Source organism: Pseudomonas sp. 3A(2025) (assembly GCF_054589175.1).
Genome location: NZ_BAAILM010000039.1, coordinates 392,010 through 449,561, shown reverse-complemented (window position 1 = coordinate 449,561; position 57,552 = coordinate 392,010). Strand labels below are relative to the sequence as shown.

Annotated in this window: 50 protein-coding genes (1 of these 50 cut by a window edge); 19 read left to right on the top strand and 31 right to left on the bottom strand. The window is 62.2% G+C overall.

All coding sequences use genetic code 11. From position 1 onward, the window contains the following. Nucleotides 1-655, bottom strand: partial view of a phosphoglycerate dehydrogenase gene (gene serA / locus ACYP2A_RS17590; RefSeq protein WP_459746885.1) — the 5' portion only. Its footprint begins 575 nt before the window's first position; 655 of the gene's 1,230 nt are visible here — the first part of the coding sequence; it begins with the start codon at nt 653-655; the stop codon falls past the left edge of the window. A gap of 179 nt (nt 656-834) precedes the next feature. Between serA and ACYP2A_RS17585 the strand changes: the two genes are divergently transcribed. From ACYP2A_RS17585 to ACYP2A_RS17570, 4 genes are all read left to right on the top strand, one after another. Continuing rightward, complete coding sequence (locus ACYP2A_RS17585) at nt 835-2,235, top strand: FAD-binding oxidoreductase (RefSeq protein ID WP_459746883.1); 1,401 nt, start codon at nt 835-837, stop codon at nt 2,233-2,235. Nucleotides 2,236-2,264: 29 nt separating this feature from the next. Next, on the top strand, nt 2,265-2,930 hold the full coding sequence (locus ACYP2A_RS17580) for a fumarylacetoacetate hydrolase family protein (RefSeq protein ID WP_459746882.1): 666 nt from the start codon (nt 2,265-2,267) through the stop codon (nt 2,928-2,930). A gap of 175 nt (nt 2,931-3,105) precedes the next feature. Continuing rightward, complete coding sequence (locus tag ACYP2A_RS17575; protein WP_459746880.1) at nt 3,106-4,035, top strand: SdiA-regulated domain-containing protein; 930 nt, start codon at nt 3,106-3,108, stop codon at nt 4,033-4,035. Nucleotides 4,036-4,142: 107 nt separating this feature from the next. Continuing rightward, nucleotides 4,143-5,048, top strand: coding sequence for an SdiA-regulated domain-containing protein (locus tag ACYP2A_RS17570; RefSeq protein ID WP_459746878.1), 906 nt, complete (start codon nt 4,143-4,145; stop codon nt 5,046-5,048). 142 nt (nt 5,049-5,190) lie between these two features. On the opposite strand, the gene rpiA is transcribed toward ACYP2A_RS17570, so the two are convergent. Further along, nucleotides 5,191-5,862, bottom strand: coding sequence for a ribose-5-phosphate isomerase RpiA (rpiA, locus tag ACYP2A_RS17565; RefSeq protein ID WP_459746877.1), 672 nt, complete (start codon nt 5,860-5,862; stop codon nt 5,191-5,193). Nucleotides 5,863-6,006: 144 nt separating this feature from the next. On the opposite strand from rpiA, the gene ilvA reads away from it, so the two are divergent. Next, nucleotides 6,007-7,521 carry a threonine ammonia-lyase, biosynthetic gene (gene ilvA / locus ACYP2A_RS17560; protein ID WP_459746876.1) on the top strand — a complete coding sequence of 505 codons (1,515 nt, stop codon included), beginning with the start codon at nt 6,007-6,009 and terminating at the stop codon, nt 7,519-7,521. Nucleotides 7,522-7,540: 19 nt separating this feature from the next. Then, nucleotides 7,541-7,954: a DUF2269 family protein gene (locus ACYP2A_RS17555; RefSeq protein ID WP_459746875.1), complete on the top strand. Its 414-nt coding sequence runs from the start codon at nt 7,541-7,543 to the stop codon at nt 7,952-7,954. A 9-nt stretch (nt 7,955-7,963) separates the two neighbouring features. On the opposite strand, the gene ACYP2A_RS17550 is transcribed toward ACYP2A_RS17555, so the two are convergent. Beyond that, nucleotides 7,964-8,620 (bottom strand): histidinol-phosphatase, encoded by a 657-nt coding sequence (locus ACYP2A_RS17550; protein WP_459746874.1) that lies wholly within the window; start codon nt 8,618-8,620, stop codon nt 7,964-7,966. A 141-nt stretch (nt 8,621-8,761) separates the two neighbouring features. Between ACYP2A_RS17550 and ACYP2A_RS17545 the strand changes: the two genes are divergently transcribed. Both ACYP2A_RS17545 and ptsP read left to right on the top strand, forming a co-directional pair. Next, nucleotides 8,762-9,241, top strand: a complete 480-nt coding sequence (locus ACYP2A_RS17545) for an RNA pyrophosphohydrolase (protein WP_056840452.1) — start codon at nt 8,762-8,764, stop codon at nt 9,239-9,241. A gap of 21 nt (nt 9,242-9,262) precedes the next feature. After that, nucleotides 9,263-11,542 (top strand): phosphoenolpyruvate--protein phosphotransferase, encoded by a 2,280-nt coding sequence (gene ptsP, locus ACYP2A_RS17540; RefSeq protein WP_459746873.1) that lies wholly within the window; start codon nt 9,263-9,265, stop codon nt 11,540-11,542. A 273-nt stretch (nt 11,543-11,815) separates the two neighbouring features. On the opposite strand, the gene ACYP2A_RS17535 is transcribed toward ptsP, so the two are convergent. Next, entirely contained in the window at nt 11,816-12,577 is a 762-nt protein-coding gene (locus tag ACYP2A_RS17535; RefSeq protein WP_459746871.1) for an NRDE family protein, read from the bottom strand. 126 nt (nt 12,578-12,703) lie between these two features. On the opposite strand from ACYP2A_RS17535, the gene lgt reads away from it, so the two are divergent. Together lgt and ACYP2A_RS17525 are read left to right on the top strand one after the other, a co-directional pair. After that, nucleotides 12,704-13,516, top strand: coding sequence for a prolipoprotein diacylglyceryl transferase (gene lgt / locus ACYP2A_RS17530; RefSeq protein ID WP_459746869.1), 813 nt, complete (start codon nt 12,704-12,706; stop codon nt 13,514-13,516). Nucleotides 13,517-13,567: 51 nt separating this feature from the next. Beyond that, entirely contained in the window at nt 13,568-14,539 is a 972-nt protein-coding gene (locus ACYP2A_RS17525; RefSeq protein ID WP_459746868.1) for a thymidylate synthase, read from the top strand. A 212-nt stretch (nt 14,540-14,751) separates the two neighbouring features. Here ACYP2A_RS17525 and ACYP2A_RS17520 read toward each other — a convergent pair whose 3' ends face one another. Together ACYP2A_RS17520 and pdxR are read right to left on the bottom strand one after the other, a co-directional pair. After that, on the bottom strand, nt 14,752-15,297 hold the full coding sequence (locus ACYP2A_RS17520) for a PBECR2 nuclease fold domain-containing protein (RefSeq protein ID WP_459746867.1): 546 nt from the start codon (nt 15,295-15,297) through the stop codon (nt 14,752-14,754). Nucleotides 15,298-15,404: 107 nt separating this feature from the next. Further along, complete coding sequence (gene pdxR / locus ACYP2A_RS17515; RefSeq protein WP_459746866.1) at nt 15,405-16,805, bottom strand: MocR-like pyridoxine biosynthesis transcription factor PdxR; 1,401 nt, start codon at nt 16,803-16,805, stop codon at nt 15,405-15,407. Nucleotides 16,806-16,891: 86 nt separating this feature from the next. Between pdxR and ACYP2A_RS17510 the strand changes: the two genes are divergently transcribed. From ACYP2A_RS17510 to ACYP2A_RS17500, 3 genes are read left to right on the top strand one after another with little or no spacing between them, the layout of a single operon-like run. After that, nucleotides 16,892-17,338 (top strand): GNAT family N-acetyltransferase, encoded by a 447-nt coding sequence (locus ACYP2A_RS17510; RefSeq protein ID WP_459746865.1) that lies wholly within the window; start codon nt 16,892-16,894, stop codon nt 17,336-17,338. Beyond that, nucleotides 17,335-17,973 carry an FMN-dependent NADH-azoreductase gene (locus ACYP2A_RS17505; protein WP_459746864.1) on the top strand — a complete coding sequence of 213 codons (639 nt, stop codon included), beginning with the start codon at nt 17,335-17,337 and terminating at the stop codon, nt 17,971-17,973. The genes ACYP2A_RS17510 and ACYP2A_RS17505 overlap by 4 nt, the downstream gene beginning before the upstream one ends. Next, nucleotides 17,970-18,401 (top strand): carboxymuconolactone decarboxylase family protein, encoded by a 432-nt coding sequence (locus tag ACYP2A_RS17500; protein ID WP_459746863.1) that lies wholly within the window; start codon nt 17,970-17,972, stop codon nt 18,399-18,401. Before ACYP2A_RS17505 ends, ACYP2A_RS17500 begins: the two co-directional genes overlap by 4 nt. Before the next feature lie 6 nt (nt 18,402-18,407). Here ACYP2A_RS17500 and ACYP2A_RS17495 read toward each other — a convergent pair whose 3' ends face one another. The 4 genes from ACYP2A_RS17495 to cadR form a co-directional block, all read right to left on the bottom strand. After that, complete coding sequence (locus ACYP2A_RS17495; RefSeq protein WP_459746862.1) at nt 18,408-19,568, bottom strand: L-talarate/galactarate dehydratase; 1,161 nt, start codon at nt 19,566-19,568, stop codon at nt 18,408-18,410. 29 nt (nt 19,569-19,597) lie between these two features. Continuing rightward, nucleotides 19,598-20,890 (bottom strand): MFS transporter, encoded by a 1,293-nt coding sequence (locus ACYP2A_RS17490; RefSeq protein ID WP_459746935.1) that lies wholly within the window; start codon nt 20,888-20,890, stop codon nt 19,598-19,600. A gap of 209 nt (nt 20,891-21,099) precedes the next feature. Further along, on the bottom strand, nt 21,100-22,143 hold the full coding sequence (locus ACYP2A_RS17485; RefSeq protein ID WP_459746861.1) for a LacI family DNA-binding transcriptional regulator: 1,044 nt from the start codon (nt 22,141-22,143) through the stop codon (nt 21,100-21,102). A 73-nt stretch (nt 22,144-22,216) separates the two neighbouring features. Continuing rightward, nucleotides 22,217-22,663 carry a Cd(II)/Pb(II)-responsive transcriptional regulator gene (gene cadR / locus ACYP2A_RS17480; RefSeq protein ID WP_459746860.1) on the bottom strand — a complete coding sequence of 149 codons (447 nt, stop codon included), beginning with the start codon at nt 22,661-22,663 and terminating at the stop codon, nt 22,217-22,219. Between the two features lie 86 nt (nt 22,664-22,749). Here cadR and ACYP2A_RS17475 point away from each other — a divergent pair, with 86 nt between their 5' ends. Beyond that, nucleotides 22,750-24,960, top strand: a complete 2,211-nt coding sequence (locus tag ACYP2A_RS17475; protein ID WP_459746859.1) for a heavy metal translocating P-type ATPase — start codon at nt 22,750-22,752, stop codon at nt 24,958-24,960. A gap of 109 nt (nt 24,961-25,069) precedes the next feature. Here the strand turns inward: ACYP2A_RS17475 and hutG are convergent, their stop codons facing one another. From hutG to hutC, 14 genes are all read right to left on the bottom strand, one after another. Beyond that, complete coding sequence (gene hutG / locus ACYP2A_RS17470; protein ID WP_459746858.1) at nt 25,070-25,873, bottom strand: N-formylglutamate deformylase; 804 nt, start codon at nt 25,871-25,873, stop codon at nt 25,070-25,072. Nucleotides 25,874-25,888: 15 nt separating this feature from the next. Further along, the gene (gene hutI, locus ACYP2A_RS17465) at nt 25,889-27,094 is read right to left on the bottom strand and encodes an imidazolonepropionase (RefSeq protein WP_459746857.1); all 1,206 of its coding nucleotides are present in this window, start codon (nt 27,092-27,094) and stop codon (nt 25,889-25,891) included. A 12-nt stretch (nt 27,095-27,106) separates the two neighbouring features. Continuing rightward, nucleotides 27,107-28,483: an amino acid permease gene (locus ACYP2A_RS17460; protein ID WP_459746856.1), complete on the bottom strand. Its 1,377-nt coding sequence runs from the start codon at nt 28,481-28,483 to the stop codon at nt 27,107-27,109. A gap of 95 nt (nt 28,484-28,578) precedes the next feature. After that, on the bottom strand, nt 28,579-30,126 hold the full coding sequence (gene hutH, locus ACYP2A_RS17455; RefSeq protein WP_459746855.1) for a histidine ammonia-lyase: 1,548 nt from the start codon (nt 30,124-30,126) through the stop codon (nt 28,579-28,581). Further along, nucleotides 30,123-31,700, bottom strand: coding sequence for an HAL/PAL/TAL family ammonia-lyase (locus tag ACYP2A_RS17450; RefSeq protein ID WP_459746854.1), 1,578 nt, complete (start codon nt 31,698-31,700; stop codon nt 30,123-30,125). Before ACYP2A_RS17450 ends, hutH begins: the two co-directional genes overlap by 4 nt. Nucleotides 31,701-31,712: 12 nt before the next feature. Then, nucleotides 31,713-32,543, bottom strand: a complete 831-nt coding sequence (locus tag ACYP2A_RS17445) for a quaternary amine ABC transporter ATP-binding protein (protein ID WP_459746853.1) — start codon at nt 32,541-32,543, stop codon at nt 31,713-31,715. After that, nucleotides 32,540-33,391, bottom strand: coding sequence for an ABC transporter permease (locus ACYP2A_RS17440; protein ID WP_459746852.1), 852 nt, complete (start codon nt 33,389-33,391; stop codon nt 32,540-32,542). The genes ACYP2A_RS17445 and ACYP2A_RS17440 overlap by 4 nt, the downstream gene beginning before the upstream one ends. 61 nt (nt 33,392-33,452) lie before the next feature. Then, nucleotides 33,453-34,421, bottom strand: a complete 969-nt coding sequence (locus ACYP2A_RS17435) for an ABC transporter substrate-binding protein (RefSeq protein ID WP_459746851.1) — start codon at nt 34,419-34,421, stop codon at nt 33,453-33,455. A gap of 97 nt (nt 34,422-34,518) precedes the next feature. Further along, nucleotides 34,519-36,210, bottom strand: coding sequence for a urocanate hydratase (gene hutU, locus ACYP2A_RS17430; protein WP_459746850.1), 1,692 nt, complete (start codon nt 36,208-36,210; stop codon nt 34,519-34,521). A gap of 347 nt (nt 36,211-36,557) precedes the next feature. Then, nucleotides 36,558-37,256: an anti-sigma factor gene (locus ACYP2A_RS17425; protein WP_459746849.1), complete on the bottom strand. Its 699-nt coding sequence runs from the start codon at nt 37,254-37,256 to the stop codon at nt 36,558-36,560. Continuing rightward, a complete protein-coding gene (locus ACYP2A_RS17420; RefSeq protein ID WP_459746848.1) occupies nt 37,253-37,810 on the bottom strand; it encodes a sigma-70 family RNA polymerase sigma factor in 558 nt (185 codons plus the stop codon). Before ACYP2A_RS17420 ends, ACYP2A_RS17425 begins: the two co-directional genes overlap by 4 nt. A 96-nt stretch (nt 37,811-37,906) precedes the next feature. After that, entirely contained in the window at nt 37,907-38,440 is a 534-nt protein-coding gene (locus tag ACYP2A_RS17415) for a DUF3455 domain-containing protein (protein WP_459746847.1), read from the bottom strand. Nucleotides 38,441-38,544: 104 nt separating this feature from the next. After that, complete coding sequence (locus ACYP2A_RS17410) at nt 38,545-39,144, bottom strand: HutD/Ves family protein (protein WP_459746846.1); 600 nt, start codon at nt 39,142-39,144, stop codon at nt 38,545-38,547. Continuing rightward, on the bottom strand, nt 39,141-39,809 hold the full coding sequence (gene hutC, locus ACYP2A_RS17405) for a histidine utilization repressor (RefSeq protein WP_459746933.1): 669 nt from the start codon (nt 39,807-39,809) through the stop codon (nt 39,141-39,143). Before hutC ends, ACYP2A_RS17410 begins: the two co-directional genes overlap by 4 nt. Before the next feature lie 222 nt (nt 39,810-40,031). Here hutC and ACYP2A_RS17400 point away from each other — a divergent pair, with 222 nt between their 5' ends. After that, nucleotides 40,032-41,393: a formimidoylglutamate deiminase gene (locus tag ACYP2A_RS17400; protein ID WP_459746845.1), complete on the top strand. Its 1,362-nt coding sequence runs from the start codon at nt 40,032-40,034 to the stop codon at nt 41,391-41,393. Nucleotides 41,394-41,508: 115 nt separating this feature from the next. On the opposite strand, the gene ACYP2A_RS17395 is transcribed toward ACYP2A_RS17400, so the two are convergent. From ACYP2A_RS17395 to ACYP2A_RS17365, 7 genes are all read right to left on the bottom strand, one after another. Further along, nucleotides 41,509-42,078 carry a lipocalin family protein gene (locus tag ACYP2A_RS17395; protein WP_459746844.1) on the bottom strand — a complete coding sequence of 190 codons (570 nt, stop codon included), beginning with the start codon at nt 42,076-42,078 and terminating at the stop codon, nt 41,509-41,511. Between the two features lie 2 nt (nt 42,079-42,080). After that, the gene (gene bamE, locus ACYP2A_RS17390; protein WP_459746843.1) at nt 42,081-42,335 is read right to left on the bottom strand and encodes an outer membrane protein assembly factor BamE domain-containing protein; all 255 of its coding nucleotides are present in this window, start codon (nt 42,333-42,335) and stop codon (nt 42,081-42,083) included. Between the two features lie 120 nt (nt 42,336-42,455). After that, entirely contained in the window at nt 42,456-43,058 is a 603-nt protein-coding gene (locus ACYP2A_RS17385; protein ID WP_459746842.1) for a DUF924 family protein, read from the bottom strand. 4 nt (nt 43,059-43,062) lie between these two features. Then, entirely contained in the window at nt 43,063-44,073 is a 1,011-nt protein-coding gene (locus ACYP2A_RS17380; protein ID WP_459746841.1) for a class 1 fructose-bisphosphatase, read from the bottom strand. Nucleotides 44,074-44,221: 148 nt separating this feature from the next. Continuing rightward, nucleotides 44,222-45,574: a DUF3999 domain-containing protein gene (locus ACYP2A_RS17375; RefSeq protein ID WP_459746932.1), complete on the bottom strand. Its 1,353-nt coding sequence runs from the start codon at nt 45,572-45,574 to the stop codon at nt 44,222-44,224. Nucleotides 45,575-45,602: 28 nt separating this feature from the next. Next, on the bottom strand, nt 45,603-48,428 hold the full coding sequence (locus ACYP2A_RS17370) for a DUF2339 domain-containing protein (protein ID WP_459746840.1): 2,826 nt from the start codon (nt 48,426-48,428) through the stop codon (nt 45,603-45,605). Between the two features lie 110 nt (nt 48,429-48,538). Further along, the gene (locus ACYP2A_RS17365; protein ID WP_459746839.1) at nt 48,539-50,989 is read right to left on the bottom strand and encodes a glycogen/starch/alpha-glucan phosphorylase; all 2,451 of its coding nucleotides are present in this window, start codon (nt 50,987-50,989) and stop codon (nt 48,539-48,541) included. A 279-nt stretch (nt 50,990-51,268) separates the two neighbouring features. Here ACYP2A_RS17365 and pip point away from each other — a divergent pair, with 279 nt between their 5' ends. The 4 genes from pip to mdoH all read left to right on the top strand — a co-directional run bounded on the left by pip (nt 51,269) and on the right by mdoH (nt 57,540). Further along, nucleotides 51,269-52,240 (top strand): prolyl aminopeptidase, encoded by a 972-nt coding sequence (gene pip, locus ACYP2A_RS17360; RefSeq protein ID WP_459746837.1) that lies wholly within the window; start codon nt 51,269-51,271, stop codon nt 52,238-52,240. Between the two features lie 81 nt (nt 52,241-52,321). After that, complete coding sequence (gene dtd / locus ACYP2A_RS17355; protein ID WP_459746836.1) at nt 52,322-52,759, top strand: D-aminoacyl-tRNA deacylase; 438 nt, start codon at nt 52,322-52,324, stop codon at nt 52,757-52,759. Nucleotides 52,760-53,024: 265 nt separating this feature from the next. Then, the gene (locus ACYP2A_RS17350; RefSeq protein WP_459746835.1) at nt 53,025-54,968 is read left to right on the top strand and encodes a glucan biosynthesis protein G; all 1,944 of its coding nucleotides are present in this window, start codon (nt 53,025-53,027) and stop codon (nt 54,966-54,968) included. Then, a complete protein-coding gene (mdoH, locus tag ACYP2A_RS17345; protein ID WP_459746834.1) occupies nt 54,961-57,540 on the top strand; it encodes a glucans biosynthesis glucosyltransferase MdoH in 2,580 nt (859 codons plus the stop codon). The genes ACYP2A_RS17350 and mdoH overlap by 8 nt, the downstream gene beginning before the upstream one ends. Nucleotides 57,541-57,552 lie beyond the last annotated feature (12 nt).

The window sequence follows — 57,552 nt, the reverse complement described above, 5'->3', positions numbered from 1 at the left end:
ACTGGGTGGCTGCGGTTTCCGGTACGTGCAGGGTGACGATGTCCGACATGCCCAGCAGTTCGTGCAGGTTGCCGACCTGAGTGGCGTTGCCCAGCGGCAGCTTGGTCACGGTGTCGTAGAAATACACCTGCATGCCCAGGCCTTCGGCCAGGACCGACAATTGCGTACCGATCGAGCCGTAGCCAATGATGCCCAGCTTCTTGCCACGGATTTCGAAGGAGTTGGCCGCGCTCTTGATCCAGCCGCCACGGTGGCACGAAGCGTTCTTTTCAGGGATGCCGCGCAGCAGCAGGATGGCTTCGGCCAGCACCAGCTCGGCCACCGAACGGGTGTTGGAGTACGGCGCGTTGAACACCGCAATACCGCGCTCGCGCGCTGCGCCCAGGTCGACCTGGTTGGTGCCGATGCAGAAGCAACCCACCGCGACCAGTTTTTTCGCGCAATCGAAGAGTTCTTCGGTCAGTTGGGTGCGCGAGCGGATACCGATGAAGTGGGCATCGGCGATCTTTTCCTTGAGCTCGGCTTCCGGCAGCGACTTGGTGTGGTACTCGATACTGGTGTAACCAGCGGCTTTGAGTACGTCGACTGCGGACTGGTGGACACCTTCGAGAAGAAGGAACTTGATCTTGCTCTTGTCGAGGGAAGTCTTGCTCATCTGCGTAAACCTGTATCCCGAAAAAATGGCATGAAGGGCATCGGCCATGGATGGACCCGCCAAGGGCGCGTCGCATAATGGCAACTGGGCGTCGTATGCTAGCATAACGACCCCGCGAAACCCCATTCCACAACGTGAATGGTTCTCAGGATTCCCATGAAATCTGCGAGAGTTGAGTGATGACCCAGCGTGCCCTGATCGATGAACTGGCGGCGCTTGTCGCGCCCGCCAAAGTCCTTACCGACCCCGCCTCCCTTGAAACCTACGGCAAGGACTGGACCAAGCAGTACACTGCGGCCCCTCTGGCAATCGTCTTGCCGAAAACCGTCGAGCATGTTCAGGCCATCGTGCGCTGGGCCAATGAGCGGCGTGTGGCGCTGGTGCCTTCGGGCGGGCGCACCGGGCTGTCGGCCGCGGCCGTCGCGGCTCACGGCGAACTGGTGGTGTCGTTCGATGCCATGAACCAGGTGCTCGACATCAACCTCACCGACCGCACCGTGGTCTGCCAGCCGGGCGTCATCACCCGGCAGTTGCAGGATCTGGCCGCCGAAAACGGTTTGTATTACCCGGTCGACTTCGCCTCGTCCGGTTCCAGCCAGATTGGCGGCAATATCGGTACCAATGCCGGCGGAATCAAGGTCATTCGCTACGGCATGACCCGCAATTGGGTCGCCGGTCTGAAAGTGGTGACCGGCAAGGGCGACTTGCTGGAACTGAACAAAGACTTGCTCAAGAACGCCACCGGCTACGACCTGCGCCATCTGTTCATCGGCGCTGAAGGCACGCTGGGCTTTGTCGTCGAAGCCACCATGCGCCTGGACCGGGCGCCGAAAAACCTGACCGCCATGGTGCTGGGCGCAGCCGACTTTGCGTCGATCATGCCGGTGCTGCATGCTTTCCACAGCAAGCTGGACCTGACCGCCTTCGAGTTCTTTTCTCATTCGTCGATGGGCAAGGTGCTGGCCCGTGGCGATGTGCCGGCGCCGTTCGACACGGCCTGTCCGTTCTATGCCTTGCTGGAGTTCGAAGCGGCCAATGAAGACATTGCCAACCAGGCGCTGGCCACGTTCGAGCATTGCGTCGAGCAGGGCTGGGTGCTCGACGGCGTCATGAGCCAGAGCGAGCAGCAACTGCGCAACCTGTGGAAGCTGCGCGAATACATCTCCGAGACCATCTCGCACTTCACCCCGTACAAGAACGATATCTCGGTCACCGTAGCGAAGGTGCCGGCCTTTCTGGCTGAAATCGACGCCATCGTCGCCGAACACTATCCCGACTTCGAGGTGCTGTGGTACGGCCACATCGGCGATGGCAACCTGCACCTGAACATCCTCAAGCCTGAGCACATGGATAACGCGGTGTTTTTCGAAACCTGTGCCAAGGTCAATACCTGGGTGTTCGAGATCGTGCAGAAGTACAACGGTTCGATTTCCGCCGAGCATGGCGTGGGGATGACCAAGCGCGATTATCTGGCGTACAGTCGCTCGCCGGCCGAAATCGAGTACATGAAAGCCGTCAAGGCGGTGTTCGACCCCAACGGCATCATGAACCCCGGCAAAATCTTCGCCCTTCAAGGGTGAAGGCCTCTCACCAGACCTCAGGAGCCCCCATGAGCTACCAGCATAAATATGTCGACGGAACGAATATTCACTTCCCTCTGGGCAAAGTGGTCTGCATCGGCCGCAACTACGCCGAACACGCCAAGGAACTGGGCAACCCGGTACCGACCGAGCCGTTGCTGTTCATGAAGCCCGGCAGCAGCGTCGTGCCGCTGGAAGACAGCTTCAGCATTCCTACCGACCGTGGCAGCGTGCACTACGAAGCCGAAATCGTGGTACTGCTGGGCAAATCGCTGAGCAAGAACCCGTCTGTCGAAGAAGTGCTGGACGCCATCAGCGGCTTTGCACCGGGCCTGGACCTGACCCTGCGCGATGTGCAGACCAAACTGCGCGAGAAAGGCCTGCCGTGGGAACTGGCCAAGTGCTTCGACGGTGCGGCGGTGATTGCCCCGTTCGTTTCGGCAGACACCTTCCCGGACCTGACCGACATCGGTATTCGCCTGACCATCAACGACAAGGTGGTGCAGGACGGCAACAGCAGCCTGATGCTCAACCCGATCGTGCCGATGTTGCAGCACATGGCGGCCAACTTCTCGTTGCAGGCCGGCGACATCATCATGACCGGCACGCCCGCTGGCGTCGGCCCGTTCGAAGTCGGTGACCGCATCGCCCTGGAACTGATCGGCCAGGCACGCTACGAAAGCACCGTGCGCTGATTCCGGCACTGTTGACTGAAGCCGCCCAGGCCGACCACCGGGCGGTTTTTTGCTTTTTGCAGGGAACTATTTCTGGTTACTGCATTTTTTTCACAACTGATCCGGATAATTCTGGCCTGCCCCATGGATCGGGGTATCGACTGTAAGTTGTCCTATCCTGATCAGGAGCGTGCACATGGCCATTCCTTCTCAAACCCTGCCTGCATTGTCTGTGCCCTCGCGGCCGTGGATAAAGCGCCGCTCCACCTGGCTGGCACTGGTGCTGGCGGCAGGTTATGGCCTGGCATTCGCCATGCACTGGGACGATCGTGCCCTGTTGCTGGTGCAGGAAACGTTTGAAAGCAAGGCTGAGCGCAGCGCCAGCGTCTGGTTGCCCGACTATAAGGCGACTATCGACGCCAAGGTCCTGCCGGGCATGGCCGACGACGAGGCCAGCGACATCGCCTACAACCCGCAAACCCGCACGCTGTTCGCGGTTATGGGCAAGAATCCGTTTCTGGTCGAACTGAGCCTGACCGGCGATGTACTGCGCAAGATTCCGCTGCTGGGCTGGAGCAACCCTGAAGGCGTGACGGTGCTTAACGACGGCCTGATCGCGATCACCGATGAGCGCCAGCACAACCTGAGCATCATCAAGGTCACGGCGCAAACCACCCAACTGCACATCACCGACGCCCGTCAATACGATCTGGGCGCCTCGGCAAACAAGAACAAGGGCTTCGAGGGCGTTGCCTGGGACCCGAAGCGCCAGCAATTGCTGCTTGGCGAAGAGCGTCCGGCCAAACTGTTTGCCTGGAGCGGCGACGGCAGCGAGCTGCTCAAGGGCGAGAAAAAGGCCCTCGATAGCGACGCGCTGGACATGCGCAACCTGTCGGCGCTGGCGGTCGATCCGCGTACCGGGCACATGCTGGCCCTGTCGGCCGATTCGCACCTGTTGCTTGAAGTGGACGAGAAGGGCGGGCAGGTCAGCTTCATGACCCTGCTGGGCGGCGTGAACGGCCTGAAAGACACCATTCCGCGGGCCGAAGGCGTGGCGATGGATGAGAAGGGCACGCTGTACATGGTCAGCGAACCCAACCTTTTCTATGCATTCGAAAAGAAGTAAAAGCCTCTTTATTGCTCATACGGGGATGGCACAAGGCTATTGTTAAGCCTGGCTTCAGATTGGCGTGGTATTAATGCTGCCCTCCCGTCCTGTGTCGAGCTGCTGGAATGCGTCGTTTTATTCGTCTGCAACTGTTGGTTGTCGTTGTACTGCTGTCGCTTGCCCTGCTGTATTTCGCCGCTCGCGAGTTTCGCCTGGTCGAACGTGCCGCCTTCAACTGGACACTGTTCTGGCAGAGCCAATCGGCGTCTGCCATCGGCCTGGATGATTATCGGGTGGTCATCGAAGGCCAGGTTATCGAAGGGCTGGAAGACGATGTCTCGGCACTGAGCTACGACCCGGATCGCAAAAGCCTGTTCACCGTTACCAACCAGAACACCGAAATGGTCGAACTGAGCCTGGACGGGCGCATCCTGCGGCGCATCGAGCTGGTCGGCTTTGGCGATGCCGAGGCGGTGGAATACATCAGTCGCGGGGTCTACGTGATCAGCGACGAGCGCCGCCAGCGGCTGATTCAGGTGCACATCGACGACACCACCCAGCGGCTCGATGCGGCCAACGCCGAACAACTGACGTTGAACTTCAATGCCGGCAACAACAAGGGCTTCGAAGGGCTGGCCTACGACACCAGGGGCAAGCGCCTGTTTGTCGCCAAGGAGCGCGACCCGGTGCAGATCATCGAGGTGCACGGCTTTCCGAAGGTCAACAGCGATACCCCCAATGCCCTGGAGGTGATCTCCAACCGCAAGCGCGATGCCGGCATCTTCGTGCGCGACCTGTCGAGCCTGCAATTCGATGAACGCAGCGGCCACCTGCTGGCGCTGTCCGACGAGTCCCGGCAAATCCTCGAACTGGACACCGAAGGCCGCCCGGTGGGCAGCGCCTCGCTGAAAAAAGGCCAGATGGGCCTGAGCAAAACCGTGCCCCAGGCCGAAGGTATCGCCATGGATGACGACGGGGTGCTGTATCTGGTGAGCGAGCCGAACCTGTTTTATGTGTTCAAGCGGCCTTGAGCAAAAAACAGGATGGCCCCGATGTCCGTAGTACCGTAGGACCGACTTCAGTCGGGAACCGCAGCGCCACCGTTACCGACTAAAGCGGAACGCCGCCCGGCCGGTCCTACAGGGGCCAGCTTTGGCCTCGGATACTGTGCGATCAACGCGTCAGCGTTTTAACCCCTTCAGCCGTGCCCAGCAGCAACAGGTCGGCAGGACGTGCCGCGAACAGGCCGTTGGTGACCACGCCGACGATGGCGTTGATCTGGCTTTCCAGCTCCACCGGGTTGGTGATGCTCAGGTTGTGTACGTCGAGGATGATGTTGCCGTTGTCGGTCAGCACGCCTTCACGGTAGACCGGGTCGCCGCCCAGTTTTACCAGTTCGCGGGCGACATGGCTGCGGGCCATGGGGATGACTTCGACCGGCAACGGGAACGCGCCCAGTACCGGCACCAGTTTGCTGCCGTCGGCGATGCAGATGAAGGTCTTGGCCACGGCGGCAACGATCTTCTCGCGGGTCAGGGCAGCGCCACCGCCTTTGATCAGGTTCAGGTGCTCGTCGCTTTCGTCGGCGCCGTCGACATAGAACTCCAGGTCGCTGACGGTGTTGAGTTCATAGACCGGAATGCCATGGCCTTTCAGGCGTGCAGCAGTGGCTTCGGAGCTGGCGACTGCGCCGTCGAAGGCGCCTTTGTGTTGGGCCAGGGCATCGATGAAGCAGTTGGCGGTGGAGCCGGTGCCGACGCCCACGATGCTCTTGTCGTCGAGCTTTGGAAGGATGAAGTCGACAGCGGCCTGGGCGACGGCCTGTTTGAGTTGATCCTGAGTCATGCGGGCTCCACGGTGCCGGGGGATACAAAAGGGCGGCCATTATAGCGGCGACTCACGGCTAAAGCCTTGTCATTCGTATGGTCGTGCATCGGACAGCGGGTTAGACTTTCGGCCCTTGCCCCCTCCGCCAGTGATGTCGCCACGATGCTTGAACAGTACGTCAAGAAGATCCTCACCTCTCGCGTCTACGACGTGGCCATCGAAACCCCGTTGCAGAGCGCCCGCCAGTTGTCCGAGCGCCTGGGCAATCAGGTGCTGCTCAAGCGCGAAGACCTGCAACCGGTGTTCTCCTTCAAGATTCGGGGCGCGTACAACAAGCTGGCACAATTGACGGCCGAGGAACTGGCACGTGGCGTGGTCACGGCTTCTGCCGGCAACCATGCCCAAGGCCTGGCGCTGGCCGCCCGCGAGCTGGGCATCAAGGCCACTATCGTGATGCCCAAGACCACGCCAGAGATCAAGGTCGAAGGCGTGCGTTCGCGCGGTGCGCAGGTAGTGCTGCATGGCGACTCTTTCCCCGAAGCGCTGGCGCATTCGCTGAAACTGGTCGACGAGCAGGGCCTGGTTTATATCCATCCCTATGACGACCCCGACACCATCGCCGGCCAGGGCACGGTGGCGATGGAAATCCTGCGCCAGCACCAGGGTCCGCTGGATGCGATCTTTGTTCCGGTCGGCGGTGGCGGCCTGATCGCCGGCATTGCTGCCTACGTCAAATACCTGCGCCCGGACGTCAAGGTCATCGGCGTCGAGCCGGACGACTCCAACTGCCTGCAAGCCGCCATGGCAGCCGGCGAGCGCGTGGTGCTCAGTCAGGTCGGGCTGTTTGCCGATGGCGTGGCGGTGACGCAGATTGGCCATCACACCTTCGAAGTCTGCCGCCATTATGTCGACGAAGTGATCACCGTCAGCAGCGACGAGATCTGCGCCGCGATCAAGGATATCTACGACGATACCCGCTCGATCACCGAACCTGCCGGCGCCTTGGGTGTGGCCGGCATCAAGAAATACGTCGAGCAGCGCGGCGTTCAGGGTCAGACCTTTGTTGCCATCGATTCCGGTGCCAACGTCAACTTCGACCGTTTGCGCCATGTCGCCGAGCGCGCCGAGCTGGGCGAAGGCCGCGAAGCCATCATCGCGGTGACCATCCCCGAGCGGCCGGGCAGCTTCAAGGCCTTCTGCGAGGCCATCGGTAAACGGCAGATCACCGAGTTCAACTACCGCTACCACACCGATCGCGAAGCGCACATTTTCGTCGGCGTACAGACCCACCCCGAGCGCGATCCGCGCAACGCCCTGATCGCCAGTCTGACCGAACAAGGCTTTCCGGTGGTTGATCTGACCGATAACGAACTGGCCAAGCTGCATATCCGACACATGGTCGGCGGCCATTCGGAGCGGGTCAGCGATGAGCTGGTGCTGCGTTTCGAGTTCCCGGAGCGGCCGGGCGCGCTGTTCAATTTCCTCAATAAGCTCGGCGGGCGCTGGACCATTTCGATGTTCCACTACCGCAACCACGGCGCGGCCGATGCGCGAGTGGTGGCCGGGCTGGTGGTGCCGGAAGAAGAGCGTCACCTGGTCGGCCAGGCGCTGGACGAAATCGGTTACCCGCATTGGGACGAGACGCAGAATCCGGCGTATCGTCTGTTTTTGGGCTGAGGCCAGAAGGGGCGTCACCATGAACCTTGTCATCGCACTCAAAACCTTGCACATCGCAGCCTTGCTGGCGCTGTTGCTCAGTGGCATCGGCCTTGCGGCCTGGCTGGTCAAGGGCCAGCGCGCAGGCGACAAGGTGAACCACAGCCGTCTGCTGCAGCGCCCGCAACGCTGGGTCTGGGTGGCGATGGCGGTCTGTCTGGCGGTGCTGCCGTTCAGCGGCGGGCGGCTGGTTCATGAGTTGGGGCTGTCGCTGGGCCAGACCTGGATTCTGTCCAGCAGCGTGCTGTACACCCTGGGGCTGGCGGCCTGGGCCTGGCTGGTGGTGCGCCTGTTCGCGCCAGTTGGCCGTGCCCGCTTCAGTCAGGTGCTGGCCGCCGTGGCGGGGCTGTGCTTTGTCGCGATGGCGGTATTGCTGGTGGTCCGGCCGGGCTGAAGCCTGAAATCAATCGCGCAGGCTGATCACCGGCCAGCCGCGTTGCTCAGCTTCGGCGCGCAGTTTCGGGTCCGGGTCGACGGCCACCGGGTGGTCGACCTGCTCCAGCAACGGCAAGTCGTTGAGCGAGTCGCTATAGAAATAGCTGCCTTGCAGACTGTGGGCATTTTCTTCGAGCCATAGATTCAAGCGAGTGACCTTGCCTTCGCGAAAGCACGGGATGCCGGTGGTGCGCCCGGTGTAGCGGCCATCGAGCATTTCGCATTCGGTGGCCAGCAAGGTTTCGATGCCCAGACGCTCGACGATCGGTGCGGTAACAAAACGGTTGGTGGCGGTGATCACCACCAGCTTGTCGCCGGCCTGGCGATGTCTGGCAATCAGCGCCAGCGCCTTGGGCAGGATGATCGGTTCGATACAGTCGCGCATGAACTCGTCATGCCATTGCGCCAGTTGAGCCATGTCGGTGCGGCCCAGAATCTCCAGGCTGAAATTCAGGTAATCGGTCAGGTTCAGGGTGCCGGCCAGGTAATCCTGATAGAACTCATCGTTGCGTGCCTTGTAGGTCACGCTGTCGAGAATGCCGCGCTGGCACAGGTAATCCCCCCAGGCGTGATCGCTGTCGCCGCCCAGCAGGGTGTTGTCGAGGTCGAACAGGGCCAGGCGCATGCAGTTACTCACTGAAAAGATTGAAAAAGAGCGCAAGCGTACGAGCTTTTCACATGACTGCATATAAGGTGACAAGCCTCGTTGCTGGTTTACCGGGCTTTGTGGAACAATGCGTCAACATGCGTTTGCGAGGTTGTTGCCGTGATCGACCCCGATGGTTTCCGTCCTAATGTCGGGATTATTCTGACAAACGATTCTGGTCAGGTCCTGTGGGCTCGGCGTATCAACCAAGATGCCTGGCAGTTTCCGCAGGGGGGCATCAACCCTCAGGAAACGCCGGAAGACGCGCTGTACCGTGAATTGAATGAAGAAGTCGGTCTTGAGCGCCAGGACGTGCAGATACTTGCCTGTACCCGGGGCTGGTTGCGTTACCGTCTGCCGCAACGCCTGGTGCGTACGCACAGCCAGCCGTTGTGCATCGGCCAAAAGCAGAAATGGTTTCTCCTGCGCCTGATCTCCAACGAGCAACGGGTGCGGATGGATTTGACCGGCAAACCGGAGTTCGATGGCTGGCGTTGGGTCAGCTATTGGTACCCGTTGGGTCAGGTGGTGACATTCAAGCGCGAGGTTTACAGACGCGCCCTTAAAGAGCTTGCCCCGCGCCTGATGGCGCGTGACTGACACGGAGTTCGACCCCGAGCCATGCTCAATACGCTACGCAAGATCGTCCAGGAAGTTAACTCCGCCAAGGATCTCAAGGCGGCGTTGGGCATTATTGTGTTGCGTGTCAAGGAGGCCATGGGCAGCCAGGTCTGCTCGGTCTACCTGCTTGACCCCGATACCAACCGCTTTGTGCTGATGGCCTCCGAAGGCCTCAACAAGCGTTCGATCGGCAAGGTCAGCATGGCCCCCAACGAGGGTCTGGTCGGCCTGGTCGGTACCCGCGAAGAACCCCTGAACCTCGAAGACGCCGCCACGCACCCGCGTTATCGCTACTTCGCCGAAACCGGTGAAGAACGCTACGCCTCCTTCCTCGGTACCCCGATCATCCACCACCGCCGCGTGGTCGGCGTACTGGTCATCCAGCAGAAAGAGCGCCGCCAGTTCGACGAAGGCGAAGAAGCCTTCCTGGTGACCATGAGCGCCCAGCTGGCGGGGGTTATTGCCCACGCCGAAGCAACCGGCTCCATTCGCGGCCTGGGGCGCCAGGGCAAGGGTATCCAGGAAGCCAAGTTCGTCGGCGTCGCCGGCTCCCCTGGCGCTGCCGTGGGCGTGGCGGTGGTCATGCTGCCGCCGGCCGACCTTGAGGTGGTCCCGGACAAGACCGTGACCGATATCGACGCAGAGCTGGCGCTGTTCCAGAACGCGCTCGAAGGTGTGCGCAACGACATGCGCAACCTGTCCAAGAAGCTCGCCACCCAGCTGCGCCCCGAAGAACGTGCCCTGTTCGACGTCTACCTGATGATGCTCGACGATGCGGCGCTGGGCAGCGAAGTCACCAACGTGATCAAGACCGGCCAATGGGCGCAGGGCGCATTGCGCTCGGTGGTCACCGAACACGTCAACCGTTTCGAACTGATGGACGACGCCTATCTGCGCGAGCGCGCCTCGGACGTCAAGGACCTGGGCCGCCGCCTGCTGGCCTACCTGCAAGAGGCCCGGCAGCAAACCCTGGTCTACCCCGACAACACCATTCTGGTTAGCGAAGAACTGTCGCCTGTCATGCTCGGCGAAGTGCCCGAGGGCAAGCTGGTCGGCCTGGTGTCGGTGATGGGTTCGGGCAACTCCCACGTGGCGATCCTGGCCCGCGCCATGGGCATTCCCACGGTCATGGGCCTGGTCGATTTCCCGTATTCGAAGGTCGATGGCATCGAACTGATCGTCGATGGCCATCATGGCGAGGTCTACACCAACCCCAGCGAGATCCTGCGCAAGCAGTTCAGCGTGGTGGTCGAAGAAGAGCGCCAGCTGTCCCAGGACCTCGATGCCCTGCGCGAACTGCCGTGTGTCACGCTGGACGGCCATCGCATGCCGATGTGGGTCAACACCGGCCTGCTGGCCGACGTGGCCCGCGCCCAGCAGCGTGGTGCCGAGGGGGTCGGGCTGTACCGCACTGAAGTGCCGTTCATGATCAACCAGCGCTTCCCCAGTGAAAAGGAACAGCTGGCCATCTACCGCGAACAGTTATCTGCCTTCCACCCGTTGCCGGTGACCATGCGCAGCCTCGACATCGGCGGTGACAAGGCGCTGTCTTATTTCCCGATCAAGGAAGAAAACCCGTTCCTGGGCTGGCGCGGCATTCGCGTGACCCTCGACCACCCGGAAATCTTCCTGGTCCAGACCCGCGCCATGCTCAAGGCCAGCGAAGGCCTGAATAACCTGCGCATCCTGCTGCCGATGATCTCCAGCACCCACGAGGTCGAAGAGGCCTTGCACCTGATCCACCGTGCCTGGGGCGAAGTGCGCGACGAAGGCGCCGATGTGCCGATGCCGCCGGTCGGCGTCATGATCGAAGTCCCGGCAGCGGTCTATCAGGCCCGCGACCTGGCCCGCCAGGTGGACTTTTTGTCGGTGGGCTCCAACGACCTGACCCAATACCTGCTGGCGGTCGACCGCAACAACCCGCGGGTTGCCGACCTGTATGACTATCTGCACCCGGCCGTGCTGCAAGCCCTGCAAAGCGTGGTGCGCGATGCGCATGCCGAAGGCAAGCCGATCAGCATTTGTGGCGAAATGGCCGGCGACCCGGCCGCTGCCGTGCTATTGATGGCGATGGGCTTCGACAGCCTGTCGATGAACGCCACCAACCTGCCGAAAGTGAAGTGGATGCTGCGTCAGGTCAAACTGAGCATGGCTAAGGATTTGCTCGCCCAGTTGATGACCAACGACAACCCGCAAGTCATCAGCAGCTCGCTGCAACTGGCCCTGCGCAACCTGGGGCTGGCGCGCATGCTCAATCCGGGGTCTGTGAAAGGGCATTGATTTGCGTCTTCGTGGTTAAAGCGGATTGCCGCCCGGCCGCCCCTACGACGTGTGCATCCGTGGGAGATCACTCGCCGACTTGGCGCCGCGCTGTCGCGCAGCAAACATCACTTGCCGTAGGAGCGGCTTTAGCCGCGATCGGCTGCGCAGCAGTCGTAGATTTGCAGCATTTCGACGATTTCTGTGAGCGCTTTGCGCTCAATCGCCAGCAGAGCTGCCTCCTACGGGACCGTGTTGTCCTTAACTGATCGACATCAATCCGTAGGAGCGGTTTTAACCGCGAAAATCTCGAATATCCAACACAACCTCGCCCAACGGCACACCGTTTACCCCGAAACTGCGCTCGATCATCCGTTGGCGCCCGCCAGCCTCGACAATCAGCGCCGTGCTGGCCCGCGTGCCGTAATTTGCGCTGGCAATGAACACACTCGATAACAACGTCTCGGTCGTCAGGCCCACGCCGGTATCGGGCAACTCGCCAACCGCTGCCTGCTCGCCATCGCTCAACAGTTCCAGCAATGCCAGCGGCTGCGGGTCAATGATCTGCGCCGCCAATGCAGTGCGGGCCCTGCGCAGTTTCGGCCAGGGTGTATCGAGGCCGGCGTTGGATAATCCATAGACGCCTTCTGCAAGACGCCTCGGCAGCGCTTCACGCGAACTCAGGTAATACAGCGCACCCGGAACGCCCAGCAGCAGGTTGAAGCCAGTGTATTGCTGCGCACGCTCTGCCACCTCGCTCATATACGCTTCAGGCGACTGCTCGCCGGCCAGAAAGGCCGCTACCAGTTCACCCCGCGAACGCGACCCCGGCGATTGTGCAGGGTCACGAATATTGGTCAGCGCCGCAAAGCGCCCGCTGGCCGTCACCCCCAGCCAGGTGCCACCGGCCTCAAGATCGCGCCCGGCATACACCTGTGGTGCATCCGGCCACTGCGCCAGGGCCTGTGACGGGCGGGCATAAAATTCGTCACGATTGGCCGCTACGATCAATGGCTGCGGGTGCCCAGGGCGCCAGGCGAACACGATCAGACACATGGGGTACTCCTTTAGAACATGAACTCTGCCTATCTTCGGTCAGTCGCGGCTAGAGCGCCACGCCCCGCTCCGGTAACATGCGCCGCTGATCACGTTGCCGTACAGGCATCCCATTAAGGAGTCGCAATGCTGCCTTACCCGCAGATTGACCCGGTAGCGGTTTCCCTCGGCCCGCTGCAAATTCACTGGTACGGCCTGATGTATCTGGTCGGTATCGGAGGCGCCTGGTGGCTGGCCTCGCGCCGTTTGAACAGCTTTGATCCGACCTGGACCAAAGAAAAACTCTCCGACCTGATCTTCTGGCTGGCCATGGGCGTCATCGTCGGTGGACGCCTGGGCTATGTATTGTTCTACGACCTGGCCGCTTATCTGGCCAACCCGTTGCTGATCTTTGAAGTCTGGAAGGGCGGTATGGCCTTCCACGGTGGCTTTGTCGGCGTAATGCTCGCCGCCTGGTGGTTCGGCCGGCGCAACGGCAAGAGCTTCTTCCAGATCATGGACTTTGTTGCCCCGCTGGTGCCGATCGGCCTGGGTGCGGGCCGCATCGGTAACTTCATCAACGCCGAACTGTGGGGCAAGCCGAGCGATGTGCCCTGGGCGATGGTCTTCCCGCCGTTCAGCGACCCGTCGCAACTGGCGCGGCATCCTTCGCAGCTGTATCAGTTCGCACTGGAAGGCGTGGCGCTGTTCATCATCCTCAACCTGTTCGCACGTAAACCGCGTCCGACCATGGCCGTGTCCGGGATGTTTGCGCTGTTTTACGGCATCTTCCGCTTTATCGTCGAATTCGTGCGGGTGCCCGATGCGCAACTGGGTTACCTGGCCTGGGGCTGGGTCACCATGGGCCAGATTCTCAGCCTGCCGATGATCATTGCGGGTCTGGCGCTGATCTGGCTGGCCTACAAACGCGCGCCGGTCGCCAACAAGGCAGCGGCTTAATTCTGAAACGCCGGGCCACAAGCCCGGCGCGTTCAACGAAGCAGGTGATTTATGAAGCAATATCTGGAACTGGTCGCCCATGTGATCAAGCACGGAACCTTGCAGGCCAACCGCACCGGGGTGAACACCATCAGTTTCCCCGGCGCCATGCTGCGCTACGACCTGCAGGAAGGCTTTCCGGCTATCACCACCCGGCGCATGGCGTTCAAATCGGCCATCGGCGAGATGGTCGGCTTTCTGCGCGGGGTCAACAACGCGGCCGAGTTTCGCGCGCTGGGCTGCAAGGTCTGGGACCAGAACGCCAACGAAAACGCCCAGTGGCTGAACAACCCGTTCCGTCAGGGCGAAGATGACCTGGGCGAGATCTACGGCGTGCAATGGCGCAAGTGGCCGGCGTACAAACGCATCCCGGCCAGCAACCAGGCCGCCATCGAGCGCACCCTGGCTCAGGGCTACCGGCAGATCGCCGAGTCCGAAGAAGACGGCCAGGCCTTTGTGGTGCTGTACAAGGCCATCGACCAGATTCGCCAGTGCGTCGACACCATCATCAACGACCCCGGCAGCCGCCGTATTCTGTTCCACGGCTGGAACTGCGCCCAGCTCGACGAAATGGCCCTGCCGCCGTGCCACCTGCTGTACCAGCTGCACCCCAACCCGCAGACCCGGGAAATTTCCCTGACCTTGTACATCCGTTCCAACGACCTGGGCCTGGGCACACCCTTCAACCTCACCGAAGGCGCCGCCTTGCTGAGCCTGATCGGCCGCCTGACCGGCTACACGCCACGCTGGTTCACCTACTTCATCGGCGATGCCCATGTGTATGAAAACCACCTGGACATGCTCAACGAACAGATGACCCGCGAGCCGTACCCGTCGCCGAAACTGGTGATTTCAGATCGCGTGCCAGAGTTTGCCAAGACCGGTGTTTACCAGCCGGAGTGGCTGGAACTGATCGAGCCGTCGGACTTCAGCCTTGAGGGCTATCAGCACCACGCGCCACTGACCGCGCCGATGGCGGTCTAAATTGGAATAAATATGCGTTGATTAACGTAATAAGTGGTTGACGCACTTGGCAGCTTTGCTCAAAAATGATGGCAGAGCGCGAAATCAGTGACCTTGCAGGGTAATGACTGACGTAGGTACCCCGGCGATTCTGCAAAATCGGTGGTGGTGAGACCTCTCATCCCATTTCCTGAGGATGCTAATATCAGGATTCAAAACCTTTAAGGGCAGCCTCATAGCTGCCCTTTTTCTTTGCCCTCAATTTCGTAACGGCGATACAGCAGTTCTCCCTGACGATGACGATTCATCGTTTTTGAGGGACCATGCATGAAATTCCAAAGGATGTGATCGCCCTGGATGTCGACGATAACCAACATATCGTTCTTTGCCTCATAGGCGTTGATGAACGCTAGGCGATAGCCGCCGTTGGTATAGGCCACTTTCCACACTTCCAGCGGCCCGCTCAGCGAGTCTATGGCATGGCGCACGTATCGCTCACGTGAATCAGGTCGTTTCTCAATGATGTGCGGCAGGCTGGTACGTGGAACCAGCACGGGGCCAGTGGGCGTCGTAATCGTAACAGCGGCGAGCACTGGATCTGTCATGCCGAAATGCTCAAGCAGGATCAGCAATGCCCCTTGTGCATCGTCAGCCCGTTGTAGTTCTTCTATGGCAGGTGATCGTAGCTCGCGTGCGAGATAACGTAGATCCGGCAAATCCGGATCAAACCACATGGTTTGTCCTGATGCTTCCCTGACCCTGATGACTTCCATGGTCATAGATCGACTTTCAATAATTTATAAGGGGGCAAGAATATCATCGATTTGATGAGCCTCGACTCGCATGAGGTTCGATTGCATCTCGGTTGCACGGAGCTGTATTTGGCTTACTCAATCGCCACCAATCGCTGTGCCACCTCCGACGCCTGTTCGGCACTGGCCACATTGGTAAACCCCATCACCAGCCCCTGTCGGCGCGTATCCCCCAGATACCACTGCGACAGCGGCTCTATCGATATCCCCAGCGCCTTGGCGCGGCGGGTGAATTCAATGTCGTCACCCTCGACCATTCCGGCCAGCACATGCATGCCGCCAGCCTGCGGGTTGATCTGCAAGCGTTCGCCGAACGCCTGTTGCAGCGCCTCGACCAGCCACTGACGCCTTCGCGCATACAGGTTGCGCATCTTGTTCAGGTGCCGGGCAAAATGCCCTTCGTTAAGAAAGGCTGTGACAGTGGCCTGTAGCAGCTGCGGGCAATGGTTGTGCAGCCGGTCGGCCTGGCGGGCGAAGGCGTGACTCTGTTCGGCGGGCACTACCAGATAGGCCAGGCGCAGGCCGGGGAACAGCACCTTGCTGAAGGTCCCGGTGTAGAGCACGCGGCCCTGCTGGTCGAGGCTCTTGAGCGCGGGCAGCGGTTTGCCCTGATAGCGGTATTCGCTGTCGTAGTCGTCTTCGATGATCCAGCTGTTATTGCGCGTGGCCCAGTCCAGTAGCGCCAGCCGGCGTGGCAATGACAGCGACACGCCCAGCGGGCTCTGGTGGGTGGGGGTGACCACGGCAAAGCGGGCGTACGGGGCGCGCCGGATGCCTTGCTCGACGTCCAGGCCCTGTCCATCCACCGGCACCGGCACCAGCTGCGCGCCGGCCTCCAGCAGGGCATTTCTGGCCATGAAATAGCCGGGCTCCTCCAGCCAGCAGTGGTCACCGGGTTGCAGCAGCGTGTGGCCGATCAAGTCCAGGCAGGCACGATAACCGGCGCAGACGAAGACCTGTTCGGCCCGGCAGGTGATCCCGCGAGAAATCCCCAGATAAGTCGCAATCGCTGCACGTAGTGGCGCATAACCTTGCGGGTCGGGATACACCAGCCCTTCAAGCCCGGCCTGGCGCAACTGACGCCCGGCCAGTCGGGTCCAGAGCTTGCGCGGAAAGGCATCCAGCGCCGGCAGGCCCATCTGCAAGGCGTTCGGCAGCGTGCCGCGATGGCTGGACGCGAAGGTCTCGGCAACGCTGCGCACGACCGGCACCTGTGCAGCAACGGCCGGTAATTGCGGCGTGACAATGGTGCCGGCGGCGCCGCGAGCGAGCAGATACCCTTCGCCGATCAGCAACTGATAAGCCGCCTCCACGGTGCCGCGCGACAGGTTCAGTTCCGCCGCCAGGGCGCGCACGGCCGGCACCCGGTCGCCGGGACGCAGGCGGCCATCGGCAATGGATTCGCGAAAGCGCTGGTAAAGCTGGCGATACATCGGCGCCGGCTGGTCGCGGTCAAGCTCGAAGGGGATCAACATGGCCTGGTCATTTATGCATTTTTTGGCCCTGTAGCTTAGGTCATTGGCGGCCTAAAGTGAGCCATCTGTTCACGGCGGACCACCTTATGTCCTACACCTTCCTGCACCTCGACAACCGGCAAGACCTGGCGGCCAGTTTCGAACTGATGCGCGTGCTGCGCCCGAATCTGCCCAGTGTCGAGGCTTACACCGCACAACTGCTGCGTCAGGCCGAACAGGGTTATCGCTTGCTGGCCGTGCGCGACGGTGAGCGCGTCGTCGGCCTGGCCGGCTACCGCGAACTGGAAAACCTGCTGTATGGCCGCTTTATCTATGTCGACGACCTGGTGATCAGCCCCGGCCTGCAACGCAGTGGCCTGGGCGCACAGTTGCTCAATGCCGTGCGCGAACAGGCCCGGCAGCGCGGTTGCGAGCACTTGGTGCTGGACACCGGCCTGCACATGCCATTGGCCCAGCGTTTCTATTTTCGTCAGGGCCTGCTGGCCCATGGCATGCACTTCACTGAACGGTTATCCACAGGGAGCACGGCATGAACAAGGTCCTGCTGATCAATGCCAGCCCGCAAGGCCAGGCGTCCCATGCCCAGTGTCTGGCACTGGAGCTGGTCGCCACTTTGCGCCAGCAGCAACCGGGTCTTGAGTTGATCGAACGTGATCTGGGCGCGCAGCCATTGCCGCCGCTGAACCTCGATTACGCCCGCGCCCTGACCACCGTCACGCCATTCGAGGCGCCGGTGTTCGAGATGTCCGAGCAACTGGTTCGTGAGCTGGAAAGCAGCGATGTGCTGTTGATCGCCACGCCGATGCACAACTTCACTGTGCCAGCGGCGCTCAAGCTGTGGATCGATTATGTGCTGCGCATCCACCGCACCTTCAGCGCCGGTGCCGAAGGCAAGACTGGTTTGCTGCGTGATCGGCCGGTGTATGTGCTGGTCGGCTCCGGCGGTTTTCATCAGGGCGAGCGGGCGCGGCAGCCGGACTTTCTGACGTCCTACCTGCGCCACGTACTCAATACCCTTGGCTTGTTCGACCTGCACTTCAGCTATCTACAAGGCCTGGTCTTCGGCGATACAGCCGTCGACCGCGCACTCAGCGATGCGCGCGCACGGCTGGCGCTGGAGCCGCTGCTTCGTGACCTTATCTGTTTGCCTACAGGAGCTTCATCATGAGCCAACTCAGACTGCCATTTCCGTCCCTGTCGCCCGCTGCCTATCAAGGCCTGCTGGCCACCAACAAGGCGCTGACCGAAGGCCCGCTCGGCCTGCCGCTGCTGGAACTGGTGTTCTTGCGCGTCTCGCAAATCAATGGCTGCGCATTCTGCCTGGGCAAGCATTCGCAAACCCTGCGCGAATGCGAAGTGCCGCAGGAAAAGCTCGATTGCCTGGCCGGCTGGCGCATCAGCGAACTGTTCGATGCGCGTGAGCGTGCGGCCCTGGCCTGGGCCGAAACGCTGACGCATGTCAGCGACAAAGGCGCGCCCGATGAGCTGTACGAACCGTTGCAGGCACACTTTTCCAATGCTGAAATCAGCGACCTGACCCTGGCCGTGTCGCTGATGAATGCCTTCAACCGGCTGGCGGTGGGTATGAAGCTTTGACGAGCATTACGGCCGCTTGCCGATCTCGACCGTTTGCGCGGTCCAGGCCTTGACCTGCTCGCTCAGCGACAGGCCCAGGCCTGGGCGGGTCGGCACCAGCATACGGCCTTCGCGGGTTTCCAGGCGTTCGTTGAACAGCGGCTCCAGCCACTCGAAATGCTCCACCCACGGCTCGGTCGGGTACGTCGCGGCCAGGTGCACGTGCAGTTCCATGGCAAAGTGCGGGGCCATCATCACCCCGGCCTGTTCGGCCATGGCCGCCACTTTCAGGAACGGTGTGATACCGCCGACCCTGGGTGCATCCGGCATCAGGTAGTCGGCGCCGCGCAGGCGAATGAACTCGGCATGCTCGGCGACGCTGGTGAGCATTTCGCCGGTGGCGATCGGCGTGTCGAATTGCTGCGCCAGGGCGGCGTGGCCCTCGGCGTCGTAGCAGTCCAGCGGCTCTTCGATCCACACCAGGTTGTAGGCTTCGAATTGCCGGCACATGCGCTGTGCGGTGGGGCGGTCCCACTGCTGGTTGGCGTCGACCATCAACGGAAAGTTATCCCCAAGGTGTTTGCGCACCGTGCTGACGCGCTGGATATCCACAGCACAATCAGGCTGACCGACCTTGAGCTTGATGCCGCCGATGCCCTTTTCCCGCGACAGGTCGGTGTTCTTCATCAGTTGATCGAGCGGCGTGTGCAAAAAGCCGCCCGAGGTGTTGTAGCAGCGCACCGAATCACGCTGTGCGCCCAGCAGGCGCGCCAGCGACAGGTTGGCGCGCTTGGCTTTCAGGTCCCACAACGCGACGTCGAAGGCGCCGATGGCCTGGGTCGACAAGCCGCTGCGGCCCACCGAGGCGCCGGCCCAGCAGAGTTTTGTCCACAGCTTGGCGATGTCGCTGGGGTTTTCGCCGATCAGTGCCGGGGCGATTTCCTGGGCGTGGGCAAACTGGCCGGGGCCGCCGGCACGTTTCGAGTAGCTGAAACCCAGACCGCTGTGACCGTCGGTGGTCTGGATCTCGACGAACAGCATGGCGATTTCGGTCATCGGCTTTTGCCGGCCGGTCAGCACCTTGGCGTCGCTGATCGGGTTGGCCAGCGGCAGAAATACCGACGACACCTTGATCCAGGCAATGCGGTCGTGGTCGGCGGATGGCGTGTTCTGTTGTTGTAGGGTCATGACGTTCTCCTGACGAATGTGGATAACTTTTAGTGCTTGAGGGCCGCCGATTCGGTCGACTGGCTGGCCAGCCCCGTGGCTTCATCGAATTCCATGCGCTTGAGCGGGCCGACGATAAACAGATAGGCAAAGGCGCCCAGCAGGCCCATGGCCGAGACGTAGATCAGTGCCCAGTCGAAAGAGCCCTGGCTGACCAGTACGCCGATGGCGATGGGGGTGACGATGCTGGCGATGTTGCCGCAGAAATTGAACATCGCGCCGCTGATGCCCATGGCCTGTTTGGGCGAGACATCGCCGACGATGCACCAGCCCAGGTTGCCGACGCCCTTGGCGAAGAAGGCGAGGGACATCACCGCAATCACCAGCACCACCGACTGGGTGTAGTTGGCCACCACAATGGAGCTGGACAGCAGCAGGCCGCAGATGATCGGGGTCTTGCGCGCAGCGGTCAGGCTGAAGCCTTTCTTGAGCATCCAGTCGGACCACACGCCGCCGACCATGCCGCCGATAAAGCCGGCCAGCGGTGGAATCGCCGCAACCAGGCCGACCTTGAGCATGGTCATGCCCTTGGCCTCGACCAGATAGGTCGGGAACCAGGTGAGGAAGAACCAGGTGATCGAGGTCAGGCAGAACTGGCCCAGGTAAATGCCCAGCATCATGCGATTGCCACCGATGGCACGGGCGCGCTGCCAACTGAACGGGGTCTTGGTGTCGCCGATATTGGGCATGCCGCCCCCGGCTTCGATGTACTCGATTTCGGCGGCATTGACGCGCTTGTCCTTGCGCGGCTCGTGGACCATCTTGAACCACAACAGGCCGACCAGAATGCCCGCCGCACCGGTCCAGAAGAACACATGCTGCCAGCCGAAACTGTTCAGCAGCAAAACCATCAGCGGGGTGAACGCTGCCAGGGCAAAGTACTGCGCCGACTGAAAGATCGCCGTGGCCAGGCCACGCTCGTTGCGCGGAAACCACATCACCGTCAGCCGGTTATTGGCCGGAAAGGCCGGCGACTCGGCCATGCCCATCAGAAAGCGCAACACGAACAACGCCACGAACGCCGAGCTGAACAGGTCGACGTAACCCTGCAGGAAGGTCAGCGTCGACCAGACGATCAGGCTTACGCCCAGTACCAGTCGCGAGCCGTAGCGGTCGAGAATGATGCCGCCCGGAATCTGCATGCTGGTGTAGGCCCAGCCGAACGCCGAGAAGGCGATGCCCATGGTCAGCGCATCGAAGCCCAGGTCTGCGCGCATGGCCGGGGCGGCGATGGACAGCGTGGCGCGGTCGACATAGTTGAACACGGTGACGATAAAAATCATGGCCAGGATCAGGTAGCGCACATTGGTCCTGGCGGCGGACGCAGTGGGTGAGGTCACGTTTTTGTTTTCCTTATTGTGATTTGATTGCGCAATCATTTTGCTCGGAAAAAAATCAGAGCACGGTGTTCTGCCGAGGACTCTGATGGCCCGAGCATACTATGATTGCGCAATCATTCAAGCGGCCGTTTGTCGCCCTGACCCATTTCGGCTTAGGTGGTCTGACGGTCGATAAGGCTGAATCCGCTGTCGATGCGAACTGGATCGAAGAAGTTGTCGGCAGAATTGAAGCGATTTAGCAGCGCCTTGGCGATGTGTTCTCCGATCATCCGGCCGTCCACCCGCACCGTGGAAAGGGCCGGATACACCTGCGCTGCGCTGCTCAGGTCGCCAAAGCCCATCACCGCCAGATCCTGCGGCACCCGCAGACCACGGCTGGCAGCTTCGGCCAGGACGCCCTGGGCGATGGTGTCGGAGCTGCACACCACCACCTCAGGCTGCACGCCCTGATCGAGCAACTGGCACAAACCATCGCGGCCGGTCTTGAGCGTGGCGGGCGGGGTCATGATTTGCACCGGCACCTCATCGATGCTGTGGCTGGCGAGTTCAGCGATCAGGCTGTTACAGCGCCGCAAGCCGCGCGGGTCGGCGAGGGTGATCACCGAAAAGCGCCGGTAATTTTTGGCCAGCAAGTGCCGGGCCACGGCCTGGCCGACCTGCTCGTGGGAAAAGCCGACCAGCATGTCCAGCGGATCATCGGCCAGGTCCCAGGACTCGACCACCGGAATCCCCGACTGCGCCAGGCGCAGGCGGCTGGCTTCGGTGTGCAGGGTGCCGGTCAGCACGATGCCGTCCGGGCGGCGGCCGAGAATGGCTTCCAGCAGTTTCTCTTCCTGCTCGGGCGAATAGCCGGTCAGGCCCAGCAAGGTTTGATAACCGGCGTCGGTCAGGCGGTCCATCAGGGCTTGTACCGTGTCAGCGAAGATCGAGTTGGCGATGGTCGGCACGAAAATCGCCACCAGCCGGCTTTTATTGCTCGCCAGGCTGCCGGCCAGCATGTTCGACACATACCCGGTCTTGCGTACCGCTTCCATGACCTTCAGCCGGGTCTGCTCGGTGACCAGTTCCGGACGGCTCAAGGCCCGCGACACCGTGATTGGCGAAACGCCGGCGACCTTGGCGACATCGATCAGGGTCAGGTGGGTGGCTTTTTGACCGGGCTGTGACGGGTCTGCCTTGGCAGGTTTTTTCGGCATGAGAGGTCCGGGAATAAGGGGCAGTGCGGTGCGGCGGGGCGCAAATGTATCACGCGCCCGCTGCCGGGTTCATTCAGTGGCCGTGGCTGCGGCCCACGTGCGACGGCTCGCCTTCGGGCGCTGTCACAGCGCCGGTGACTTCCAGCCGCTCAAGAATCGCGCAGTGGTCCGCGCCGTTGTCGCCGCAACGCAGGCGTAACTCACGCAACTGGCCTTGCAGGGCTTGCAGGCTGGCGACCCGGGCATCGACATGAGCGATGTGTTCGTCGATCAGGGCGTTGACGCTTTCGCACTGGTCCTGCGGGCTGTCGCGCAGGTTCAGCAGGCGACGGATTTCCTCCAGGGTCATGTCCAGGCTGCGGCAATTGCGGATAAACGTCAGGCGCTCGACATGGGCCTGGGTGTAGAGCCGGTAATTGCCGTCGCTGCGATGGGGGGCCGGCAGCAGTTTTTCGCGCTCGTAATAACGCACGGTTTCGACCTGGGTGTCGGTCAATCTGGCCAGCTCACCAATCTTCATGGAAACAACTCCGGTATGAATGCTTGACCCTATAGTGGCTACAGGGTGTGTACTTGGCAACATCTCGATTCGCAGGAGCCGATTCAATGAGCCAGTTCACTCGTCTTACACCCAAGCAGGATGCTCATGACCACCATGCCCACAGTTGCTGCGGTTCGCATGCCGAAGCCGCGCCTGCTGTAGTGACGTTGAGCGGCGACGACGGTCAGGCACGCCTGAGTGAATTTCGCATCGAGCAGATGGATTGCCCTACTGAACAGACCCTGATCCAGAACCGCCTCGGCAAGCTGGCCGGCGTGCAGCGTCTGGAGTTCAACCTGCTGCAACGGCGCCTGGGGGTCTGGCATGCGCTGCCTGACACCGCACCGATTGTTGAAGCCATCGATTCGCTGGGCATGCAGGCGCAACCGCTTGAGGAGGGCGACGAGGCGCCGCCGGTGCCTGAGAAAAAAAGCGGCTGGAAGCTGCTGACCCTGTCTGGCCTGACCGCGCTGGGCGCCGAAGTCGTGCACTTCACCGCCGGCCCCGAATGGCTGGTGATGGCACTGGCGTTGGTGTCGATCCTCAGTTGTGGCCTGGGCACCTACAAAAAGGGCTGGATCGCCCTGAAGAACCTCAACCTCAATATCAATGCGCTGATGAGCATCGCAGTAACCGGCGCCGTCTTGATCGGCCAATGGCCGGAAGCGGCGATGGTGATGTTCCTGTTCACTGTGGCCGAACTGATCGAAGCCCGCTCGCTGGACCGCGCGCGCAATGCAATCAGCGGCCTGATGCAACTGACCCCTGAAGTGGCCACGGTGCGCCAGGCCGACGGTAGCTGGCTGGAGCAGCCGGTCAAGGCCGTTGCGCTGGAGGCGGTGGTACGGGTACGGCCCGGTGAGCGGATTGCACTGGACGGTGAAGTCATCAATGGCCAGTCCAGCGTCGATCAGGCGCCGATTACCGGCGAAAGTCTGCCGGTTGAGAAGTCTGTAGGCGACAAGGTGTTCGCCGGCACCATCAATCAGGCCGGTTCACTGGAGTACCGGGTCAGCGCCGCCGCCGGCCAGTCTACCTTGGCGCGCATCATCCATGCCGTGGAACAGGCGCAAGGCGCGCGGGCGCCGACCCAGCGTTTCGTCGATCAGTTTTCGCGCTACTACACGCCAGCGGTGTTCATCACCGCCCTGGCCGTGGCCCTGATTGCGCCACTGTTCTTCGGCGGCGCCTGGTTCGACTGGGTCTACCGGGCGCTGGTGCTGCTGGTGGTGGCGTGCCCGTGTGCGCTGGTGATTTCAACGCCGGTGAGCATCGTCAGCGGCCTGGCGGCAGCGGCGCGCAAGGGCATTCTGATCAAGGGCGGCGTGTACCTGGAAATGGGCCGCCAGATTGATTACCTGGCGCTGGACAAGACCGGCACGCTGACCCACGGCAAGCCGGTGCAGACTGACGTTGTGGCGTTGAAAGAGGGGTTGGTCAACGCGCAGGCGATTGCTGTCAGCCTGGCATCACGCTCCGATCACCCGGTTTCCCGCGCCATCGCCCAGGCCGCCGATCCGCAACAAACGGTGCTGGCTGTGGAGAACTTTGAAGCGCTGGGCGGGCGTGGCGTGGCCGGCGATATCGACGGGCGTCGCTATCACTTGGGCAACCATCGGCTGGTCGAAGAACTGGGTCTGTGTTCGGTCGAGCTTGAAGCACGGCTCGATGCCCTGGAAAGCCAGGGCAAGAGTGTGGTGCTGTTGCTCGATGACAGTGGCCCGCTGGCGCTGTTTGCGGTAGCCGACACGGTCAAGGAAAGCAGCCGTGAAGCCATCGCCCAGTTGCATGAGCTGGGTATCAAGACCCTGATGCTGACCGGCGACAACCCGCACACCGCCCGGGCGATTGCCGATCAGGTCGGCATCGATCAGGCGCAGGGCAACCTGTTGCCGACCGACAAGCTGCAAGCGATCGAAGCGTTGTATGCGCAGGGGCATCGCGTCGGCATGGTCGGTGACGGCATCAACGACGCGCCGGCACTGGCGCGTGCCGAGATCGGCTTCGCGATGGCGGCAGCCGGTACCGACACCGCCATCGAAACCGCCGATGTCGCGCTGATGGACGACGATCTGCGCAAGATCCCGGCGTTTATCCGCCTGTCACGCGACACCTCGGCGGTGCTGCGGCAGAACATTGCCTTGGCGCTGGTGACCAAGCTGTTCTTTCTGGGCCTTACCTTTGCCGGCATGGCAACCATGTGGATGGCGGTGTTCGCCGACATGGGCGTGAGCTTGCTGGTGGTGTTCAACGGCTTGCGGTTGCTCAAAAAGTAACCGAAAGCACGCACAAATTCCGTAGGAGCTGCTTTAGCAGCGAATAGCGCCAACACACATTTATGCGGTGCCAGCTTCCCGACTAAAGTCGGTCCTACGGGTCCTACGGTTATGCACCAAATTTTTTGTGGCCCCAGGTGATAAAGGTTTCCAGCAAGCGCTTTATCACCACCTGGGTGGGCGCTGCCAGGTCTTGGCGATAACGGAACGGGGCAAACTCTTCCATGTAATTGCTCTGCGCCAGTTCCAGTTGCACCGCGTGAATGTTGTTGGCCGGATCGCCGTAATGGCGGGTGATGTGCCCGCCCTTGAAGCGGCCGTTGAGCACGTGGCTGTAGTCTTTGGCCTCGGCGCAGACCTGTTTCAGTTGTTCGGCCAGTTGCGCATCGCAGCTGGCGCCGTTGAAGGTGCCGAGGTTGAAGTCCGGTAACTGACCATCGAACAGGTGCGGCACGTGACCACGAATCGAATGGGCATCGAACAGCAGCGCATAACCGAATTCATTGCGCAGGCGCTGCAGTTCATCGTGCAGAGTCTGGTGATACGGGGTCCAGATCTGCTCTAGATAACGCGTCCGCTCGGCGGCATCGGGTGCCAGCCCGTCCTTGAACAACGGCACGCCGTCGAACAGGATCGAGGGAAACAGCCCGGTGGTTGCGCCGGCATACAGCGGCTGGTCGTCGGAGGGCCGGTTAAGATCAATGACGAAGCGCGAATACTCGGCGGCCAGGGTGCTGGCGCCCAGTTCCTCGGCAAAGTCGTACAGGCGCGGCAGGTGCCAGTCGGTGTCCGGCAGGCTCAGGGCTTCATCCACCAGCCCGGCTTCGACGGCAGGCGTCAGTTTCAGGCCCGCGTGCGGCATGCTGATCAGCAGGGGAATACGGCCCTGGTTGAAGGTCAGAACGTTATCCACAGTCTGTTTCTCCTCTTAGATCGACGATTCGACGCCGTGGCGAATGATGCGTTTGTCCAGGTCGCCGCCCAGCCAGTAGGCCAGATCCGCCGGCCGTTCGATGTCCCAGGCGACGAAGTCGGCGACCTTGCCGACCTCCAGCGAGCCATGGCTGGCGCCCAGCCCCAAGGCTTTGGCGGCATTGAGGGTGACGCCTGCCAGTGCTTCTTCCGGTGTCATGCGAAACAGCGTGCAGGCCATGTTCAGCATCAGGCGCAGCGACAAGCCAGGCGAGGTGCCGGGGTTCATGTCGGTGGCAATGGCGATGGCAACACCGTGTTTGCGCAGGGCCTCCATCGGCGGTAACCGGGTTTCGCGCAGAAAGTAATAGGCGCCCGGCAACAACACCGCCACCGTGCCGGCAGCGGCCATGGCGATGGCGTCGTCCTCGGTCATGAACTCCAGATGGTCGGCCGACAGCGCCTGATAGCGCGCCGCCAGGCTGGAGCCGGCCAATGACGACAGCTGTTCGGCATGCAGCTTGACCGGCAGGCCCAGTTGCTGCGCGGCGATAAACACCCGCTCGACCTGTGCCGGAGAAAACGCCAGGTATTCACAGAAGGCATCCACCGCGTCGACCAGGCCTTCGCTGGCCAGCGAAGGCAGCATCTCGGTGCAGATATGCTCGATGTAGGCATCGCTGCGTTCGCTGAATTCCGGTGGCAGGGCGTGGGCCGCCAGGCAGGTGCTGCGCACGGTGACCGGCAGGGTGTTGCCGAGCTGGCGAATGACCTGCAGCAGTTTGCGCTCGTTTTCCAGGTCCAGGCCGTAGCCGGACTTCATTTCGATCAAGGTCACGCCTTCCTTGAGCAAATGCCGCAAGCGTCGCTCGGCGCTGGTGTACAGCGTTGAGGGACTGGCGGCGCGGGTGGCACGCACGGTGCTGGCGATGCCGCCGCCAGCGGCGGCAATCTCGGCGTAGCTGACGCCTTGCAGGCGCTGCTCGAATTCGCCGCTGCGATTGCCGCCGAAGACAATGTGGGTGTGGCAGTCGATCAACCCCGGCGTGACCCAGGCGCCGCCCAGGTCGACCGTGTTGTCGATGCCGCTCTCACTCAGGTCAGCCTTGGGCCCGATCCAGTGAATCCGCTCTTCACAGGTCACGATGGCGGCGTCTTCGATGATCGAGTAAGTGCCGTGTGCCATGGTTGCAATGTGACAGTTCTGCCAGAGCGTTTTCATTAGGACTCCAATTTATTTTGGCCGGGTCAAAGCATTGGGTTTGACCCAGATGTAGTAGGCAATCACCAGCAGTGCCACCCAGGCGGCTCCGACCAGCAAGGCGGTGCGGCTGGCCGGGAACCAGCCCAGCACGCCGAAGATAAACACCATGAAGACGATGGCCAGCGCCGGGCCCCACGGCCAGAACGGCACCGGGAATTGCAGCTTGCTGGCTTGGTCTGCGCTCATCGAGCGGCGCATGGCCACTTGCGTGAGCAGGATCATCAGCCACACCCAGACAGTGGCGAAGGTGGCCACCGAGGCGATCAGCAGGAACAGGTCATCGGGGATCAGGTAGTTGAGCACCACGCCGGCCAGCAGCGTCGCGCCCATCACCACCACCGTCAGCCACGGCACGCCCTGGCTCGACAGACGGGCAAAGCCGGCCGGTGCCTGACCGTCTTTGGCCATGCCGTACATGATGCGCCCGGCACCGAAGACGTCGCTGTTGATGGCCGACACGGCGGCCGAGATCACCACGATATTGAGCACGGTCGCGGCCTGCGACAGGCCCAGGTTGCTGAAAATCTGTACGAAAGGACTGCCCTGGGTACCGATCTGGGTCCACGGGAACAGGCACATCACCACGAACAGGGTCAGCACATAGAACAGCAGGATGCGCAGCGGCACGGCGTTGATCGCCGCAGGCAGGCTGCGTTTCGGGTCCTTGGCTTCGCCGGCGGTGATGCCGATGATTTCGATGCCGCCAAAGGCGAACATCACCACGGCCAGCGAGGCAATCAGCCCGCCGATGCCGTTGGGCATGAAGCCGCCATGCGCCCACAGATTGCTGATGCCGATCGGCGTGTCGCTGGCGACGTGACCGAGGCCGAACAGCATGATCCCGGCACCGCCGAGGATCATCGCCACGATGGCGCTGACCTTGAGCAGTGACAGCCAGAACTCGGCTTCACCGAATACCTTGACGTTGCACAGGTTCAGGGCTGCGATGAAGAACACGATGCTCAGCACCCAGATCCAGCGCGGCACCTCGGGAAACCAGAAGCCCATGTAGATGCCGAAGGCGGTGATATCGGCCAGGCAGACGATGATCATCTCGAAGGCATAGGTCCAGCCCAGCACAAAGCCCGACAGTGGCCCCAGATAACGGCTGGCGTAATGGCTGAACGAGCCGGCGACCGGATCGTGCACGGCCATCTCGCCGAGGGCGCGCATGACCATGAACACCGCAGCCCCGCCGATCAGGTAGGCCAGCAGTACGGCAGGGCCGGCCTGTTGAATGGCGGCGGCCGAGCCGTAGAACAGGCCTGTGCCGATGGCCGAGCCCAGGGCCATGAAGCGGATGTGGCGGGCGGATAACCCGCGTTTCAAACCATCTTGTGACGTCATTTCAGGTCCATTCATTACTGGTATGGCAAATGGCTGCGAGAAACACCTTCCTGCAACCATTGGCCATGACGGGCTCTGTCAGACGGTTTGAAACGTCACAGGCTCGGCAGCAGATGGGCAGGAACCAACGGGTTCAGGCATGTCGAGGACAACAGCGCGATTGCAGCTTCGATGTCCGGTGCGAAGAAGCGGTCCTTTTCATAGGACGGCACCTTGCTGCGCAGGGTGGCGCGGGCTTGTTCCAGCACGGGCGAGGTTTTCAGCCCGTTGCGCAAGTCCAGACCCTGGCAGGCAGCCAGCCATTCTACGGCAAGAATGCCACGAACGTTTTCTGCCATTTCCCACAGCCGCTTGCCGGCCGCCGGGGCCATCGACACGTGGTCTTCCTGGTTGGCCGAGGTCGGCAGGCTGTCGACGCTGTGCGGGTGCGCCAGTGCCTTGTTTTCGCTGGCCAGTGCGGCGGCGGTGACCTGGGCGATCATGAAGCCCGAGTTGACCCCGCCATTGGCCACCAGAAACGGCGGCAATTGCGACATGTGCTTGTCCATCATCAACGAAATGCGCCGCTCGCTCAGCGAGCCGATCTCGGCAATCGCCAGCGCCAGGTTGTCGGCGGCCATGGCCACCGGTTCTGCGTGGAAGTTACCGCCGGAGATCACGTCGTTTTCGGCGGCGAACACCAGCGGGTTGTCGGACACCGCGTTGGCTTCGATCTGCAGCACCTCGGCGGCCTGGCGCATCTGGGTCAGGCAGGCGCCCATGACCTGTGGCTGGCAGCGCAGCGAGTAAGGGTCCTGAACCTTGTCGCAGTTGCGGTGCGACTCGGACACCTCGCTGCCGGTGCCGAGCAGGTCGCGGTAGCCGGCGGCCACATCGATCTGCCCGCGCTGGCCACGGGCGGCGTGAATGCGTGCATCGAACGGCGAGCGCGAGCCCAGCACCGCCTCGACGGTCAGCGCGCCGCAGACCATGGCGCCGGCGAACAGGTCCTCGGCCTCGAACAGGCCGCGCAAGGCAAAGGCGGTCGATACCTGGGTGCCGTTAAGCAGCGCCAGGCCTTCCTTGGCTGCCAGGGTCAGCGGTTGCAGGCCGGCCACCGCCAGCGCTTCACGGGCTTCGAGCCACTGGCCTTTATGCCGCGCCTTGCCTTCGCCGAGCAGCACCAGCGACATGTGCGCCAGTGGTGCCAGGTCGCCGGATGCGCCCACCGAGCCCTTGAGCGGAATGTGCGGGTAAACCTCGGCGTTGATCAGCGCGACCAAGGCGTCGATCACCAGCCTGCGGATACCGGAGAAACCCCGCGCCAGGCTGTTGACCTTGAGCACCATGATCAGGCGCACCAGCTCATCGTCCAGCGGCTGGCCGACGCCGGCTGCGTGCGACAGTACCAGTGAGCGTTGCAGGTTCTCGAGGTCTTCGCTGGCAATGCGCGTCGAGGCCAGCAGGCCGAAACCGGTGTTGATGCCGTAGGCGGTGCGGTTCTCGGCGAGGATCTTCTCGACGCAGGCCACGCTTTGCTCGATCTGCTGGTCGGCGCTGCTGTCCAGGGCCAGCTTCAGCGGCTGACGCAGGATGCTGCGCAGTTGCACCAGCGAGAGTTGGCCGGGAATCAGTTCCAGGGTGTGGGCAGTGGCGGTGTTCACGATGCGGTTACTCCTGTTTGACCCTGTGCTTGTGGCACCTGATCGGGTGTCGATTGGCAGTGTTGGTAAATGCGTTGCAGCGCAGCGGGCTGCCTGATCAAGGCGGCGGCGCTGGCGATATCCGGCGCCAGCCAGCGGTCCTGGTCATAAGGCTCGACCCGCTCGCGCAGCAGGCGCCAGGCCAGGTCGGTGCCTGCGCCGAAGCGTTGGTCTTTCAGAAATTCGAAGGCCTGGGCGGCGAGCAGGTACTCGATGGCCAGAATCTGGGTCACGTTGGCCTGCACTTTGTGCAGTTTCAGGGCGGCGCTGGTGCCCAGGCTCAGGTGATCTTCCTGCAGGCCGGAGGTGACGTAGTTATCCACAACTGCCGGTTGCGCCAGCTGGCGGTTTTCGGCGCACAGCGAGGCGGCGACGTACTGCACGATCATCATCCCCGAGTTGACGCCGGGTGCGCTGACCAGAAAGGCCGGCAGGCCGCTGACCAGTGGATTGATCAGCCGGTCCAGGCGGCGTTCGGCAATCGAGCCCAATTCTGCGACGGCGATGCTCAGCAGGTCGGCGGCCATGGCCACCGATTGCCCGTGGGGGTTGGCCTGGGACACCACCCGATAAGCCTGTGGGGTGCCCAGCAGCAGCGGGTTGTCGGTGGCCGAGTTGAGTTCGGTCTCGATCTGCGCCATGGCGTGGGCCAGTTGATCGCGGCTGGCGCCGTGTACCTGAGGTATCGAGCGGATGCTCAAGGCGTCCTGCGTGCGAATGCCCTGGCTGGTCGCCAGCACCTCACTGCCGGCCAGCAAGGCGCGCAGGTTGCGACCTACTTGCTGCATGCCGGGGTGTGGCTTGAGGCTCAGGATACTGTCGTCGAAGGCATCGAGCTGGCCGCGCAAGGCTTCGAAGGACATGGCACCGATCACATCGGCCCACTGCATCAGTTGCCCGGCCTCGGCAATCGCCAGGCAGGCCAGGCCGGTCATGCACGGCGTGCCGTTGACCAGGCACAGGCCGTCCTTGGCACCCAGCGCCACCGGCGCCAGGCCTTCGGCTTGCAGCGCCTGGCTGGCGGCAATGAGCTGCCCGCGATAGCTGACCTGGCCGACGCCCAGCAAGGCGATGCCCACATGCGCCATATGGGTCAGATAGCCCACTGAGCCCTGCGAAGGCACTTGTGGGGTGATGCCATGGTTGAGCAGGGCCAGCAGGCCTTCGACCACCTGGCGGTGGACGCCGGAGTGGCCCTGGCTGTAGTTGATGATCGCGGCACAGATGATCGCCCGGGTCTGCTCGTCGGCCAGCGCCGGGCCGACCCCGCAGGCATGGCTGAGCAGGGTATTGCGCGACAGCTGGCTGAGCTGGGCGCCTTGCAGTGACACATTGCACAGCGCGCCCAAGCCGGTGTTGACGCCATAGGCGCGCTCGCCGCTGGCGACGATGCGCTGCACGATGGCCTGGGCATTGTCGATCCGCGCCCAGGCGGCGGCCGACAGTGCCAATGGCACACTGTCGCGGGCAACGGCCACCACGTCCTGCCAGGAAACCTGCGAATCACCGATGAGAATCTGTTGTGCTCGCGACATCGACCGTCGTCCTTACAGGGTTGCCACGCGCCGCTGCACGAAACGATCGACATAATCGTCAGCAGGCGAGTGGAGGATTTCTTTGGGGGTGCCGACCTGGATCAACCGGCCATCCTTGAGGATCGCAATACGGTTGCCGATACGCACCGCTTCATCGAGGTCATGGGTAATGAACACGATGGTCTTGTGCAGGGTCGATTGCAGCTCCAGCAACTGGTCCTGCATCTCGGTACGGATCAGCGGGTCGAGGGCGCTGAACGCCTCGTCCATCAGGATGATGTCGGTATCGGCCGCCAGGGCCCGGGCCAGGCCGACCCGCTGGCGCATGCCGCCCGAGAGCTGGTGCGGGTACTTGCCCTCGTAGCCCTTGAGACCGACGGTGGTGATCCAGTGCAGGGCGCGCTCTTTGCTGAACGCCTTGTCTTCGCCACGCACTTTCAGGCCGTAGGCGACGTTGTCGAGCACGGTCTTGTGCGGCAGCAGGCCGAAACTCTGGAACACCATGCTGATCTTGCGCCGCCGAAACTCGCGCAGGGCCTCTGTGTCGTAGCGCAGGATGTCTTCGCCATCGACCAGAATCTCGCCGCTGGTAGGATCGATCAGCCGGTTGAAATGGCGCACCAGGGTCGACTTGCCGGAACCGGACAAGCCCATGATGACGAAGATCTCGCCGCTGGCGATGCTCAGCGACAGGTCGTTGACCCCGACCACGCAGCCGGTGTCGGCCAGTACCTGGTCCTTGCTGCGGCCCTGACGGATCATGGCCAGGGCAGCGTCCGGGCGGTTGCCGAAAATCTTGAAGACGTTTTTGACGACGATCTTGCTGGCAGGCTCGCTGATCATTTGTGTGCCTCATGCCGTGGCCGGCCATAGGCCTGAGTGATGCGGTCGATGACGACCGCGAGAATGACAATCGCCAGACCCGCTTCCAGCCCGCGTCCGACGTTGAGGGTCTGGATGCCGACCAGCACATCTTCGCCCAGGCCGCGGGCGCCGATCATCGAGGCGATCACCACCATCGACAGGGCCATCATCGTGGTCTGGTTGATCCCGGCCATGATGCTGGGCAGGGCCAGGGGCAATTGCACACCGAACAGTTGCTGCCAGCGATTGGCACCAAAGGCGTTGATGGCTTCCATGACCTCACCGTCGACCTGTCGGATACCCAGGTCGGTCAGGCGAATCAGCGGCGGGGCGGCGTAGATCACCGTGGCGAAAATGGCCGGCACCTTGCCCAGGCCGAACAGCATCAATACCGGGATCAGGTACACGAAGCTGGGCATGGTCTGCATGATGTCCAGCAACGGCATCAGCACCGAGCGCAAGCGATTGCTGCGCGCCGACAGAATGCCCAGCGGGATGCCGATCAGCACCGCGATCAACGTCGACACCAGCATCAGTGCCAGGGTCTGCATCAGCTTGTCCCACAGGCCCACGGCGCCGACCAGAAACAGCAGGCCGATGATCACGAGGGTGGTGAACACCTTGCGCGTGGCATGCCAGGTAATAGCGCCGACAATCAGCAGCATCAGCCACCACGGCGCCATGCGCAGCAGGCTTTCGAGGTTGACGATGGCCCAGAGCAGGGTGTCGGAAATGTGCCTGAACACATCGCCATACTCGGTCACCAGAGAATCGACCCCGGCATTGACCCAGTCGGCGATGGAGAACGTAAAGCTTTCGGGGAACATAAGCGGCTCTCAACGTGGGAGTGGCCAGCCGGCCCGGCGCAATAACCGGGCCGACCCGGGATTACAACGCAGCGTCGATCTTCTTCGCCGCGTCTTCGCTGACCCATGTGTGCCAGATTTGCGGGTGTTCCTTGAGAAAGATCTTCGCCAGTTTAGGCGCTTCGATCCGCTCCTTGGCCATGCGCCCCAGGTTTGCGTTGAGCAGGTCGATCGGCAGGTTGACCTTCTCGAGCACCGCAATCAGCTCGGGCGCCTGTTCATGAAACGCTTTGGACACGCCGACCTTGATCTCGATGGTCTTGTTCACGCCGGCCTTCTCTTCCAGACGCACCAGATCGACCTGGCCCATCAGCGGTGTCGGAGACCAGTAATAGGTCAGGATCGGCTCGCCGCGCTTGTAGCTCGACAGAATCGCGGCATCCAGCGCCGGGCCGGTGCCGGGGCGGAAGTTGGTGTAGCTGCTTTCCAGGCCGTAGCTCTTGAGCATTTCGCTGTTGTCCAGCTCGCAGGTCCAGCCGGCCGGGCAATTATAGAAGCGGCCCTTGCCCGGCTCTTCCTGATCCTTGAACACACTGGCGTAACGTGGCAGGTCGCTGATGGCCTTGAGGTCAGGCGCCTTGGCTTGCAGCTTGCGCTTGGCATCGCCTTCGATCACATAGCGCGGCACGTACCAGCCTTCGACCGCACCGACCACCGGTGCGCCGACGCCCACGACCTTGCCGGCGGCGGCGGCCTTGTTCCAGACCTCGCTGCGCCCGACCCACTCTTCGGCGAACACTTGGATATCGTTGGTGCCCAGCGCGTTTTCCATGGCAATCGAGTTACCGGGCAGGCTGTCGACCTTGCAGTCGTAGCCCTTGTCCAGCACCACCTGCATGATTTCGGTCAGCAGCATGGCGCTTTCCCAGTTCAGGCCGGCAAATTTCACCGGCTTCCCCGATTCACACCAGCCTGCCGCCTGGCTTGCGCCTGCACTGGCGAACAAACCCGCGACCACCAGCGTGCGCAACAGGTTTTTCTTGATCTTCATTGACGATGCTCCTAAGCCTCAAAAAGGATGACGGCAGTGCAAAAAAGGCATCCGGCCTGCGCACCTGTGGCGCCCGTCCAGGGCGCCGGTGCAACCTTCAGATCATCGGCAGGTTCAAGCCCTGCTCTTTGGCGCAATCGATAGCAATCTGGTAACCGGCATCGGCATGGCGCATGACGCCGGTGGCCGGGTCGTTGTGCAGTACGCGGGCAATACGCGCGGCGGCCTCATCGGTGCCGTCACAGACGATGACCATGCCCGAGTGCTGCGAGAAGCCCATGCCCACGCCGCCGCCGTGGTGCAGCGAGACCCAGGTGGCGCCGCTGGCGGTGTTGAGCAGGGCGTTGAGCAGCGGCCAGTCGGAGACGGCATCGGAGCCGTCGCGCATGGCTTCGGTTTCGCGGTTGGGGCTCGACACCGAGCCGGAGTCCAGATGGTCGCGGCCGATCACCACCGGTGCCGACAGCTCGCCGCTGCGTACCATTTCGTTGAACGCCAGGCCCAGCTTGGCGCGCTGGCCCAGGCCGACCCAGCAGATACGTGCCGGCAAGCCCTGGAAGCTGATGCGCTCACGGGCCATGTCGAGCCAGTTGTGCAGGTGGGCGTCGTCGGGGATCAGTTCCTTGACCTTGGCGTCGGTCTTGTAAATGTCTTGTGCATCGCCCGACAGCGCGGCCCAGCGGAACGGGCCGATACCACGGCAGAACAGCGGGCGGATATAGGCCGGCACGAAGCCCGGGAAATCGAAGGCGTTGCTCACGCCTTCTTCCTTGGCCATCTGGCGGATGTTGTTGCCGTAGTCGAAGGTCGGCACGCCGGCTTTCTGGAAGGCCAGCATGGCTTCGACGTGTTCGGCCATCGACTGCTTGGCGGCCTTGACCACCGCAGCAGGCTCGCTGAGGGCGCGGGCGCGGTATTCGTCCCAGCTCCAGCCCTTGGGCAGGTAGCCATTGAGCGGATCGTGGGCGCTGGTCTGGTCGGTGACCATGTCCGGGCGCACGCCACGACGGACCATTTCAGGCAGCAGTTCGGCGGCGTTGCCGTGCAGGGCAATCGAGATCGCCTTGCCTTCGGCGGTGTAGCGGGCCAGACGTGCCAGAGCGTCGTCGAGGTTGTCGGCCTGTTCGTCGACATAACGGGTCTTGAGGCGGAAATCGATGCGGCTTTGCTGGCACTCGATGTTCAGCGAGCAGGCGCCGGCCAGGGTCGCGGCCAGCGGTTGTGCGCCGCCCATACCGCCCAGGCCTGCGGTCAGCACCCAACGACCCTTGAGGCTGCCGCCGTAATGCTGGCGACCGGCTTCGACGAAGGTTTCGTAAGTGCCCTGAACGATGCCCTGGCTGCCGATGTAGATCCAGCTGCCGGCGGTCATCTGGCCGTACATGGCCAGGCCCTTGGCATCCAGTTCGTTGAAGTGTTCCCAGTTGGCCCAGTGCGGCACCAGGTTGGAGTTGGCGATCAGCACCCGTGGCGCATTGCTGTGGGTCTTGAACACGCCGACCGGCTTGCCGGACTGCACCAGCAGGGTTTCGTCATCTTCAAGATTGGTCAGGCTCTCGACGATCTTGTCGTAGCACTCCCAGTTGCGCGCCGCACGGCCGATGCCGCCGTAGACCACCAGTTCATTGGGGTTCTCGGCCACTTCCGGGTCAAGGTTGTTCATCAGCATGCGCAGCGGGGCTTCGGTCAGCCAGCTCTTGGCGGTCAGTTGCGTACCACGGGCGGCACGCACTTCAACGTCACGGTGGCGGGTCCAGTCTTGCGTGCGGTCCTGATTGTTCTGGGTCACAAGAAAATCCTCGGCGGTCGATCCAAACCAGCCCGTAACGGGGCGGGAAGCAGTGGGAGTAGCCATGTCGAGACTGGCTGTAACAGGTGTAACCTGTGCACTCAGTTGAACACGTATCTACTTGTACATACAAGCATATGCAATCGAGGGGCCAGTTGTAAATCAGGCTGCGAGGTTTTGCGGGGAGGCCCGTGTTTAAAGGGGGTAGGTCGAAGAATAGAACGAGCAGGCGAGAGGCGATGATGCGCTGAATCAGAGAGCGCGCATCGAATTGGGGCGTTGAGTAACAGAATGGTGCGCACGTTGTGTCAGTGGGCGCACCTTCTGTTGTGGGGGAAAAAACCGGCTTAAATCACCTTCACGGCCCGGCCAATGAACTGGATCGGTCCTGTTGGTTTGCCGGTCGGCGAGCCGGTCGGGTTTTCCAGGGTCAGCTCGAACAGCTGGTTAGGCTGCAGGGCCGGCAACTGGTCCAGCGGCACGCGCAAGGTCTGTCCCGGTTTGACCAGGCCCAGCGAGACCGGGCCTTGCCAGTCGTCGCCCTTGGTCCAGAACTCCAGCGCCTTGTCGCTCGGCACTTCGGTAACGCCCAGTGGAATCAGCTGAATCTGCTGCGTGTCGCGGGTCTGGATGACCCAGCCCGGCGCCTTGTCTTGCGGCGCGACCAGCACCACCATATACGACGGCTGATCGAGCGGTGGCCGAATGAATAACAGCGTGCCCAGCACCAGCGAGGCCGCCAGGCCCGCGCCGGCCAGCCCGCGCCACAGGCTCAGGCTGTCGCGCCAGCGCCGCGCACTGGAAATCGGCCGTACAGAATCCGGCAGGCTGCGTTCGATGCGCGCCCACAGGCTGGCCGAAGGTTGCACCGGCTCGGCCAGGTCGGCCAGCGGCAACAGGCGTGCTTCCCAGGCATCGACTGCCGTCTGTAACGCCGGCTCAAGCGGCAGGCGCCGCTCGACCTCGGCGCGCTCAGCCGCCGATAGGGTGCCCAGCACGTATTCGCCGGCCAGTTCATCGAGTTCGCGGTCGGGTGTTGTGTTCAACCCATGCACTCCCGCAAGGCAGCCAGGCTGCGTTTGATCCAGGCCTTTACCGTGCCCAGTGGCGCGCCAAGTGTCTGCGCGATCTGTTGATGCGTGTAACCGTCGACATAGGCCTGGCACACGCAGTGACGGCGTACCGGTTCCAGTTGCTCCAGGCAATGTTGCAGGCGCCCGGGGTTGACCTGCCAGTCGAAGGCATCGCTTGCGGTCTGCCAGCCTTCAAGCGTCGCGGTCGCCGAGGGGTCATCGTCCTCGGCCTGCACTTCGCGAGCGCTGTTGCGCACCTGGTTGAGGGCCAGATGGCGAGTAATCGTAAAGATCCAGCCGCGTGCCGAGCCGCGTTGCGCGTCGAAGCTGTGGGCCTGGGTCCAGACCTTGATGAACGCGTCATGCACGATGTCTTCTGCCCGCGCGCGATCACGCACGATGCGCAGGACAACGCCCAGTAGCCGGGCGCTTTCCTGATGATAAAGACGCTGCAGGGCCTGGCGCTCGCCGCGCGCGCAGGCCTGGAGTGTGGCTTCGTAGTCGAACTGCGATTCGAATGAGGTCAAGTCAATCCGCCGTCAATGGATTACTGCGACCTCGAACGAGGCTGCCCGGCAGAGCATAGCCTACCGGCAGCGCGCCATCATCACAGTGAAGCGCAATCAGTTGCTGGCCCAGAAAATGTAGTCGGCCTGATATTTGACCACTTCCTTGGCGCCCTTGTTGCTCTCGCCGCAGGCGCTGGCCGGTGCCACACCGCCTTTGAGGGCCGTGCGCTGGATGTAGGTCACGCCGCTCATGGCGCCCTTGCCTTCGGCCGGGTTGGCCTTGACCAGTTGATAGGGCAGGTTGCCGGCGCTGGACGGTGCCACGGCGACCTGGGTGCCGGTCAGCTTCGAGCCGTCCTTGCTTTCCCAGGTGGCGGGCGGGCCGTAGTAGCTGCCGACGGCCTTGCCGCTGCGGTCATTGAGTACGGCTTTGGGGCCGACGAAGGTCCATTCCAGCTTATTGGCGTTGGCGGCGTTGACCTTGCATTCGTAGGTGATTTCACCCACGCCGGTGGTTTCCATGCTGACCTTGTGGCCAGCCGGCACCCGCACGCTTTCGGGCAGGTCAGCCTGGGCAAAGGCCGCAGGGGTCAGGCAGGCAAAGGTCAGAGTGGTTGTAGCCAGGCAGAGCAAGCGTTTTGCGTTCATGCAAGTATCTCCAGAAAGTTGAACCGCGCTCAGCAACTCATGGGCTGCTGTGAGGTACTACACGCGAGGCAACGATCTGGATGCAGCCGATTGAAAATATTTTTTCAGCGCTCGCCCAGGGCGGTCAGTTCGATCAGGCAGCAACGGCTGGCGGCCGGCGCCTGCAACTCGATGTCCAGCAGGTGGCCGGGGTTGTCGATGCGCAGGCAATCATGAACCCCGAGAATTTCCCATGGCCCATCGTTGACGCTGCTGGCCAGTTGTTGCGCCACGCTGAACAGCAGGACCGTGCTGGCCGAGCTGAACAGGCGTTGCGGCTGGCGCACATCCAGCCAGTGCAGGCGGGCGGCAAAGCGCCGGGGATCATAGATGAGATTGAAATCACGGATCGGGCCGTCAAGCAGGCGGCAACTGACCTGGCTGTCGCCACTGAAGGCAAAGGGGTCTGACACGGCCAGCGGGCGGCTGTCGTGGCCGTCGATGCTCAGGGTCATGCCGTTGCCTTGCAACACGGTGATGATCCGCTGGTAGCCTTCGAATACCGAGAAGCCGCCGCTGGCCTCGATATCGGCAATCGACACGCGCCAGCCGAAACCGTCGAGCGCGTTACCGGCATCGCGGGTGATTTCTTCAGTGCTGCCGCCCCCGTTTTTCCAGGGCATGCGTGGGTAGTCGGCGGCGCGCAGTACAGTCGTATGGGTCAATTGCTGAATCGTCCTTCGAGGCGGTGACGGGAACCTGGGTGGATCAGCCGCGCGGCAGTAACCGGCTGGCGTCCTGACCAGGTACGACGGCGAATCAACAGGCACGGTTCGCCGGCCTCGATTTGCAGCAGCTTGCATTCTTCGGCATCGGCCAGAATCGCCTCGACCACGTGCTCGCCTTCGGTCAGCGGCGCGACCTGTGACAGGTAGGCGTAGGGCGTCTGGCGGGTGAAGTCCTGTTGCAGATAGTCGGGCGCGACCTGGGCGTTGACGAAGCGGTCTTCGATTTGCACGGCAATGTCGTTTTCGTAATGCACGATCAACGAGTGAAAGACTTTCTGACCCTCACGCATGTCCAGTGCCACGGCACGTTCGGAGCCGGCCGGTTCTTCCTGCAGCAGGATCACCCGGCAGCTGTGGCGATGGCCACGGGCGGCGATCTCGTCGGCGATGTTGTGCACCTCGAACAGCGCCGACTGGGTCTTGGGCTCGGCCACGAACGTGCCCACACCCTGCATGCGCACCAGCAGGCCTTCGGCGGTCAGCTCGCGCAGCGCGCGGTTGATGGTCATACGGCTGAAGCCCAGCTCGGTGACCAGCTCGCTCTCCGATGGCACACGGTGATGCGGCGGCCAGGTGCCGCTCTGGATCTGCTGGATGATCATCTGCTTGACCCGGGCGTACAGCGGCGCCGGACTTTCGCTCAGATGGGCAGTCAGCGACGAGGTGGCAGGCAGGGTCGGCAATGTGAGAGTCCTTGTATGAGGATCGGAACAGCGTCCACGCTAACCATTAACCCGGTGCGCGGCAAGTACGTGGGAGTTTACCGGTCGAGCAAACGCCTGTATATGTATATACAAGTGTTTTCACAATGAGGTGTTGAGTCGATGGCTGCCTATTTTGCCGAGTGTGCCTTGCTGCCTGAAGGGTGGGCCCGCGATGTGCGGCTGGAAGTGGACGCGCAGGGTGTGCTGACATCGGTGCAGGCCAATGCCACCGCCGAAGGCGCCGAGCGGCTGGCGGGGCCATTGCTGTCAGGCATGCCCAACCTGCATTCGCATGCGTTCCAGCGCGCCATGGCGGGGCTGGCCGAAGTGGCCGGGCGGCCGGATGACAGCTTCTGGACCTGGCGCGACCTGATGTACCGTCTGGTCGGCCAGATCAGCCCCGAGCAACTGGAAATCATCGCCCGGCAGCTCTACATCGAGATGCTCAAGGCCGGCTACACCTCGGTGGCCGAATTTCACTATGTGCACCACGACGTCAATGGCCAGCACTATGCCGACCCGGCCGAGCTGGCCCTGTGTATCAGCCGCGCGGCGCGCAGTGCCGGTATCGGCCTGACCCTGCTGCCAGTGCTGTACAGCCATTCAGGCTTTGGTGGGCAGGCGCCGAACCCCGGCCAGCGGCGTTTTATCCACAGCACCGACAGTTACCTTGATTTGCAGGCGCGCTTGCACACGGCACTGGCGCAACAGCCGGCCCAGCGGCTGGGCCTGTGTTTTCACTCGTTGCGCGCAGTCACGCCCTGGCAGATCGACGAAGTGCTGGTGGCTGGCCAGCGCCAGAGCCCGGTGCATATCCACATCGCCGAACAACAGAAAGAAGTCGATGACTGTCTGGCCTGGAGCGGCCGCCGGCCTTTGCAATGGCTGTTCGAGCATGCGCCGGTGGATGAGCGCTGGTGCCTGGTGCACGCCACCCACGCCAACCCCGATGAAGTGCAGTTGATGGCGCAAAGCGGCGCAGTGGCCGGGTTATGCCTGACCACCGAGGCCAATCTGGGCGACGGCATCTTTCCGGCAGTGGACTATATGAGCCAGGGCGGGCGTTGGGGCATTGGCTCGGACAGTCATGTGTCCCTGAGCGTGGTCGAAGAACTGCGCTGGCTGGAATATGGCCAGCGCCTGCGTGACCAGCGTCGTAACCGTCTATACCGCAGCGACCAGCCCATGGTCGGCCGCACCCTGTACGACGCCGCCCTGGCCGGGGGCGCCCAGGCACTGGGCCAGCCTATAGGCCGCCTGGCGGTCGGCCAGCGCGCTGACTGGCTGGTACTCGATGGCCAGGACCCTTACGTGGCCAGCGCCACGCAGGATGCGATTCTCAACCGCTGGCTGTTTGCAGGCGGTGACCGGCAAGTGCGCGACGTGATGGTCAACGGCCAATGGGTGATCCGCGAAGGTCGTCACGCACAAGAGCGCCAGAGCGCCGAGGCGTTTGGGCGGGTGTTGAAAGCGTTGTTGTAGGAGCGACCTTGGTCTGGGCCGCACACGGACGATCGGCTGCGTTAGCAGTCGTAAATATTCAGCGTTCCACAGATATTTGTGAGCGCTCTGCGCTCAATCGCGAGCAAGCTCGCTCCTACTGGGCAATCTTCGAATCCGGCGTGCGCCAGATCAAACGGCTGGTGTCGTAGCCTTGCTGGCGCGCGTTGCTGAGCATTTCCTGCTTCAGCCATTCCGGCACGGTCGGGGTGCGCGACAGCAGCCACAGGTATTTGCGGTTCGGGTTGCCGACCACGGCGGTCTTGTAGTGCTCATCGACATGCAGCACCCAGTAATCGCCCTTGGCGACCCAGGGCAGCAGGCTTGTGAACCAGTTGTCGAACACCACCCAGAGCTTGTCGGTCTTGCCCGGCACTTGCGCGGAGGCGGTGCCCTTGGCCTCTTGCCACTCGCCGTCCAGCGTGCGGCAGCGATTGGTCACTGCGATATTGCCATCATCCTTGAGGGCGTAATGCGCCTCTGACTGCGCACAATCGCGCTGAAAATACAGCGGCAGGCGGGCCAATTCGTACCAGGTGCCCTGGTAGCGTTTCAGGTCGATCTGGCCTGCGGTCTTGGGGTCGAGATTTTCGGCGGACTGAGCGAAACCGATGACCAGAAAGCTTGCGAGCACGACAAGAGCAAAATGCAGCAGTCGGATCGCCATGCTTATTTCAGGCCTTGCCCGGAGAACATCACCACCTTGTCACCGGCATATTGCACGCTGATAAAGGTTTTTTCGGTACCCCAGGTGCAGCTGGAAATACCCAGGGCGCCTGAGCATTCGGTCGGGCTGCCGAGCAATTCGGTGACCTGCTCTTTGGGCATGCCGGCCGACAGTTTCGAATAGTTTTCCTGGTTGATCTTATTGCACGCGCCCAACAGCACAAGCGATGCCAGCAACGCTACGTAACGCAAAAACATGGGGTCAAGCTCCTGGAAGAATCACGGTCACAGACTGAAGCTGTACCGAGAGCTTTGAGGGGCAAAAGTCGATCTGGTTCCCACGACGAGCGGGGATTTTTCCTACGAAGTTTTTAGCGTTTAGAAGCCGGAGCCCGGCGTCTTGAGATATTCGCTTTCTTCAAGCGTAGAGGCGCGCCCGAGCAGGGCATTGCGATGTGGAAAACGCCCGAAGCGGGCAATGATGATCTGATGGCGTTCGGCGTAATCCAGGCTTTGCCTGAAGTAAGCGCGCTCGCTGTCGGGCAGCAACTCCACGAGGCCGGCAAAACAGGCAATAGCCTGATTCTGGTCATCCAGGTCTTCGCTGTGCTCCAGCACCAGGTACACGAATGTGCGTTGCAGGGGTGTCAGTTGCAGGTCCAGCCCGGTGTGCAGGCCTTCGCGCAGTAGCGTTTGCGCACGGGCATCGCCGGCATAGGCCGAGGCGCTGTCGCGGTGGATCATGCGTGGCAACTGGTCGAGCAACAGGATCAGCCCGAGCCAGCCTTCAGGGTGCGTGACCCAGTCTTGCAGGCCGCCCGCCAGTGCGTTTTGCATCAACACACCGAAGCGCTCGCGCGCCTCGGTGTCGTTGGCTTCACGCTTGCCAAACCACAGCGCGCCCTTGGCCCTGGCCACTTCAGCCGGTGACTCGGCAGTGCCGAACCACCAGAGCAGCAGTGGACTCCAGGGCGCGCTCATGAGGTCAGTCCTTGTGGTAGCCGGTAACGCGCGCCACTTCCTCTTTGGAACCGAGGAATACCGCCACGCGCTCATGCAAGCCTTGCGGTTTGAGGTCCAGGATGCGCTCGCGACCGTTGGTCGAAGCACCGCCGGCCTGCTCGACCAGGAACGACATCGGGTTGGCTTCGTACATCAGGCGCAGTTTGCCCGGCTTGGACGGCTCGCGCGCATCGCGCGGGTACATGAACAGGCCGCCACGGGTCAGGATGCGGTGTACATCGGCAACCATCGAGGCGATCCAGCGCATGTTGTAGTTCTTGTTCAGCGGGCCTTCTTCACCGGCCAGCAGCTCGTCCACATAGCGTTTTACCGGGGCTTCCCAGTGACGCTGGTTGGACATGTTGATGGCGAATTCCTGGGTGGTTTCCGGGATGCTGATGTTTTCGTGGGTCAGTACGAAGCTGCCCATTTCGCGGTCCAGGGTGAAGCCTTTGACGCCGTCGCCCAGGGTCAGGATCAGCATGGTCTGCGGGCCATAGATCGCGTAACCGGCGGCGACCTGCTCGGTGCCCGGCTGCAGGAAGGCCTTTTCGTTGAGGCTTTCGTTCTGGCTCAGGTACTCGTTAGGGCAACGCAGTACCGAGAAGATGGTACCAACCGAGACGTTGACGTCGATGTTCGACGAACCGTCCAGTGGGTCGAACACCAGCAGGTAGGCGCCTTTTGGGTACTTGCCCGGAATCTGATAGGCATTGTCCATTTCTTCGGACGCCATACCGGCCAGGTGACCACCCCATTCGTTGGCTTCAAGCAGGATTTCGTTGGAAATCACGTCGAGCTTTTTCTGTACTTCGCCCTGCACGTTCTCGGTGCCTTCGCTGCCCAGCACGCCGCCCAGGGCGCCTTTGGATACCGCGTGGCTGATTTCCTTGCACGCACGGGCCACTACTTCGATCAGGAAACGCAGATCGGCAGGAGTGTTGTTGCTGCGGGTCTGCTCAATCAGATAGCGACTCAGGGTAACGCGGGACATGGATAGCTCCGAAAGGGGGGAGGGGAAAACCCGCGCAGTTTAGCGCGAGTCGCCGGTGAATACTGCCTTGTCAGACTGAGCCTGGCCTATTTGAGTTCAGGCACCGGCTCAGCGTAGCTGCAAAAGGGCCAGATGATGGCGCCGCGTATCACGATCGCGGTCGTGACGCGCGCAAGGTGCTCCAGGCCATCCAGGCCAGCAATACTGCGCCCAGAACCAGTATGGCCCACAGCCCCAGACGCTTGAAGTCAAAGGGTGGCTCGTTCATCGGCAGCGGGGCCGCAAGGTTGGCGGTCGGTGGCGCTATGGGTTGGGCTTTGCCCAGCGTCGCCAGGGTCTGCGGGTCAAGGTCGGGAATCAGCGTCCCCAGCGGCAGGTTGGCCGCTTTGGCCGTCGGGTTACCCACAGCCAGTACAAACGGGCCTTTGTCCTTGGCCAGAAACACCACTTGCGTGGCCTGCACGGCAAAGCGCAGTTTGGGCGCCTTTTCGCCAAGGCCACCGCCGCGTTCGTCGATTTCCAGTTTCAACTGGCGCACCACCTGGCCGCTCAGTTGAATCTGGTCCTGTACCACTTCTTCACCGTTTTGCGGCAGGCGGTACAGCAGGCTGCTGCCGATCGTCTGCCACGGCCGGGTAGCATCCAGCCGGCCATACAGTGTGCCGGGGGCCAGGCTGTTGGGTTCGTCGATATCGACGACCACGCGTTGCAACGGCAGGCTGACCGGCAGTTGCCAGACGTACTGGCCGGGCTGCTCGACGTTGCCGCCCACCTGGCCCGACCAGGTCAACGGCAGCGCCGGGCTGTCGGGGCGGGCACTGAATACATGGGCGGCGGTGAGGGTCGGCGCGCCTTGTGGCGAACGCCAGAGCAGGCGCAAATAGCGTGCATTCAGGCCCGGCAAGCCGACTTCACGTTGCTCGACCACCTCGTCGGCAAACGACAGGCGCGCCACATGGCCGTCGCCCCACGCTTGCCAGGTTTGCAGGTCGTCGCTGGCCTCGATGCTGAATTGTTGAAAACCTTCGCGCTCGGTGCTCCAGTCGATCAGCAGTTGCTCCAGCGGCGCCTTGACCGCGCTGGCATCGAGCAACCAGCCGCGCAGCACCTCTTCACCGGCTTCGATGGTCACTTGCGGCTGGACCTCGATCACCGTGCCGTTGCTGGCGCGCTGGATGCGAATGCCCGGCGCGCTGTCGTCGCTGTCGGCGGCGCTGTACAGCGGGAACCACTTGACTGCGACCGGCTCGGGTTCTGTCTCGACCTGCGCAGGCTCACGGGCGAAGGCATAGGCCATGGCCTGACCTTGCGCGTTGAATACCCGCAAGTCGGACAGGTCGGGCTGGCGCGCATTCAACTGTACCGCCAGGGGCAGCTCGAGCCGGAACCACGGGCCTTCGCCGCTGAGGGTCAGCGGCGTCTGGCTGGCAAAATCGGCCGGCTTGTCCTGGGCATGGGCGAGCATCGCCGTCCATGCCAGGCCCAGTACGGCGATTTTCATGATCAGCGGACGACTCAAGAACGATTCCTCACGGTTTGGCGGCTCCGGGCTCTTCGTCCAATTGTATGACAGAAGATTTCGGTGGTAGTGGTGCGAAATATCCCACTACCAATAGCAATATGCCAACACCTATGAACGAAACAATCCGCGCCATCGAGCCGCGGTCGCTCAGTTCGACGAAGAACAGTTTGACCACCACCACGCCGATCAGCGCCGCGCCTGCCAGCCACACTTCGCGGCGCACCTTGAGGTGCCCGCCGATCATCAGCGCCAGCGCCATCACGGTCCAGGCAATGGACAGGCTGGCTTGTACCGTCATCGAGCCCAGCAGCGCGCCGGTGTTCCACGGCACGCCGCTCCAGTGATGCACGCTGCGCATGACCATCGCGGTCAGCAGGGCAAACAGCGAGGCGCCAGCCACCAGCCACACCGCCTGACGGGCCTGTACCGCGTCGACGCCCAGTTGCGGCAAATAGCGTTGCAGCCACAGCAAGGTGCCGCCCAGCGCCAGCAGCAGGCCAAGCTCCAGCGGGTTGAGCAGGGCTATATACGGCAGCGGTTCGGCACTGCCGTCGCTGATGATATTGGCCAGCCAGAACCAGGCCAGCATCAAGGCCGCCAGGGGCGCTGCGGCCCACAGCCGATACGCACGCGGGTGTGCGGCCACCGGCCATGGCCATTCGCGGCGCGCAGCCATTGCCCACAGATACAGGCTTGGCAGCAGCGCCCAGCCCAGCCAGCGCCAGGCATTGCGCTGTTCGGCCAGGTGCAGCAGCGCAAAACGCAACTCTGCCGCCAGCATGCCGAGCAGCACCCAGCAGCCCAGCACATGCGCGCCATCCACAAGGTGCGCAGGCAGGCTCGGCGCCAGACGGCGCAGACTCAACAGGTGCACGGCAGCCACCAGCAGCCAGGCCAGCCAGCCGCCGTGGGCAAATGGGTGATAATCGAAGGCCAGCGCGCCGAGCAGCAACAGGCCGCTCACTGGCATCAGGGCGCAGCACAGCAAGGCCATGCCCGGCCAGCGCAGGCGCAGGGCAAGCACGCTCCACAGGGCCACGCTGACGGCAGCGGCCAGCAACAGCCAGGTCAGCTGCCAGCCAGGCGGTGCGAAGCGCGACACCGCAAGGCTCAGCGATAATGCCCACCAGAAACCACCCCAGGCCAGCAGCAGCCTGCCGAGCAACAACGGGTCGCTGCGTAACGATTCAGGCAGACGCTGGCAACACCAGGCACTGACGCCTGCGGCCAGGGCCAGAACCATCGGCGTCCAGAAATCGCCATCAAGCTGCCAGGGCGAATAGCCGCTGTTCAAGGTCTCAAGAAACACCAGGCCTGCGGCCACTTGCAGAAACAGGCCAAAGCCCCGCGCCAGCAAGCGTTGCTGGCGCAGGCCAAGCCAGAAAATGGCCGCGCCCTCAATGGCCCACGCGCTGGTGGTCCAGCGGGCGTCCAGGCCCAGCGGAATGGCCAGCGAAGCAAACACCACGCCCAGCGCCAGACAGGCCTCGACCAGCAAGGTGGCGCGCTCGCTGACCCGGTTGACCAGCAGGCGCGCGATGCCCATGTACAACAGGCCCAAGGCCAAAGCACTGAAGGCTGCGCCAAATTCGGTATGTTCGACCAGTGCGTATTGCAGGCCAAAGCCCACCAGCGGCGTGCCGAACAGCAGGCTGCCGTCGACATAATCGCCTTGGCGGGCGGTCCAGCGCAGCAACGCGGCGTGGCTGTTATCGGCCGGACCACTCTCGGCCTCCTGCAATTTGCGTCGGGCAAACAACAGGCCGATGGCCAGATACATGAGGAAGAACAGCACCAGGAAGGGTTCGGTGCTCCAGAACAGTGCGGGTGTGTAGCTTTTCATGCCCCAGGCGAAGCCGATGCCGAAGGTGCCGACAAAGCCGATCAGGTTCAGCAAGCGCCAGGCCTTGAACCAGGCGATGGTGAAAATAGCAGCGTTGAGCAGGGCGAAATAACTGAACAGCGCCACATGGCTGCCTTGCCCGGTCGAGGCCAGCAGTGGTGCGGCAAAGCCGCCCAGCGTTGCTGCGCAGGCCAGCGCCAGTGAGTTTTGGGTCACGGCCAGAATCGCCGAGCAGACCATGATGGCGACCAGCAAGCCGAAGCCCAGCGTCGGGTCGAGCAGCGGGTGCAGTTTCATGGCGGCAAATACGGTCAGGTACAGCACGCCGATGCCGGCGCCTTGCACCATCAAGGCAAAGCCGGGATTGCGCCCGCGCAGCCACCAGCCCAGTCCCAGCAAGGCCAGCGCGGCCGCCGCGACGCCGGTGTAGCGCGCTTCGATCGGTACGACCATGCCTTCGGTGGCATAGCGCAGCAAAAATGCCAGGCCGAGAAACAGCAACACCAGGCCGACGCGCAGCACTGTATTGCCGCCCAGCAACCAGTCGCGTGCCGAGGCGACGGCCTGATCGACGATGTTCGGTGCGGGTGGCGAGATTTTTTGCGTTGGGGTTGGCGCCGTGTGTGGGGGCGGTGTCGGCGCGGGTTTCGCCGCCGGAGGCGGTATGGCGGGCGAGGGAGCGGCCGGCAGGGTCCAGGTCAGTTCAACTTCGGTGGCCGGCTGGTAGAAGGTGACTTTGGGCGGCGCCTTGGCCGGTTCTGCCGGTACAGGACTTGCGGGGTTCTTGCTTGCCGATTCCAGTTGTACAAGGCGCTTCTGCAAGGCCTCGATGGTCTGCTGCGTGTCGCTCAACCGGGCGGCCTGCGTCTTCAACTGCAACGCCTGCCAGGTCAACCAGCCGATGAGTGCGGTAATGATTGCAGTGAAGTCATTACTGAGCACGGCATAGCCCAACAGAAGCACTGCAGGTAACAGAACTAACCAGGGCACGTGACGACATCCTTTTCGAGCAGGCGGTAATTAGAGAAGGGAGTGTAACGAGGGTTGGACCGCGCGACGAGGAGATCGTCGCGCGGGAGGGTTATTGAATTTTCGGCCTTTTAATCCAGTGCTTTCCAGATTTCGCCAGCGTACTCGCGGATGGTCCGGTCGGACGAGAACCAGCCCATCCGCGCCGTGTTGAGCACCGCCGAACGCCACCATTTCTTGGAGTCGTGCCAGGTTTCCTCGACCTTGGCCTGCGCGTCCCAGTACGAATCGAAGTCGGCACACACCAGGAAGCGGTCGTAGGCCAGCAACTGGTCGATCAGGCCCGCATAGCGGTTCGGATCGTCCGGCGAGAACACCCCGCCACGAATCGCTTGCAATACATCGTTCAGGCGCCCGGAAGCGGCCACGTCGGAATGCGCGCTGAAATCGCCGGCGCGTTTGCGCGCTTCGACCTGTTGTGCGCTCATGCCGAAGATGAACATGTGTTCCAGGCCGATCTGCTCGCTCATTTCGACGTTGGCGCCGTCGAGCGTGCCGATGGTCAGCGCGCCGTTCAGGCCGAACTTCATGTTGCTGGTGCCCGACGCTTCAAGGCCGGCGGTGGAAATCTGCTCGGACAGGTCGGCTGCCGGAATGATGCTTTCGGCCAGGCTGACGTTGTAGTTGGGCAGGAACACCACTTTGAGCAGGCCGCGCACGGTCGGGTCGTTGTTGACGGTGCGGGCGATGTCGTTGGTCAGCTTGATGATCAGCTTGGCCGAGTGATAGCTGGCCGCCGCCTTGCCGGCAAAGATCTTCACCCGCGGTACCCAGTCGGTGCCCGGTTCTGCACGAATGGCCTGATACAGCGCCACGGTATGGAACAGGTTGAGCAACTGGCGCTTGTACTCGTGGATACGCTTGACCTGCACGTCGAACATCGCCGCCGGATTGACCACGATCCCCAGGCGCTCATGAATGATTGCCGCCAGGGCACGCTTGCTGTGCAGGCGCTGGTCGGCGAATTGTTTGCGGAACGAGCTTTTCTCGGCAAACGGTTCCAGGGCGAGCAGGCCGGTTTCATGGTTGTCCAGAATCTCTTCGCCCAGACTTTCGACCAGCATTTTGGTCAGCTTGGGGTTGGACTGGAACAGCCAGCGGCGGAAGGTGATGCCGTTGGTTTTGTTGTTGATGCGCTCCGGGTACAGCTTGTGCAACTCGGCAAACACAGTCTTGCGCATCAGTTGCGTGTGCAGGGCCGACACACCATTGACGCTGTGCGAGCCGAGGAACGCCAGGTTGCCCATGCGCACGCGGCGGCCGTTGTCTTCTTCGATCAGCGAAACGGCGCGCAGCACCTCGAAATCGTGGATGCCCTTGGCGCGCAAGGTGTCGATGTGCTGGGCGTTGATCAGGTAAATGATCTGCATGTGGCGCGGCAGCATGCGTTCCATCAGGCCGACCGACCAGGTTTCGAGCGCCTCGGGCAGCAAGGTGTGGTTGGTGTAGGCCAGGGTGCCGACGGTGATTTTCCAGGCCTGGTCCCAGGCGATGCCATGGGTGTCGATTAGCAGGCGCATCAGCTCGGCCACGGCAATCGAGGGGTGCGTGTCGTTCATCTGAATCGCGGCATGATCGGCCAGGTCGGTCAGCGTGGCGTGCATGTTCAGGTGACGACGCAGCAGGTCCTGAAGGGACGCCGAGACGAAGAAGTATTCCTGACGCAGGCGCAACTCCTGGCCGGCCTCGGTGGCGTCGTTGGGGTACAGCACGCGAGAAATACTTTCGGCGCGCACGACCTCGGCCACTGCACCAAAATGGTCACCGGCGTTGAAGCGTTCCAGATGCAGGTCGCCAACGGCCCGGGCGCGCCACAGGCGCAGGGTGTTGACGCTGGCACCGCGCCAGCCGACCACCGGGGTGTCGTAGGCAATCGCGCGTACGGTTTCGCCCGCACGCCAGATCTGGCTGGTTTCGCCGGCCTCGTTCTGTACGGTCTCGACATAACCGCCAAAGCCGATCGGGTACACGACTTCAGGACGCTCGAATTCCCACGGGTTGCCGAAGTCGAGCCAGTTTTCGGTCTGCTCCTGCTGCCAGCCATCGACGACGGCCTGACGGAACAGGCCGTGTTCGTAGCGGATGCCATAGCCGTGCGCGGCGATGCCCAGTGTCGACATGCTTTCCATGAAGCAGGCCGCCAGGCGGCCCAGGCCGCCGTTACCCAGTGCGGCATCGGGTTCGAGCAGGCGAATACGTTCGATGTCGACTCCCAGTTCGGTCATGGCCTCACGGGCAATTTCCAGCAGGCCCAGGTTGCTCAGGCTGTCATACAGCAAACGGCCGATCAGAAACTCCAGCGACAGGTAGTAAACGCGCTTTTTGACCTCGCGATAAATCTGCCGGGTATGGTCCATCCAGTGTTCGACCATGTGGTCGCGGGCGGCCAGGGCAACGGCCTCGAACCAGTCATGCTCGAATGCATGGTCAGGGTCCTTGCCCACCGCATAAGTGAGTTTGGCAAGGACAGCAGCGCGAAATGCAGCTACTTCAGCGTCACGAACAAGGGGTTCCTGAGACATCGGTACGACCTCAAGTAGTCAGGCGAATGGAGAGAAGATCTTTAGACTGTAGGCGTGTCGCGGGTTATTTCCTGAAAAAAATCGTAATTGAGTCATGACACGCAACACGCTCTGACCCGGTGGAGCTGCGCAGGTTCGCGATTCAAGGCCTGGCAGATTGCTTGCATCTATCGTTCCACAGTGACGCTTGATGCACAGCATGCTGATTAATGATTTCGGGTTTATGATGCCGGCAATGGCTTTGCCGAACACGCCCACGAAACGGACCATGGAGCACCTATGCAGACTTTGTACCCGCAGATCAAACCTTATGCCCGGCACGATCTGGCCGTAGAAGCTCCGCATGTGCTCTACGTCGATGAAAGCGGCTCGCCGGACGGCTTGCCGGTCGTATTCATTCATGGCGGGCCGGGCGCGGGCTGCGATGCGCAAAGCCGCTGCTACTTCGACCCGAACCTATACCGAATCGTAACGTTCGACCAGCGCGGATGTGGCCGCTCGACGCCGCACGCCAGCCTTGAAAACAACACCACCTGGCACCTGGTCGAAGACCTGGAGCGTATCCGCGAGCATCTGGGCATCGACAAATGGGTGCTGTTTGGCGGCTCGTGGGGCTCGACCCTGGCGCTGGCCTATGCCCAGGCCCACCCCGACCGGGTGCACGCGCTGATTCTGCGTGGTGTGTTCTTGTGCCGCCCGCAGGAAATCCAGTGGTTTTATCAGGCCGGTGCGAGCCGTCTGTTTCCCGATTTCTGGCAGGACTTTCTGGCGCCGATCCCGGTCGAGGAGCGCGACAACCTGCTGGCCGCTTACCACAAGCGCCTGACCGGTCCCGACCAGATTGCCCAGATGCACGCCGCCAAGGCCTGGTCGGGCTGGGAAGGCCGCACTGCCACGCTGCGTCCCAACCCGCAAGTGGTCGACCGTTTCTGCGAACCGCAACGTGCCTTGTCGATTGCCTGCATCGAAACCCATTACTTCGTCAACAATGCCTTCCTGGAAGAAAACCAGCTGCTGCGCGACATGCACAAGATCGCGCACCTGCCGGCCATCATCGTGCATGGTCGCTATGACGTGATCTGCCCACTGGACAATGCCTGGGATCTGCACCAGGCCTGGCCGGGCAGCGAGCTGCAGATCATCCGCGACGCCGGGCACTCGGCGGCCGAAACCGGCATCGCCGACGCACTGGTGCGCGCCGCTGCGCAAATCGCCGAAAACCTGCTCGACTTGTCGCCCGAAGAGGCGTAGGACCGGCTTTAGCCGGGAAGTCGATGTCACAAATCTGCGGTGTGGCCCTTCGCGGCTAAAGCCGCTCCTACGGGAGTTTGCATGAAAGGCTTGTTGCAACGCGTGCGCAGTGCACGCGTGGAGGTAAACGGTGAAGTGGTCGGGGCCATCGACCAGGGTTTACTGGTATTGGTGGGCGTCGAGCCTCAAGACACGCAGGCCAGTGCCGATAAGTTGCTGCACAAGCTGCTTAATTACCGGGTGTTCAGTGATGCCGACGGCAAGATGAACCTGTCCTTGCGTGATGTAGAGGGCGGTTTGTTGCTGGTTTCTCAGTTCACCCTGGCAGCCGACACGCGTAGCGGTATGCGCCCGGGTTTCTCGAAAGCGGCACCGCCGGCACTCGGCAGTGAAATGTTCGACTATCTTCTGAAACAGGCCAATGCCGCTCATCCACAGGTTGCAGCGGGCCGTTTTGGTGCGGACATGCAGGTGCATCTGGTCAATGATGGCCCGGTAACCTTCCTGCTCGACACCTGACAAAACCGTTGGTTCTAACAACCCTGTAGTCATTGCGTACCAAGGCAATAAAAACTTTGTCACAGGTGATGCGTTGTCACGCGCGCTACAGGATAATCGCGCGCTAAATGGCCATCACGGATGGCTTGCCGGAGGGAAGTGCGAAGTCAGTTCGGCATCGAGTTGGGGAATCATTAAGCCCTTTCGGAGTCCGAACAATGCTCGCCAACCGGCACTGGATAGCTGGCCGTTGGTTCTTTAATCTGTTTTTCGGCGAGGGTTGCTCGTGATTGTTAGTCCCTGTAATGCTCCAAAGACACCTGTCGCCCGGCTGCGTAATGCGCTGATGGCTAGCACTGCATTGGTCTGCCTGTTTGGCTCGGGCCAGTTGTGGGCATTCAATCTTGATGATGTGGCTGCAAGGGCAAAAGACCTGGCCGGGCAGAAGTTCGAGGCTCCCAGGAGCAACCTGCCGGGTGAATTCCGCGATATGAAATTCGCGGACTACCAGAAGATCCGTTTCCGTGAAGACAAGGCCGAGTGGGCGGGCGAAAAGACCCCGTTCAAACTGTCGTTCTATCACCAGGGCATGCACTTCGACACCCCGGTCAAGATCAACGAAGTGACCGCCACCACGGTCGACGAGATCAAGTACGACCCGGCGCGTTTCGACTTCGGCGAAATGAAGTTCGACCCCAAGGCCACAGAAAAGCTCGGTTATGCCGGCTTCAAGGTCACTTACCCGATCAATAAGGACGACAAGCAAGACGAAATCATGACCATGCTGGGCGCGAGCTACTTCCGCGTCGTCGGCAAGGGTCAGGTCTACGGCTTGTCTGCCCGTGGCATGGCGATCGATACCGCCGTGCCTTCCGGTGAAGAATTCCCGCGCTTCAGGGAGTTCTGGATCGAAAAGCCTAATGCCGAAGATGGCCACCTGGTCATCTACGCACTGCTCGATTCGCCGCGTGCCACTGGTGCCTACCAGTTCATTCTGCGTCCAGGTTCCGATACCCGCGTCGATGTGAAATCGCGCATGTACCTGCGTGACAAGGTCACCAAGTTTGGCGTTGCGCCGCTGACCAGCATGTTCCTGTTCGGCACTCATCAGCCGCCGCGCGTACAGAACTATCGTCGCGAACTGCACGACTCCAGTGGCCTGTCGATCCAGGCAGCCAATGGTGAATGGTTGTGGCGTCCGCTGAACAACCCGCGCCACCTGTCGGTCAGCAGCTTCTCGGTCGAGAACCCGCGTGGTTTCGGCCTGCTGCAACGTGGCCGCGAGTTCAGCCAGTACGAAGACCTCGACGACCGCTACGACAAGCGCCCAAGCGCCTGGATCGAGCCGCGTGGCGATTGGGGCAAGGGTGTGGTCGAACTGGTCGAGATTCCGACCGCCGATGAAACCAACGACAACATCGTGGCCTTCTGGAAGCCTGAAACCCTGCCTGCCGCTGGCGAGCCGGTCGATTTCAACTACCGCATCCACTGGACCATGGACGAAAACGCGATTCACTCACCGGATCTGGGCTGGGTCAAACAAACCCTGCGCTCGATCGGTGACGTGCGTCAGGCCAACCTGATCCGCCAGCCTGATGGCACCATGGCGTTCCTGGTCGATTTCGTCGGCCCGGTACTGTCCGCGCTGCCGGAAGACAAGACCATTCGCAGCCAGGTGACCACCGATGAGAACACCGAGCTGGTCGAGAACACCCTGCGCTACAACCCGGTGACCAAAGGCTACCGCCTGAATCTGCGGATCAAGGTCAAGGACACCAGCCGCCCGATCGAAATGCGTGCCTACCTGTTGCGTGAAATCCCGGCCGAACCTGGCAAGGAACCTGCGCTGCTGGTCTCGGACGAGAAGAAGGCACCGAGCAAGCCGGCGACTGCGGGTGCAGTGAAAGACGAAAAAGCCGTGGCCAAGGCCGATGCGGTCAAGGTCGCTGAAGCGGGCAAGACCGAAGCTGCCAAGCCAGAAGCCGCCAAGCCGGAAGCTGGCAAGGCGGAAGCTGGCAAGGCGCCGGCCGATGCTGCCAAAGCCGACGCTGCCAAGCCTGAAACCAAGCCGGAAGTCGCCAAGACCGAGGCTGGCAAGGACAACGCTGCCAAGAACGCCACTGAGCCTCAGCAGCCTGCAACCGAAGCTGCGCCCACCCTTCCAGAGCCGGCCAAGACTTTGCAAGTCCTGACCGAGACCTGGAGCTACCAGTTGCCTAGCGATGAGTAATTCTCAAACGGCGCCAGAGTCTCTGAGCGAGTACCTGGCACACTTGCCAATGAGCGACGAGCAGCGGGCGGAACTTGCCAGTTGCTCCAGCTTCTCCGAACTGCACCAGCGCTTGTCGGCGCAGTCGGGCGCTTTGTCCACCGAGGCCGCTCAGGCTTCGGTAGGCACACGCCTGACCCTGGCCACTGCCGACGAACTGCGCGAAGCCGAAATGCTCGCCGTTGATGGTAACGGCCGCATCTGCCTGAAAACCGCACCGCCGATTCGCCGTACCCGTGTGGTGCCCGAGCCTTGGCGCACCAACATTCTGGTGCGTGGCTGGCGGCGCCTGACCGGCAAGAGCAATCCGCCGAAGCCGGTCGACGACTTGCCGCGCGACTTGCCCAAGGCGCGCTGGCGCACGGTCGGTTCGATCCGTCGCTACATTCTGCTGGTGCTGATGCTTGGCCAGACCATCGTGGCCGGCTGGTACATGAAAGGCATCCTGCCGTATCAAGGCTGGTCGCTGGTGTCGCTGGACGAAATCACCCGCCAGACCTTTGTGCAGACTGCCATGCAGGTGCTGCCGTATGCCTTGCAGACCAGCATTCTGTTGCTGTTCGGCATTCTGTTCTGCTGGGTATCGGCCGGTTTCTGGACCGCACTGATGGGCTTTCTGGAGCTGATTACCGGGCGCGATAAATATCGCATCTCCGGGGCCAGCGCCGGCAACGAGCCGATTGAAGTGGGTGCCCGAACTGCGCTGGTCATGCCGATCTGCAACGAAGACGTGCCGCGTGTATTTGCAGGTTTGCGCGCCACCTTCGAGTCGGTGGCCGCCACGGGCGACCTGGACCGCTTCGATTTCTTCGTGCTCAGCGACACCAACGACACCGACATTGCCGTGGCCGAGCAACAGGCCTGGCTGGACGTGTGCCGCGAGACCAACGGGTTCGGCAAGATCTTCTATCGCCGTCGCCGCCGTCGCGTAAAACGCAAAAGCGGCAACCTCGACGACTTCTGCCGCCGCTGGGGCAGCGACTACCGCTATATGGTCGTGCTCGATGCCGACAGCGTGATGAGCGGCGAATGCCTGACCAGCCTGGTGCGCCTGATGGAAGCCACGCCAGACGCCGGCATCATCCAGACCGCGCCACGGGCGTCGGGCATGGACACGCTGTATGCACGTTTGCAGCAGTTCGCCACCCGGGTGTACGGGCCGCTGTTCACCGCGGGTTTGCACTTCTGGCAACTGGGTGAATCGCACTATTGGGGCCACAACGCGATCATTCGCATGAAGCCGTTCATCGAGCACTGCGCCCTGGCGCCGTTGCCTGGTAAAGGTGCGTTCGCAGGTTCCATCCTGTCTCACGACTTCGTCGAAGCTGCGCTGATGCGCCGTGCCGGCTGGGGCGTGTGGATTGCCTATGACCTGCCGGGCAGCTACGAAGAACTGCCGCCCAACCTGCTCGACGAACTCAAGCGTGACCGTCGCTGGTGCCACGGCAACCTGATGAACTTCCGTCTGTTTCTGGTCAAGGGCATGCACCCGGTGCACCGGGCGGTGTTCCTCACCGGCGTGATGTCGTACCTGTCGGCGCCGTTGTGGTTCTTCTTCCTGGTGCTGTCGACCGCGCTGTTGGCGGTCAACACGCTGATGGAGCCAACCTACTTCCTGGAGCCGCGCCAGCTGTATCCGCTGTGGCCGCAGTGGCACCCGGAAAAAGCCGTCGCGCTGTTCTCGACCACCGTGGTGCTGCTGTTCCTGCCCAAGCTGCTCAGCGTGATTCTGATCTGGGCCAAGGGCGCGATCGGCTTTGGTGGCAAGTTCAAGGTCACGGTGTCGATGTTCGTCGAAATGCTGTTCTCGATGCTGCTGGCACCGGTACGGATGATTTTCCACACCCGCTTCGTACTCGCCGCTTTCCTGGGCTGGGCCGCGACCTGGAACTCGCCACAACGTGACGACGACTCCACGCCGTGGTCCGAGGCGGTCAAGCGTCATGGTCCGCAGACGCTGCTGGGCATCGCCTGGACGCTGCTGGTGGCCTGGCTGAACCCAAGCTTCCTGTGGTGGCTGGCGCCGATCGTGGTGTCGCTGATGCTGTCGATTCCGGTGTCGGTGATCTCCAGCCGTACAGGTCTGGGCCTGAAGGCGCGTGACGAGAAGCTGTTCCTGATTCCTGAGGAATACGAAACGCCCAAAGAGCTGCAGTCCACCGATCAGTACACCCACGAGAACCGTTGGCATGCACTCAACGACGGCTTTGTTCGCGCCGTGGTCGACCCGCAGCAGAACGCCCTGGCCTACGCCATGGCGACCTCGCGCCACCGCGTGGCGGCACCGATCGAAGCCTTGCGCGCAGAGCGTATCGAGCAGGCCCTCAAGGCCGGCCCCGAGAAGCTCAACAACCACGAACGGTTGATGCTGCTCAGCGACCCGGTGGCCCTGTCGCGCTTGCACGAGCAGGTCTGGAACCAGCGTCACCCCGAATGGCTGGCCGCCTGGCACGCCTCCATCGAGGCTGACCCGCACGCACCGCTGCTGCCGTTGCAGCCGGTGAATGCACCGCTGGTGCCGTTACCGGCTTGATGCAACCCACAA

Excerpts from the sequence above, each read along its gene's own strand:
- ACYP2A_RS17585 (WP_459746883.1), top strand. The coding sequence starts at position 835 with ATGACCCAGCGTGCCCTGATCGATGAACTGGCGGCGCTTGTCGCGCCC.
- ACYP2A_RS17580 (WP_459746882.1), top strand. The coding sequence starts at position 2,265 with ATGAGCTACCAGCATAAATATGTCGACGGAACGAATATTCACTTCCCT.
- ACYP2A_RS17575 (WP_459746880.1), top strand. The coding sequence starts at position 3,106 with ATGGCCATTCCTTCTCAAACCCTGCCTGCATTGTCTGTGCCCTCGCGG.
- ACYP2A_RS17570 (WP_459746878.1), top strand. The coding sequence starts at position 4,143 with ATGCGTCGTTTTATTCGTCTGCAACTGTTGGTTGTCGTTGTACTGCTG.
- rpiA (WP_459746877.1), bottom strand. The coding sequence starts at position 5,862 with ATGACTCAGGATCAACTCAAACAGGCCGTCGCCCAGGCCGCTGTCGAC.
- ilvA (WP_459746876.1), top strand. The coding sequence starts at position 6,007 with ATGCTTGAACAGTACGTCAAGAAGATCCTCACCTCTCGCGTCTACGAC.
- ACYP2A_RS17555 (WP_459746875.1), top strand. The coding sequence starts at position 7,541 with ATGAACCTTGTCATCGCACTCAAAACCTTGCACATCGCAGCCTTGCTG.
- ACYP2A_RS17550 (WP_459746874.1), bottom strand. The coding sequence starts at position 8,620 with ATGCGCCTGGCCCTGTTCGACCTCGACAACACCCTGCTGGGCGGCGAC.
- ptsP (WP_459746873.1), top strand. The coding sequence starts at position 9,263 with ATGCTCAATACGCTACGCAAGATCGTCCAGGAAGTTAACTCCGCCAAG.
- ACYP2A_RS17535 (WP_459746871.1), bottom strand. The coding sequence starts at position 12,577 with ATGTGTCTGATCGTGTTCGCCTGGCGCCCTGGGCACCCGCAGCCATTG.
- lgt (WP_459746869.1), top strand. The coding sequence starts at position 12,704 with ATGCTGCCTTACCCGCAGATTGACCCGGTAGCGGTTTCCCTCGGCCCG.
- ACYP2A_RS17525 (WP_459746868.1), top strand. The coding sequence starts at position 13,568 with ATGAAGCAATATCTGGAACTGGTCGCCCATGTGATCAAGCACGGAACC.
- ACYP2A_RS17520 (WP_459746867.1), bottom strand. The coding sequence starts at position 15,297 with ATGACCATGGAAGTCATCAGGGTCAGGGAAGCATCAGGACAAACCATG.
- pdxR (WP_459746866.1), bottom strand. The coding sequence starts at position 16,805 with ATGTTGATCCCCTTCGAGCTTGACCGCGACCAGCCGGCGCCGATGTAT.
- ACYP2A_RS17510 (WP_459746865.1), top strand. The coding sequence starts at position 16,892 with ATGTCCTACACCTTCCTGCACCTCGACAACCGGCAAGACCTGGCGGCC.
- ACYP2A_RS17505 (WP_459746864.1), top strand. The coding sequence starts at position 17,335 with ATGAACAAGGTCCTGCTGATCAATGCCAGCCCGCAAGGCCAGGCGTCC.
- ACYP2A_RS17500 (WP_459746863.1), top strand. The coding sequence starts at position 17,970 with ATGAGCCAACTCAGACTGCCATTTCCGTCCCTGTCGCCCGCTGCCTAT.
- ACYP2A_RS17495 (WP_459746862.1), bottom strand. The coding sequence starts at position 19,568 with ATGACCCTACAACAACAGAACACGCCATCCGCCGACCACGACCGCATT.
- ACYP2A_RS17490 (WP_459746935.1), bottom strand. The coding sequence starts at position 20,890 with ATGATTTTTATCGTCACCGTGTTCAACTATGTCGACCGCGCCACGCTG.
- ACYP2A_RS17485 (WP_459746861.1), bottom strand. The coding sequence starts at position 22,143 with ATGCCGAAAAAACCTGCCAAGGCAGACCCGTCACAGCCCGGTCAAAAA.
- cadR (WP_459746860.1), bottom strand. The coding sequence starts at position 22,663 with ATGAAGATTGGTGAGCTGGCCAGATTGACCGACACCCAGGTCGAAACC.
- ACYP2A_RS17475 (WP_459746859.1), top strand. The coding sequence starts at position 22,750 with ATGAGCCAGTTCACTCGTCTTACACCCAAGCAGGATGCTCATGACCAC.
- hutI (WP_459746857.1), bottom strand. The coding sequence starts at position 27,094 with ATGAAAACGCTCTGGCAGAACTGTCACATTGCAACCATGGCACACGGC.
- ACYP2A_RS17460 (WP_459746856.1), bottom strand. The coding sequence starts at position 28,483 with ATGACGTCACAAGATGGTTTGAAACGCGGGTTATCCGCCCGCCACATC.
- ACYP2A_RS17450 (WP_459746854.1), bottom strand. The coding sequence starts at position 31,700 with ATGTCGCGAGCACAACAGATTCTCATCGGTGATTCGCAGGTTTCCTGG.
- ACYP2A_RS17445 (WP_459746853.1), bottom strand. The coding sequence starts at position 32,543 with ATGATCAGCGAGCCTGCCAGCAAGATCGTCGTCAAAAACGTCTTCAAG.
- ACYP2A_RS17440 (WP_459746852.1), bottom strand. The coding sequence starts at position 33,391 with ATGTTCCCCGAAAGCTTTACGTTCTCCATCGCCGACTGGGTCAATGCC.
- ACYP2A_RS17435 (WP_459746851.1), bottom strand. The coding sequence starts at position 34,421 with ATGAAGATCAAGAAAAACCTGTTGCGCACGCTGGTGGTCGCGGGTTTG.
- ACYP2A_RS17415 (WP_459746847.1), bottom strand. The coding sequence starts at position 38,440 with ATGAACGCAAAACGCTTGCTCTGCCTGGCTACAACCACTCTGACCTTT.
- hutC (WP_459746933.1), bottom strand. The coding sequence starts at position 39,809 with ATGATCATCCAGCAGATCCAGAGCGGCACCTGGCCGCCGCATCACCGT.
- ACYP2A_RS17400 (WP_459746845.1), top strand. The coding sequence starts at position 40,032 with ATGGCTGCCTATTTTGCCGAGTGTGCCTTGCTGCCTGAAGGGTGGGCC.
- ACYP2A_RS17395 (WP_459746844.1), bottom strand. The coding sequence starts at position 42,078 with ATGGCGATCCGACTGCTGCATTTTGCTCTTGTCGTGCTCGCAAGCTTT.
- bamE (WP_459746843.1), bottom strand. The coding sequence starts at position 42,335 with ATGTTTTTGCGTTACGTAGCGTTGCTGGCATCGCTTGTGCTGTTGGGC.
- ACYP2A_RS17385 (WP_459746842.1), bottom strand. The coding sequence starts at position 43,058 with ATGAGCGCGCCCTGGAGTCCACTGCTGCTCTGGTGGTTCGGCACTGCC.
- ACYP2A_RS17380 (WP_459746841.1), bottom strand. The coding sequence starts at position 44,073 with ATGTCCCGCGTTACCCTGAGTCGCTATCTGATTGAGCAGACCCGCAGC.
- ACYP2A_RS17375 (WP_459746932.1), bottom strand. The coding sequence starts at position 45,574 with ATGAAAATCGCCGTACTGGGCCTGGCATGGACGGCGATGCTCGCCCAT.
- ACYP2A_RS17365 (WP_459746839.1), bottom strand. The coding sequence starts at position 50,989 with ATGTCTCAGGAACCCCTTGTTCGTGACGCTGAAGTAGCTGCATTTCGC.
- pip (WP_459746837.1), top strand. The coding sequence starts at position 51,269 with ATGCAGACTTTGTACCCGCAGATCAAACCTTATGCCCGGCACGATCTG.
- dtd (WP_459746836.1), top strand. The coding sequence starts at position 52,322 with ATGAAAGGCTTGTTGCAACGCGTGCGCAGTGCACGCGTGGAGGTAAAC.
- mdoH (WP_459746834.1), top strand. The coding sequence starts at position 54,961 with ATGAGTAATTCTCAAACGGCGCCAGAGTCTCTGAGCGAGTACCTGGCA.